Consider the following 57,267-nt stretch of genomic DNA (forward strand, 5'->3'; position numbering starts at 1 on the left):
TACCGGCCTGGCTCCACACCTACAATCACCACCGGCAACACACCGCCATCGGCAGGAAGGCCCCCATCAGCCGGTTGACCAACCTGCCTGGGCAGTACAGCTAGGCCAGCGAGTATGCGGTACGACCGGGGTCTTGCCGCAAGCCCCGGGGTGCGCTATACCTTGAGAGGGGCGGGGGCCGAATCCACACTCTTCTCACCGATCGGCGCGAGCTGCCGGTTCATCACCCGTGTCCGCCGCCGATACCGCGGGCGGCCGCCGGCGCGCCGTGGTGATGCTGTAGGTGAGGATCGATGACAACAGGATCACCAGCACCGGAGCGACCACCGGCGCCCACACCAATTCGACCGGAAGCAACGCGGCCGACCCGGCCGCCGCCGTCCACAGGACCGCCCCCACGACCGAGGGCAGGGTGGTCGGAACGACCCCGCGCGGCGCCGTGACGGTCGCGATGTTCAACAGATAAGCGGTGGCCACCAGCCCTGCCGCGGCCGCCGCGACCAGGCCGGTGTCGGAGAGCGCGAGGACCCCGATCACCAGCAGAACAGCGCCGACCGCCGCCCAGCGCCACCACCAGCCGACCACCACCAGCACGATCGCGGCCGGGGCCGCCCACGGCTGGATCAGGGCGACCAGCAGCACCAGCAGCGTGCCGGACAGATGCGCCAGGAATTTGATCATCGGCGTACCCGGATCATCCGGCGGCGCTGGGGCAGCAGGCGCATGGTCTGGTCGAGGCGGGTGTCAGCGGCCCACGGGACGATATCCACCCCCACCGTGCTCATATCGCGGTACATCGACATCCGTTCGAGCTGCCACATCTTCTCCATGGTGGGGTCCAGATCGCCGGCGAACGGACTGCCGCGCAACACATCCACCGCCACCACCACATGTCCGCGTTTACGCAGGTCGATCAGCGCGAGAGCGAACTGGGTGTCCAGCAGGGTGGTGAACGCGACGATGACCGCACCGAGCGGGACCGCGGCGTAGGGCGCCAGGGTGCCGGTGGTGGGGATGTACTCGTCGCCGACGTCGAGCACGGTGTCGACGATGCGATAGAACTGCCGGCGGCCGATATCGGGACGCAGCCAGCGCGGCGACTGCCCCAGGCAGACGACAGCGGTGCGGTCGCCGGCCTGCAGCGTGGACTGCACCACCTGCGCCGCCCCACGCACCGACAGTTCCAGCGCGTCGCTGGCGGGTCCGGGCGCCTGCTGTGAGGTGTCCACCAGGACGACGACGTCGGCGGAACGGTTGGTCAGGCGTTCGGTCACGTACAGGCGGCCGCGGCGGGCGCTCACCGGCCAGTTCACGATGCGCAACTGGTCGCCGGGAGCGTAGGCGCGGATATCGGCGTATTCCACGCCCGGACCGTGCCGGCGGGTGAGGTGCACGCCGAGCCGTTCGGGAAGTTCGGTGCGCGGCAGGCGCATCCGCTGCGGATCGGTGATCGGGTAGACGTAGATCTCCCCGGCCGGCAGGGTCGCGGTGGCCAGCGCCATCCCGGCCGGGCTCAACGCCTTCACCCGCACTTTTATCGGATACCGACCCCAGCGCGCCGCCGACACGGTCAACCGCAGCCCGGCCGGCGCCGTCCCCGAATCCGCGGACTCCTCCACCGTCACCGTCATCCCGTCGACCGCGACCGGTTTACAGCGCAGCAGCGCCTGCCCCTGATCGACGAAGGCGGCGATGGTTACCGTGACCTCCTCGTTCTCGAAACACCGCTGGGTACCGCCGCCATCCACCTGGATCCGGGTGCGCGACACCTGCCAGGGCGCGCTGGCCAGCACACCGAGCATGGGCGAGGCGAACACGACCAGCTGCCAGCTGCCCGCCACCACCGCGACCAGCAGCGCGACGGCCGAGGCGATGGCGAGCAGGTAGGTCAGCGGGGCGGGACGCCAGCGCAGGCGGGCCTCCACCGTGGCACTGGCGTCGCGATGTCTCATGGCGTGGCGGCGCGGGGAACCGGCAGGCGGCGCAGCAGTTCGCTGATCACATCCTCGCCGCGGATGCGCCGCACCCACATTTCCGGCCGCAGGGTGATCCGGTGCGCCATGGCCGGGATTGCCAGGGCCTTCACATCTTCGGGGACCACGAAGTCACGGCCGTTCAGCAGGGCCCGGGCGCGGGCCATCTGCACGAGATCCAGCTCCGAGCGCGGACTCGCGCCGACCTCGACCTGCGCGTGGGCCCGGGTAGCGCTCGCCAGCGCCACCACATAGCCCACCACGTCCGGGTGCACCGATACGAACTCCACCGCGTTTCGCATCTCCAGCAGGCCCTTCGCGTCGATCACCTGGTTCACCCGGGGCTCTGCCGCGCCGCGTTCGAGACGGCGGCGGATCATCTGGGTCTCGTCCTGCTCGGACAGGTAGCCCAGGCGCAACTGGATGGCGAACCGGTCCAGCTGCGCTTCGGGCAGCGGATAGGTGCCCTCGTATTCGATGGGGTTGTCGGTGGCGAGCACGATGAACGGCTGGGGCAGCGGGAAGGTCTCACCGTCGATGCTGACCTGTCCCTCGGCCATCGCCTCCAGCAGCGCCGCCTGGGTTTTCGGCGGGGTGCGGTTCACCTCGTCGGCGAGCAGCATATGCGTGAACACCGGACCGCGGCGGAACGTGAAACGACCGGTGGACATGTCGTAGATCGTGGAGCCGAGCAGGTCCGCGGGCAGCAGGTCGGGGGTGAACTGCACCCGGGTGAAGTCCAGGCCGAGGGCGGCCGCGAACGACCGCGCGATCAGTGTTTTGCCCAGTCCGGGCAGATCCTCGATGAGCACATGCCCGCCGGACAGGATCGCGATCATGATGAGCTGTAGCTCTTCGCGTTTGCCGACCACCACCCGGGAAACCTCCCGGAGCACGGCTTCGGTGCGTTGGACGGTCGCGTCCAAGGGCATCGTCATGTGTTTTCTCGCAATGGGTCGACCCGTTTCACATTCTCTGAAGGCGGCTCAGGATCTCGTCCAGAGCCGCGCGGCCCGGCGCGGGCGTGTTCTGGTCACGCAGCGCCGAATCGGCCGGGTCCACCCAGCGCCACAATTCGGCGCCGAACAGATGGATCCCGGCACTTTCCAGCGCCCGCCGGTTCTTGCTGACCCGCAGACCGGCGGACAGTTGGAACTCCTTGGCCAGCAGCGGTCGCAGATGCCGATCCCAGTCGGCGCGGCTACCTTCGGCACGGTCGACGAGCATTTCGGCACGGGCATGCCAGTGGCGCAGCATCTCGGCGGGCCCGTTCTCCATGTCGTCGGCGAGTTCCTTTTCTCTCTTCTCCGGGCACAGCAGCACCCAGACGAAGCAGCACAGCGCGATCGCGACCGGCACCCCGGCCGCGATCAGTACGAATTCCCGGGCCCGCAGGCACGCGGCCACCTCGATGCCCGCGACCGCGAGGATGGCGGCCACGACGATCCAGGGTCTGCTCATCTCGGCAGCACCCCGCTCGGCGCACCGGCATGCGGCGGTAGGGCGGGCGGATAGCCGCCGGGATCCGGGGCGGCCGATACGGCCGGGTCCGGGGTGCTCTGCAGGTCGGAGAGCGCTACGCGCAACAGCTGTTCGGCCCGCATCCGCTGCCAGGACAGCATGGAATGCGGGCTGAACCGTGCCTCTTCGAACAGCGCGACCAGTTCCCGGGCCGAGGCCTCGTGCAGGGCCCCGTGCTCGAATGCGCGCGCCAGCACTTCCATGGGTGTATCCGAGGCCAGCGGGGCCAGACCGCGCGCGTAGACCAGGCCGCGTTCCATTGCCAGATAGCAGGCGATGATCGCGGCGCGCGGGTCCTGTCCGGCCGCGTTCATGGCGGCCAACCCCATCTCGGCGGCTTTGACCAGGGTGTCGGTATCGGTGGTGGGCGGGTCCCCGGTAGCCGGCAACCCGTCGTCGGGTTCCTCGGCTCGTTCGCGCCGCTGGGTGTTGACGGTGACGACGGCCAGACCGGTCACGGCCACCGCCACCAGTGTGCCCGCGGCCGCCGTGGCCAGGAACAACCCGGTTCCGGTCAGGACCGGTTGATCCTCCTGCGTCCCGGGCGGCGTCGCGGGGTGCTGTGGGGCGGGAGAACCGGGCGGTGCGGCCGGAACCGGTTCGGCGACGCGCTGGAACCCGATGAAGTAGACGGCGAACACGATCGCCGCGAGGACACCGACGAGGGCCAGCAGGAACAGCACGGCCAGGCCGAGGCGGCCCAGCCGCCAGTGCGACTCGGTATCGGAGTCGAGGTCGGGCAGGGCCAGCGGGAGCCGATGCTGGGAGGCGATCACACCGGCCAGCAACACCACGACCGAGACGGTGAGCAGCACCGGCATCAACGCCACGGTGAGGGCCGAGGGCGCGTTGCCCGCCGAACCGCTACCGTCCGGCATGCCCGGGATATGCCCGCGCAGCGCGATGACAGCGCAAAACAACAGCGCGAACACCGCCACAATGCGCGCGATCAGCGCCCGCGACCCGGCCAACCCGATACCTCGAACCTGCTCACTGCCAAGAACAGCCACATGTTTACATGCCGGACGGCCGGTCCGGGAGCGAATCGGCAATATGAAATGACGAGTTTTTCACGTTTATCAGCCCCTTGCCGGCAAACGTACTGCCCATTGCGGGATCGACAGTTATATCTTGTTCCCCGCCGTGAATACTCACAACCTCGTCGCAGACAGGGTGACCGATTCCCGATGTCCGAATCCACCCGCTCAACTCGGACGTCGAACAGACGCCGCGCCGCGACCGGCACCCCGGACGCGGCACGGCAGGTGTCTATCACGGTTGACACCGCGGCCGGCGCCGGCCCGGTTACGCGACCCGGTCCGCGCTCAGCACCAGCCCCGAGGTCGGCACCCCGGTCCCCGCGGTGACCAGGACGTTCTCCACCGCGTCGACCTGATTGACCGACGTTCCCCGCAACTGGCGCACACCCTCGGCAATGCCGTTCATGCCGTGGATATATGCCTCCCCCAGCTGCCCGCCGTGGGTATTGATCGGGAGTTTTCCGCCGATTTCGATAGCCCCGTCGGCAATGAAATCCTTCGCTTCACCGCGCGGGCAGAAACCGAGTTCTTCCAGCTGCATGAGGACGAACGGGGTGAAGTGGTCGTACAGAATTGCGGCCTGCATATCGGCGGGCCGCAAACCGCTCTGCTCCCACAGCTGGTCGCCGACCAGGCCCATTTCCGGCAACCCGGTCAACGCGTCGCGGTAGTAGCTGGTCATCACGTACTGATCGGCGCCGCTGCCCTGCGCCGCCGCGGTGATCACGGCCGCCGGATTCGGCAGATCCCGTGCCCGCTCCACACTGGTCACCACGATCGCCACACCGCCGTCGGATTCCTGACAGCAGTCCAGCAGATGCAGCGGTTCGGCGATCCAGCGCGAATTCTGGTGATCGTCCAGGGTTATCGGCTTGTTGTAGAAGAACGCGTTCGGATTCACCGCCGCGTGCCTGCGGTCGGCCACCGCGACCCGGCCGAAATCGGCGGAGGTCGCGCCGTAGACGTGCATATACCGCCGGGCGACCATCGCCACCTGCGCGGCGGGCGTACCCAGACCGTGCGGATACGACCAGCCGGCGTCGATACCCGAGGAGGTGGGCGCGGCCGCCAGCGAGGTGGAGAACTGCCCGAACCGGGACACCGACCGCTCGTTGAACGCCCGGTACGCCACGACCACATCGGCGACCCCGGTCGCCACGGCCATTGCCGCCTGCTGCACGGTCGCGCAGGCCGCGCCGCCGCCGTACCCGATATGGCTGAAGAACTTCAACTGCGGAATGCCGACCGCGCGGGCGACCGCGACCTGCAGGTTGGTATCCATCGTGAAGGTGGTCAGGCCGTCGACATCGGCCGGGGTGAGCCCGGCGTCGGCCAGGGCCGCGGTGACGGCCTCGGCGGCCAGCCGCAGTTCGCTGCGACCGGATTCCTTGGAGAAATCGGTGGCGCCGATCCCCGCGATGGCGGCCCGGCCGGACAGGGGATGTTGCGAAGTGGTCATGCGTTCCTCGTTCCGCGGGCTGGACACCGACTGTGCGTCGCGGCTGCGCTCACGCCCCACCTCCGGCACCCGGTACGGTCGCGACCACCGTCGCGACGATGTGATCGCCCAGACTGTCCTTGCCGACGACCTCCAGCCGGACGTCCTCGCCGTCGAGTTCGACGACCTTGCCGGTGAGGGTCAGCGTGTCGTACGCGTACAGCGGCACCCCGAGCCGCAGCGCGATGGATTTGACGACCGTGCTCGGACCCGACCAGTCGGTCACGAACCGCTGCACCAGACCGGTATCGGTGAGGATATTGACGAAGATGTCCTTCGAACCGCGTTCGATCGCCTGGTCCCGATCGTGGTGCACGTCCTGGAAGTCCCGGGTGGCCAGTGCGGTACTGATGACGAACGTCGGATCGGCGTGGATCGACAGTTCGGGCAGCTCGGTCCCGACCCGGACCGCGGCCGGATCGAATGTGGCGGTCATGGGGTCACCTTCCAGAACGGCAGCACCGTATCGTCGTCGAGCTTCTCGAAACCGGCCACGACCTCCAGCCCGACCTCGACCTGCTCGGGTCCGACACCGCGCAGTTCACCCAGCATCCGCACCCCCTCGTCGAGTTCCACCAGCGCGACCACGAACGGCAGATCGCGGCCCGGCACCTTGGGCGCGTGGTGCACGACGTAGCTGAACACCGTGCCCTTCCCGGAGGACACCACATAGCCGACCGGTTCGGTCTTGTCCTGCCAGATCGCCGGGATCGGCGGATGACGCAGGGAGCCGTCGGGAAGCCGCTGGATACGCAGCTCGCCGGCCTTCGTGCCCTCCCAGAAGAACTCGGTGTCCTGGGAGACCAGCGGCCGCACCCGTTCGGCGGGTGCCGGTTCCGGGGCGGCGGCCGCACCCGGGGCGAACTTCAGGATGCGGAAGAGCATCTCGGTGACGAGTTCGTCGCCGACGTACCAGCTGGTGCGGTAGGTCAGGAAGAACCCCTCACCCAGCCCGGTACGTTTCGGGCCCTTGATGCTGTCCAGCGCGCTGGTGATGCTCACCTCTTCGCCGGGCCGCACATAGCGGTGGTAGATCTGCTCGCAGTTGGTGCCTACCACCGAGGTGTACCCGGCGGAGTCGAGCAGCGCGTTGGTGGCCTCCATCGGATCGTCGGACGGACGGCGACCACCCAGACCCAGCATGGTCCACACCTGGGCCATGGCGGGCGGGGCCACGATCCCGTCGAAACCGGCGGCCTTCGCGGCCGCCTCGTCGACATAGACGGGGTTGCTGTCGCCCAGCGCCTCCACCCAGTTGTTGATCATCGGCTGGTTCACCGGGTCGCGGCCGGGCCGCGGCGCGCTGGCCCCGGCCGCCTTGATCTGCTCCGCGGCGGCGATGATCGCTTCCGGAGTACTTGTGTCCGGCACGCTGCTCCTTAGGGTCGGGTGGTTCGAGAGGGTGCGACCGCCGGCCGGCGGCGGGGGCGGCGGGCCGGGGCCGGGCTCATCGAATCAGCGGGGTACGCGGGGCAGTTTCAGGCCCGCCGAGGCGACGAGTTCGCGCATCACCTCGTTGACGCCGCCGCCGAAGGTCACCACCAGGTTCTGCTTCGTCCGCCGGTCGAGCCAGGTCATCAGCTCGGCGGTCGCGGGTTCGGCCGGGTCGCCGAACCGGCCGATGATCTCCTCGGCCAGCCGGCCCGCCTCCTGCAGCGATTCGGTGGAGAAGATCTTGGTCGCCGAAGCGTCCGCGATGACCTGCGACGGATCGATGTTCGGATCGTCGGCCGTGGCCGCCACCTGCCAGTTCAGCAGTTCGTTGAGCCGGGTCATGGCGTGGATGCGCCCGAGTGCCGCGCGCGCGTCGGGATCGTCGAGTACGCCGCGCGGCCGCGCCCAATCGCGGACCCGGTCGTAGAGCTGTTCGATCTTGCCGGACGGGCCCAGGCTCACCCGCTCGTGATTGAGCTGGGTGGTGATCAGGCGCCAGCCCTTGTTCTCTTCCCCGACCAGCATATTCGCCGGAACTTTGACGCTGTCGAAGTAGGTGGCGTTGGTGTGGTGGGCGCCGTCGGCGGTGATGATCGGGGTCCAGGAGTAGCCCGGATCCTTCGTATCCGCGATCAGGATGGTGATCGCGCGGTGCCGGTCGGCCACCGGGCCGGTGCGGCAGGCCAGCCAGATGTAGTCGGCCTCGTGGGCGCCGGTGGTGAAGATCTTCTGACCGTTGACGATCCAGTCGCCCGAATCGTCGCGGGACGCGCTGGTGCGCAGTGCCGCGAGATCGGTACCGGCCTCCGGCTCGGAGTATCCGATGGCGAAATGGATATCCCCGGCGAGGATCCCGGGCAGGAACTTCTCTTTCTGTTCCTGTGTGCCGAACTGCTGCAGCGTCGGGCCGACGGTCAGCAGGGTGACCAGCGGCAGCGGGACATCGGCCCGGGAGGCCTCGTTGTAGAAAATCTGCTGTTCGACCGGGCCGAAACCCTGGCCGCCGTACTCCTTGGGCCAGCCGACACCCAGCCAGCCGTCGCGGCCCATCCGGCGCACCACCTCACGGTAGGCGTCGCCGTGCCGGTTGACCGCCATGGCGGCGGACTCCTCCGGCGTGACCAGATCGGCGAAGTAGGCGCGCAGGTCGTCGCGTAGTTTGCGCTGTTCGCTGGTCAGATCTATGAACACCCTGCCCCCAATCGTTCGAGCCGCAACGCGGCGCCGCCCAGCCAGCGGGCGAGGTCCTTGGACTGTGAGTAGTAGCGATGCATCGAGTGGGTGACATCCACTCCGATACCGCCGTGCAGGTGGTGACATTTCTGCATGGCACGCGGAAGTTCCGCGGCCACAGTGTAGGCGAGCACGTTCAGATCGTCGTCGATCCGCTGCTGCCGCTCCGGACTCGAATCATCCTGTCCGAGAGCCCAGTTGGCCGAGACCGCGGCCACATGCAGCGTCCGGGACACCACATAGAGGTCGGCGATCTGCTGGGCCACCGCCTGGAATTCGGCGAGTGGCCGGTTGAACTGCTGCCGGGTGCCCACATGGGCGGCGGTCAATTTCACCGCACCCGAGAGCAAACCGTCGGCCGCCGCGCCGATGGCGGCGAGCGCGAACCGGTGCAGCCGCGGGCCCGCGTCCGGCAGCAGCCGGTCGGCGGGCACCTCGACCGCGTCCAGTTTCACGGAGAATTCGGCAAGTTCACCGGATACGGCCGAGGGAGCCAGGGACAGACCCGCGGCATCCGAATCGACCACCGCGACCCCGGAATCCGTGGTCACCAGCAGCCAGCGCGCCTGATCGGCGCACGGCACGGCCACCTTGTACCCGGTGATCCGCACCTTGTCGCCGGTCACTTCGGCCTTGGTGGTGGGCTCGGTGGTCAGGGGCGCGCCGGGTTCACTGATCGCCGCGGTCAGCACCGCGCCCTCGGCGACCGCCGGGAACACCTCCGCGGCCACCGCCTCGGGCGCCGCCCCCAGCAGCGGCAGCACGCCGAAGCCCAGGGTGGGCAGCGCCGGGGCGGCCACGGCATCGGTGGCCAGCTCGGTCAGCAGCACCGATACGGCGTCGATGCCCATATCGTCGCCACCGAACTGCTCCGGTAGCGCTACCGACAGCAGGCCTGTAGCCGCTATCTTGGGCCAGAGTTCGGCGTCGCGCGCCGCCTCCCGCTCCAGTAGTCCGACGACGACCTCGGCCACCGCCTCTTGAGCCTCGTCTCGGGTGAAGTCCACGTTCTGCTCTCCAGTCGTCGCACGAACTAACCGGCCGCGTCGCGGGGTAGTCCCAGAATCCGCTCGGCTGCCACGGTCAACAGGATCTGCTCGGTTCCGCCCGCGATCGACAGACAGCGGGTGAGCAGGAATTCCGAGGTGTCCTCGGTGGCCCGCGCGCCGGCCGGGCCGGCCACCTCGACGGCGAACTCGGCGACCGCCTGCCGGTGCCGCACGCCCACGAGTTTGCGCACACTGCTCTGCGCGCCGGGGTCGGCGCCGGCCAGGATCCGGACCGCCGCGCGTTGTTCCAGCAGCAGCCCGGCGATGGCGTCGGCGACGAAACCGCCCAGCCGATCGTTCAGCAGCTCCGACCCGCGTCCGGTCGCCGGAAGTTTGGCGATCAGCTCCTCCAGCGCCGGCCCGATCCCGTTACCACTCATGGCGACCCGTTCGGCCGACAGCGTGGAACGGGCGATCTTCCAGCCGTTGCCCAGCGCGCCGACCACGCAGTCGTCCGGGACGAACACCCCGTCCAGGAAAACCTCGCTGAACCGGGCCTCGCCGGTGATCTGCACCAGCGGCCGGATATCGATCCCGGCACTGCGCATATCCACCAGGAAGTAGCTGATGCCCTTGTGCTTGGGCGCGCTCGGGTCGGTGCGCGCCAGGCAGATGGCCCAGTTCGCCTCCTTGGCCAGTGAGGTCCACACCTTCTGGCCGTTGAGCACCCAGCCGCCCTCGGTGCGTTCGGCGGTGGTGCGCAGGGCGGCCAGATCCGAACCGGCCCCCGGTTCGCTGAACAGCTGGCACCACACCACCTCACCGTGCAGGGTCGGCCAGGCGAACCGTTCGATCTGCTCGGGGGTGCCGTGCTGGAGCAGGGTCGGGATCGCCCAGCCGCCGATGGTGAGGTCGGGAACGGTCGGCCCGGCCCGGCGCAACTCCTCCGAGATCACCAATCCGGTCATCGGATCGGCGCCGCGACCGTAGGGCTGCGGCCAGTGCGGCATGATCAGCCCCGCGTCGGCCAGCGCACCGCGCTGCTGCCCGGCCGGCAGCGCCGCGATACGCGCGACCTCGGCGGCGAGTTCATCGGTGGCCACCTCGGTATCGGTCTCACCGCCGGCCAGCGCCGCGTCGGCGAAGACCCGGTCGGCGCCGGTGGTGCGGCGTTTACCGGCCCGGGTCAGCTCGGTGACGCGGGCCCGCCAATACGGCGCGCCGCCCAGCAGCTGGCGCAGCGCGGTCGCCCGGCGCAGGTACAGGTGGGCGTCGTGTTCCCAGGTGAAGCCGATCCCGCCGAGTACCTGGATGCAGTCCTTCGCGGTGTCCACCGCGGCGTCCAGGCTGATGGCGGCGGCGATAGCGGCCGCGATCGGCAGTTCGGCGCCGCCGGAGTCGACCGCGGCGGCCGCGTCGGCGGCCACCGACCGGATGAGTTCGGTGCGGCACAGCATCCACGCGCAGATGTGTTTCACCGCCTGGAACGACCCGATCTGCCGCCCGAACTGCTCGCGGACTTTCGCGTAGTCGACCGCGGTCGTCAGGCACCAGCCGGTCACGCCGGCGAGTTCGGCCACGACCAGCGCGACCAGCAGGTCTTCCACCGCGTAATCGGGGGTGAACACCGCGTCCGGGTCGATCCGGACCTCGGTGCAGCGGACCCGGGCCAGCGGAGTGGTCAGGTCGAGCGGTTCCAGGGCTTCGAGTTGCAGTCCGGGCGTATCCGGGCCGAGCAGGCACCAGCGCCGGCCGTCCGCGGTGTCCACGGGCAGCAGCACCGCGGTTCCGGGCGCGGCGCCGAGTACCGATTCCCAGCTACCGCTGAGCGTTCCGGCACCGTCGAGGACCGGCACCGCCGGTCCGCCGCCGGGCGCGGTCTCGTCCCCGGCGACCGTGTCCAGCGCGATCCCGCAGGGCTGCTCCTCCGGCAGCTGCCCGCCGGTCACCAGGCCGGCGATCGCCGTGGTCAGCAGCGGGCCGCCGACCATGTCGTGTGCTGCCTGTTCGATGAATACGGCCAGATCGGAGACCGATCCGCCCGCGCCGCCCGCCTCCTCGGCCACCGCCACCCGGAAGATCCCGAGATCGGTAAGCGTTGCCCAGTACGTACGCCAGAAGTCGGTCGCGTCGGCCCGCATTGTTGCAATCGGTTGTGCCGCTGCTGCCCACCCGCTCATCGACTGTTGAACGGCTTTATGCTCGTCAGTGGTGGCGATGGTCACAGTCCATACCGCCTTTCCGGCGTGACTCCCACACCTAGAACATGTTCTAATATCCACGGTGGGCGGAAGTCAAGAGAAGCTCCCACCGCATCGCCGCACGCGCTGACGTCCGCGACACGTCACGGAAAGGAAGTCCACTCCATGGCCAGCCCCTCCCGTTCCCAGCCCGGCGATCCGGGTGCGGCGACAGCCGCCCCCGTCACCACGCTGCGGGAGGACGAACTGAGCTCGGCCGCGCAGCGGGAACGCCGCAAGCGAATCCTGGACGCCACCCTCGCGCTCGCCTCCAAAGGCGGCTACGACGCGGTGCAGATGCGCGCGGTCGCCGAACGCGCCGATGTCGCGGTCGGCACCCTGTACCGGTATTTCCCATCCAAGGTGCACCTGCTGGTCTCGGCGCTGGCCCGGGAGTTCGAGCAGTTCGAGGGCAAACGCAAACCGCTGGCGGGTCAGTCACCGGAGGAGCGGATGCACGCGCTGCTCTCCCAGATCACCCGGATGATGCAACGCGACCCGCTGCTCACCGAGGCCATGACCCGCGCGTTCATGTTCGCCGACGCCTCGGCCGCCGCCGAGGTGGACCGGGTCGGCAAGGTGATGGACCGGGTGTTCGCCCGCGCCATGAACGACGGCGAACCCACCGATCGCCAGCTCGCCATCGCCCGGGTCATCAGCGATGTGTGGCTGTCGAATCTGGTCGCCTGGCTCACCCGCCGCGCCTCCGCGACCGATGTCTCCGAACGGCTCGAGCTGACCGTCGATCTCCTGCTCGGTCAGCGCTCCTGACGCCTGCGCCGCCGCGCCCGGTGACCGGGCCACCGGTGGCTCGCCGACACCGGTGCGGCACGGCGATATCCAGGCGTTCGCTGCGGTGTCGCGCAAGCCCGAAAAATCTCGCAATCCGCCTCCGGCGCCGGTGAGCTCGGCCCGCGGATTCCGCGCCGGCCGGCGCCGGGCGCACCTTCACCCGCACGTCGAGCCGAGGGCACCCGCCCACACTTCCCGCCGAATCGGATCAGCGGACGTGACACAGTATTGTCATGCGCGCCCCCTCTTAACGAAAACTCCGATCAATAGGTTGGATGTGTGAGCGCACAGGATCTGCCACTGGAACTCCGCCGAGCGCTGTCGACGGTCGCGCGCGTCCCTCGGCTGCTCGTCGCATCGGACTACGACGGGACACTCGCTCCCATCGTCTCCGATCCGGCCAAGGCGTACCCGCACGGGGAATCCGTGCGGGCATTACGCGCGCTGGCCGGGCTGTCCGGCACCACGGCCGCGGTCATATCCGGCAGAGCGCTGCGTGACCTCGCCGCACTCTCCCGGCTACCGGTCGAGGTGCAGCTGATCGGCAGCCACGGCTCCGAATTCGACGTGGGTTTCGTCCACGCCATCGACAGTGACGCCAGGCAGTTGCTACGGGAAGTGGTGACCGCCCTCAACAAGATCGCCGCGGACCATCCGGGCGTCACGGTGGAGACCAAACCCGCCAGCGTCGCGCTACACGTGCGCAACGCCACCCCCGAGATCGGCCGCCGCGCCCTCGGCCAGGCCCGCCAGGGCCCGGCCTGCTGGGTCGGCGTGCAGGTCACCGAGGGCAAAGCCGTGATCGAATTGGCCGTGGTGCCGACCGACAAGGGTTCGGCCCTCAGCACGGTCCGCCATCAGGAGAGCGCGTCGGCGGCGGTGTTCTTCGGCGACGACGTCACCGACGAGAAAGCGTTCCGCGCGCTGACCGGACCGGATATCGGCATCAAGGTCGGCGAGGGCGAATCGCTGGCCAAATACCGGGTCGACAGCACCGAGGCGGTCTCGCACGCGCTGGCCTTCCTGCTCGAAGAACGCCGCACCTGGCTGGCCGGCGCCAGCGCGCCCCGGATCGAACGGCTGACCATGATGGCCAGTCCGCGTTCGGTCGCGCTGGTCACCCCCGATGCCACCGTCACCTGGTTCTGCCATCCGGAACCGGACTCGGCCGCCGTCTTCGCCCACCTGCTGGGCGGTATGGACGCCGGGCACTTCTCCATCACCCCGCAACGGCCGGGCCTGCCCCTCTCCCAGCGATACGTCGACGGCACCATGACCGTCGAGACCCGCTGGGCGAAACTGCAGGTCACCGACTATCTTCCGCATGACGTGGACCCCGACCGCACCGATCTCACCCGGGTGATCACCGGTACGGCTCCCGCCGAGATCACCTTCGCCCCGCGCCCGGAATTCGGCCAGGTTCCGGTGTCCATCCAGGTGGAAACCGACGGCCTGCGGGTCTGGGGCACCAACGATCCGGTCGTGCTGCGCGCCCCCGGGGTGCAGTGGCAGATCCACAGCGACGGCGCACACGATTCGGCCACCGCGGTCGTGGACCCGTCCGACGGCCCGATCGTGCTGGAACTGCGTTGCGGCACACATGATCTGACGCCCGCCGCCACCGGTGAGGACGAACGGCGGCGGATCGCCGAACTTTACTGGAAAGAATGGGCGGCGACCCTCGACCTGCCCGCCCTCAAGCCCGACCTGATGAAACGGTCCGCGCTCACCCTGCGCGGGCTGGTGCACGCGCCGTCCGGATCGATCCTGGCCGCGGCCACCACCTCGCTGCCGGAGGATATCGGCGGCGTCCGCAACTGGGACTACCGTTACTGCTGGCTGCGCGATGCCGCGCTCACCGCCAGCGCCCTGGTCTCGCTGGGCTCGCTGGGTGAGGCCGAACAGTATCTGGAATGGGTGCACCGAGTGCTGGAAACCCTGCCCGGCCCCGAACGCCTGCATCCGCTGTACACCATCTACGGCGAAACCCTGCCACCGGAGGCCGTGATCGACCAGCTGCCCGGCTACGCCGGATCGCGGCCGGTGCGGGTCGGCAACGCGGCCAACATGCAGGTCCAGCTGGACGTCTTCGGCCCGATCGTGGACCTCATCACCAGCCTGGCCCACGCCCGGGAGAATCAGGGCACCACCGATCCGCGCAAGGTGCTGCCCGACGCCGACTGGGAACTCGTGCACGCCATGGTCTCGGCGGTACAGCGCCGCTGGACCGAACCCGACCACGGCATCTGGGAGATCCGCGGCAACCCCCGCCACCACGTCTACTCGAAGGTGATGGGCTGGCTCACGATCGACCGGGCGCTGACCCTGGCGGAGAAGTTCGACCGCCCCGTGGACGGCGACTGGGCGCCGCTGCGCGACACCATCGCGGCGGAGGTCAAGGCCAAGGGCTGGAACGACGAAGTGCAGTCCTACACCGCCGCCTACGACGGCACCGACCTCGACGCGGCGACCCTGCACATCGGACTCAGCGGCCTGATCGATCCCAGCGACCCGCGGTTCGCCGCGACGGTGGTGGCCACCGAAGCCGAACTGCGCAGCGGATCCACGGTGTACCGCTACCACCACGACGACGGCCTGCCCGGCGGCGAAGGTGGGTTCCATCTGTGCGCCGCCTGGCTGGTGGAGGCCTACCTGCTGATCGGCAAACGGTCCGACGCCGAAGCGCTGTTCGCGCAGCTGGTGGATGTGGCCGGGCCCACCGGGCTGCTCAGTGAGGAATACGACCCGGTCGCCGAACGGTCCCTGGGTAACCATCCCCAGGCCTACAGCCACCTGGGTCTGCTGCGGTGCGCGCAGTTGCTCGGGAAATAGGGGTAATCGCTCGGTGAGCAAAGACGGCGGGTCGCGGATGCGGCCCGCCGTTTTCATGGGTTCGGGTGGATGGAGCGGGTCGACAGGCGGGCTCGCCCGCGACCATGAGAGCAGGTGGGGTCGCTCGTCAGCGCAAGACCATGCCGGCCATCTTCCGAACGTGAGAACAGGCGAAGCCCCCTCGCCAACGCAAGACATGCGGGACCCCCTCGCGAAGGTGCTGTGTTTTTTGGCGCCGCCTGCGGCGTCGCGGGGTTGAGGCCCCCTTGGTCTCGCCGTTTCGGCCTCGAGACTCGAGCCTTCGGCTCATGCGCTTTCGAGGCCGAAACGGCGAGACGGGCCGCGTATGGAATGGTCGCGTGGCGAGGAGTGTTAGAACTGGGCGGTCGGTTCAGAACCTCTCACCAGGGCTGCTAAAGTAAAACGGAAACGATTTCCATTAACCCTGGTAGGTATTTGCCGTGTCACCTCACTATGCCCGTAGCGCTCTGATCATCGCCGTGGGGGTGGCGGCGGCCGCGGCGCTCACCGCCTGCGGCGGGGCCGGCTCCGATTCCGGCAAACCATCGGTGGTCGCCTCGACCAATGTCTGGGCCGATATCGCGAGCACCGTAGCGGGGCCCGATGCCGACGTCTCCGCGATCATCTCCGACCCCTCCGCCGACCCGCATTCGCATGAGACCTCGGCATCGGAATCCGCGCAGCTCAGCGACGCCGATCTGGTCGTCTACAACGGTGGCCACTACGACGAATTCGTCGCGAAGGCGATCGAGGGCCGCGGTAAGCGCACCGTCGAGGCGGTCGCTGCCCGGGACCAGGCCATCCGGGACGATTCGAACGAGCACGTCTGGTACGACATGGAAACCGTCGCCCTGGTCGCCGGACAGATCGGCGACCGCCTCGCCGAAATCGATCCCGCGCACGCCCAGAACTACACCGATCGGGCGGCGCAGTTCGCCGACCGGCTGGCACAGGTCGGCGCGGGCACCGACGCGATCGCGGCCGACCACCCCGGCATCCCGGTCCTGCAGACCGAACCGCTGGCGTACTACCTGCTGCAGGATGCCGGTACCGTCGACCGGACGCCCCGGGACTACCAGGAGGCGATCGAGCAGGAGACCGATCCGTCGCCCGCCGCGGTCGCCGCCACCCGCGATCTGATCGCCGGCAAGCAGGTCGCGGTCCTGATCTACAACGTGCAAACCGAGGACAAGGTGGGCCGGGATCTGCGCGATGCCGCCGTCGCCGCCGGCATTCCGGTGGTAGAGGTGACCGAAACCCTGCCGTCCGGAACGGATTTCGTAACGTGGCAGACGCAGAACGCCCAGGCGCTGGCCGACGCCATCGGCTGACGGCACCCGAGGAACGGATGGATCGATATGAGCAGCGATATCGCCTCGACAGCGCCCCGTGCCACGACGGGCGGTGACGGCAGTGTCGCGGCCGAGCGCTTCGACGACTCCGCTCGGCCCGCGCCGGAACCCGCCGTACGGCTCGAATCGGCCACTCTGGCGTTCGGCGACCGCGTCCTGTGGCGGGAACTGGATCTCAGCATCGCCCGGGGTGAGTTCATCGCGGTGCTCGGGCCGAACGGCTCCGGCAAGACATCGCTGCTCCGGGTGCTGCTCGGCCAACTGGCTTTGAGCTCGGGCAGTGCCCGGATCGCCGGCGCCGCGCCGCGCGCGGGTCACCCGGATATCGGTTACATACCGCAGCAGCGCACCATCGACGCGGGTGTGCAGTTACGCGGCGTCGATCTGGTCGGTCTCGGCGTGGACGGACACCGCTGGGGGCTGGGCCTGCGAGCGCGCGCCGAGCGCCGGCGCAAGGTCGCCGCCGCGATCGCCGATGTCGGTGCGGAGAGGTTCGCCAGGGCCCCGCTGGAGAGCATGTCCGGCGGCGAACAGCAACGGTTGCGGGTGGCGCAGGCACTGGTCGGCGACCCCGCGGTACTGCTCTGCGACGAACCACTGCTGAGCCTCGACCTGGCCAGCCAGCAGCTGGTCTCCGGGTTGATCGACGCCCGGCGCCGCCGCCACGGCACATCGGTACTCTTCGTCACCCACGAGATCAACCCCATCCTGCCGCTGGTGGACCGGGTCCTCTACCTGGTCGGCGGGAAATTCCGGATCGGCACCCCGGACGAGGTCATGACCTCCGCGGTGCTCTCGGAGCTGTACCAGACCGAGGTCGACGTGCTGCGTGTCCGGGGCAGGCTGGTCGTGGTCGGCACCGGTGACACCATGGACGCCCTCGGCACCGCCGGCGCCCACTGCCACGGGGAGCCGGGGACCCCGCACGCCGGTGACCCCTTGGCCGAACTCACCCAGCGAGCGGGACAGGCGAACGGGTAGATGGACAAGCTCTCCGAGGTATTGGGCGAAATCTTCGATATCCAGACCACCGCACACCTGCTCGGCTACGACTTCGTACAGCAGGCCGTTGTCGCGGCGGCCCTGCTCGGGCTGCTCGCCGGGGTGATCGGCCCGCTGATCATCAGCCGGCAGATGTCATTCGCGGTACACGGCACCAGCGAACTCTCGCTGACCGGTGCGGCCGCCGCGCTGCTGGTCGGCGCGGGCGTCGGGCTCGGGGCGATCGCCGGTTCTGTGGTGGCGGCCGTGCTTTTCGGCGTGCTCGGCACCCGGGCCAGAGAGCGCGATTCGGTGATCGCGGTGGTGCTGTCGTTCGGACTCGGCCTGTCGGTGCTGTTCCTGTGGCTCGGTCCCGAACGCGCGGGGTCGAAATTCTCGCTGCTGACCGGGCAGGTCGTGAGCGTCGGTTTCGGCGGGCTGACACTACTGGCCACCTGCACTGCCGCGGTGCTCGCCGTACTGGCCGTGGTGTACCGTCCGCTGCTGTTCGCCAGCACCGATCCGGAGGTCGCGGTGGCCCGGGGTGTGCCGGTGCGGGCGCTGTCCATCCTGTTCGCGGTGATGCTCGGGATCACGGCGGCCTTCGGTGTCCAGATCGTCGGCGCCCTGCTGGTGCTCGCACTGCTGATCACCCCGGCGGCCGCGGCCGCGCAGCTGACCGCCGACCCGGTGCGCGCCACCGTGCTTGCGGTGATCTTCGCCGAGATCGCCGCAGTGGGCGGCATCCTGTTGTCGCTGGCGCCGGGGGCGCCGGTCTCCACCTTCGTCACCACGATCTCGTTCGTGATCTACCTGGTCTGCCGGGTGATCGGGGCGCGGCAGCGTCAGGTCGCCCGGGTCCGCTGAGCACCTGAGGGCAGGTGCCTTCAGTCCGGGCGGCGAAGTTTCGTATGCTCGTCCTCAACGCCCCCGGACGAAGGTGACCACATGATCGACTTCACGATTCCCGCCGAGCTCGCCGCCGAACGTGACCGGGTCCGCGCATTCGTCGCAGACAAGATCGTGCCCTACGAGCGCGACCCGCGACTCACCTCCCACGGCCCCACCGACGAACTCCGCCAGGAACTCGTGGAACTCGCCCGCGCCGAGGACCTGCTGACCATCCAGGCTCCCACCGCGCTCGGTGGCCGGGGCCTCACCCACGTGGAGCAGGCGGTGCTCTACGAAGCCGCCGGCTGGTCGACGCTGGGTCCGGTCGCCATGAACTGTGCCGCTCCGGACGAAGGCAATATGTTCCTGCTCTCCAAGATCGCGAACCCCGAGCAGACCGAGCACTACCTCCGGCCGGTCATCGACGGGCATCAGCGCTCGGTATTCGCCATGACCGAACCCGACGGCGCCGGCTCCGACCCCGGCCAGCTCGCCACCACCGCCACCTTCGACGGCGAGAACTTCGTCATCGAAGGCCGCAAATGGCTGATCACCGGCGCCAACGGCGCCAAGACCTGGATCATCATGGCACTGCTCGGCGACAACCCCCACCTCCCCGCCGGACCCACCCTCTTCCTCACCGACGGCGACCGCCCGGGCATCGTCATCGAACGCACCATGAACACCATGGACCGCAACTATGTGGCCGGGCACTGTGTTGTCCGCTTCGACAACCTCACCCTCCCGAAGTCGGCGCTGCTCGGCGAAGCAGGCCAGGCACTGCGCTACGCCCAGCTGCGCCTGGCCCCCGCCCGCCTCACCCACTGCATGCGCTGGCTCGGCGCCGCCGAACGCGCCCAGAGCATCGCCATCGACCACGCCAAAACCCGCACCGCCTTCGGCAAAACCCTCGGCGAACACCAGGGCGTCTCGTTCATGATCGCCGACAACGAGATCGCGCTGCACCAGTGCCGGCTGACCATCTGGCACACCTGCTGGCTCATGGACCAGGGCAAGAAGGCCCGCCACGAGAGCTCGATGGCGAAATCGTTCGTCTCCGAGGAACTGTTCAAGGTCGCCGACCGCTGCGTCCAGATCCTGGGCGGCATCGGCGTCAGCGACGAGACGGTGGTCGAGATGATCTTCCGCGATATGCGCCCCTTCCGCCTCTACGACGGCCCCACCGAGGTCCACAAATACGCCATCAGCCGCAAAGTACTGCGGTAGTTCTCGCGCGCTTGCTGAGGGCCTGCGTGCTCTGGCGTGCTGCCGCGGACGGGATCGAGCTTGTGGGCTGGTCCGCAAAGGTGGGGAAGGCGGGCTCGCTCGTGAAGGTGCTGTTTATTTGCGGCGCCTGCGGCGCCCCGGGGTCGAGGCCCCCTTGGTCCCGCCGTTCAGGCCTCGGGACTCGAGCCTTCGGCTCATGCGACGTGCGGTGGACCGTCCATAGAGCGCGACCTTTGAGCACCTTCGGCCAAGGGGCGGGACGGGCCTCGACCCGTTTCAGTGCCTCGTAAGACTCGGCACCGAGTGGGGGCTGATGTTCGTGAAGGCGATCAGACGCAGGCGGGCGGGGTGGTCGAGTCGGCTTCCGATTCGAACGAGTCGGCATCCGAGCCGGCCATCGAATGCCGCCGCAACCCGCATGCGTCGAGTCTTACGAGACACCTCAAAGGGTTGAGGCCCGTCTCGCCGTTTCGGCCTCGAAAGCGCAGGAGCCGAAGGCTCGAGTCTCGAGGCCGAAACGGCGAGACCAAGGGGGCCTCAACCCGTTCGGAATTGCTCGTCGATGTCTCAGCGGGCATCGCCGTCCTCACGTTGAATCGGCCGGCGAAACAGAACGCCTTCAATCCTGCGATGACCGAGGCCCTGGGGGCCGCGCTGAAACGGTGTGACACCGAGGACGCCATCCGGGTCGTGGTGATCACCGGTACTCCGCCCGCTTTCTGCGCGGGCGCCGATCTGTCGGACCGGGTGGGCGAGGTGAGCGCGAGTATCGATCCGCCGCCGTTCCGGGTGCGCAAACCGGTGATCGCGGCGGTCAACGGGCACGCGGTGGGTGCGGGGCTGGCGCTGGCGCTGCAGTGCGATCTGCGTTATATGGCCGACGACGCGGTCTACGCGCTGAGCCAGGTCCGGCGCGGGGTCCTCGCCGACGGCTATGTGCACTGGACGCTGCCGCGGCTGGCCGGGCTGGCCAATGCCGCCGATATCCTGCTCACCGGCCGTACCTTCGACGGGGCGGAAGCCCGGGCCATGGGTTTGGCCAATGCCTGCCTGCCGGCGGCGGAGGTGGTGCCGACCGCGATGGCGGTGGCCCACGATATCGCGGGCGGCTCGGCCCCGTTGAGCGCCGCGCTGTCCAAACGGCTGCTGTGGGAGGGCGTCGGACTGGAACCGGACGTGGTCGCGCGGCTCGAAGCCGATCTGAACGAGCACATCGCCGAGGGCCGGGATGCCGGAGAGGCGATGGCGGCCTTCCGGGAGCGCCGCCAGCCCTCGTGGTCCGGCTCGATCAATGACGAATGGCCGAACTGGGCGCGAACGAAATGGTCCGGGCAGCAGAGCCTGGATTGACGCCGCTCAGCCCCCGCCGAGCAGCACCACCAGGAACAGCACCGCCATCACGACCATGAGGATGGTGCCGATGACGCCCAGGATGAATCCGACGACAACCTGCGTGTGGCCACCGTATGCGCCGCCGGACTCCTCGATCTGATCGAGTGCGCGTTTACCCATCGCCCAGGCCACCGGTCCGGTCAGCCCGCAACACAGCACGCTGAGCGCACCGAGGAACAGCACCGCTGTCGCATGCGGGTGCTCTACCGGCTTACCGATGGGCGCGTTGGGTATCACCACATGACGAATTCTACGGTGCGGTGCCGGATTTGCGGTCCGGGCGCGGCGGATTCACTTCCGAACCGCCCGCTGACCGCTCCCCGACACGCCCGATCACCGCGCCGAGCCGGCGGCCACCGACCCGTCGGCCGGCGCGGACGGGACGCCGTGCTCGGACGTTCAGGCGCGGCGCTGCCGGGCGGTTTCGGCCAGCACCACGCCCGCGGCGACGGAGGCGTTCAGCGATTCCACCGGGCCCGCCATCGGGATGCTCAGGACCGAATCACAGGTCTCACGGACCAGCCGCGACAGCCCCTTGCCCTCCGATCCGACGACGATCACCGTCGGGACGGTGGCATCGAAATCGTCGAGGGACAGATCGCCGCCGGCGTCCAGGCCCACGATCTGAACACCGGTGGCGGCCCAATCCTTCAGCGTGCGGGTGAGATTGGTGGCACGGGCGACCGGGAGCCGGGCCGCGGCGCCGGCGCTGGTGCGCCACGCGACAGCGGTCACACTGGCGCTGCGGCGCTGCGGGATCACCACACCGTGCCCGCCGAAGGCCGCGACCGAGCGGACGACGGCGCCGAGGTTGCGCGGATCGGAGATATTGTCCAGCGCCACCAGCAGTGCCGGTTCGGCGGATTCCCTGGCCCGGGCCAGCAGGTCGTCGGGGTGGGCGTACCGGTAGGGCGGCACCTGCAGCGCCACGCCCTGGTGCAGACCGTTGGAGCTCATCCGGTCCAGATCGGTGCGCGGCACCTCGAGAATGGAGATCCCGGTATCGGCGGCGAGGCGGACGCTCTCGGTGAGCCGCTCGTCGTTCTCGGTACCCACCGCCACGTACAGGGCGCTGGCCGGAACCCCGGCCCGCAGACACTCCACCACGGGATTGCGGCCCAGCACCAGTTCGGGGCCGTCGTCGCTGCGCCTACCGGCCGGACGCCCGCGACCGGGCGGATTGTTCTGCGCGGCTTTGGCTTTCGCCGCCGAGCGACGCGCCGCCGGATGTTTGGTGCGCTGTTCGGCCGGTGGCGTCGGCCCGCGGCCCTCCAGCCCGCGACGCCGCTTGCCGCCGGACCCGACCACGGCGCCCTTCTTGGTGCCGCCTTTACGAATCGCACCGCGACGTTGTGAATTGCCGGCCATCAGCCCGCCTTTCCAGGGGTAGGTGCGCCCAGCGACCATTCGGCACCGTTGGGTGTATCGGTTACTTCGATTCCGGCCGCCTGCAGCCGATCGCGGACCGCGTCGGCGGTCGCCCAGTCCTTGGCCGCCCGGGCCTGCTGCCGCCGTTCCAGTTCGGCGCCCACCAGCACGTCCAGGGCGGCGTCGGCGGCCGAATGATCGGCAGCGCTGTGCCAGTGCGGGTCGAGCGGGTCCACGCCCAGGACATCGAGCATGGCCCGGATCTGCCCGGCGTGTTCCCGCGCGGTGTCGAGCACGCCGGCGTCGAGGGCGCGGTTGCCTTCGTGCACGCCGTGGTGGATCTCGGCGAGCGCCTTCGGCACCCCGAGATCATCGTCGAGCGCGGCGGCGAATCCGTCGGTCCATTTACCCATCGGAATATCCCCGCCGCGTTCGGCCACTCGCTGCACGAACGCTTCGATCCGCTGATAGGACTGGGCGGCATCGTGCAACGCCTTGTCCGAATATTCCAGCATCGACCGGTAGTGCGCACTACCCAGGTAGAAGCGTAATTCCACCGCGCGCACCGATTTCAGCACATTCGGAATGGACAGCACATTGCCGAGCGATTTCGACATCTTCTCGCCGCCCATGGTGACCCAGCCGTTGTGCAGCCAGTACCGGGCAAAACCGTCCCCGGCCGCCTTGGACTGCGCGATTTCGTTCTCGTGGTGCGGGAAGACCAGGTCCATTCCGCCGCAATGGATATCGAATTCCGGCCCCAGATAGAACTCGGCCATGGCCGAGCACTCCAGATGCCAACCGGGCCGCCCGGGGCCCCAGGGCGAGGGCCAGGTCGGCTCGCCCGGTTTGGCGGCTTTCCACAGCGTGAAATCACGAGGATCGCGTTTACCGAGGCCGGCGCTCTCGCCCTGGTGCACATCTTCGAGCCGATGCCCGGACAGATGTCCGTAATCCGGGTAGCTCCGGACATCGAAATACACATTGCCCGCGGAGGCGTAGGCGTGCCCCCGGTCGATCAGACGCTGCATCAAGTCGACCATCTGGGTGATATGGCCGGTCGCGCGCGGTTCGGCGGACGGCGGCAGCACACCGAGTTGCCGATAGGCCTGGTCGAAGGCGCGCTCGTGCGTCGCCGCCCATTCCCACCAGGGTCGACCGGCCGCGGCCGCCTTGGCGAGGATCTTGTCCTCGATATCGGTGACATTGCGGATGAACGCCACGTCCGAACCGTTGGCCGCCAGCCACCGGCGCAGAATGTCGAAGGCGACCCCGCTGCGTACATGACCGATATGGGGTAGCCCCTGCACGGTCGCCCCACACAGGTACACCGAGGCGTGGCCGGGTACCAGCGGCGTGAAATCACGCAGGATCCGTCTCTCGGTGTCGAACAGGCGCAGCGTCACGGCAGTCGATCCTAGTTTCGTGTATGGATTGCACTCGGATTTGGTGCAGGGGGATATGGGCAGGGTAGCGGTGCGGCCGGGTGTACCGGCAGTCGGCTCGGCCGCGCGTGGGAACTTCGGTATTCCACTGCCGCGGGTTCACGGCCGGCAGTTGTCGCGCCGAGCGGCTCACCGGCTCGAACCGATCACCGGAGAGACCTGCTCGGCCCGGCGCCGGGCCACAGAACTGAGCGGGCGGCCTCGCGGGCCCTATGCCGGTCGCACCTCGCCACCGTCTCCGGGCTGTCCACTCGGCCGCCCGGGACAGTGCAGCAGCGCGGTGGCGACCGCGGCGATCCCCTCACCACGCCCGGTGAGACCCAGGCCGTCACTGGTCGTACCGGAAACCGATACGGGCGCGTCCAGCAGATCGCCCAGCACCTGCTGGGCCTCGGCGCGGCGCGGACCGATCCGCGGCCGGTTGCCGATCACCTGAACGGCGGCGTTGACGACCTCGTATCCGGCGTCGTCGAGCAGTCGCCGCACTTCTTTCAGCATGGCGGCCCCGGAAACCCCGGCCCATTCCGGCCGGCCGGTGCCGAAGACCGAGCCCACATCCCCCAGGCCCGCCGCGGACAACAGGGCGTCGCAGAGGGCGTGCGCGGCGACGTCACCGTCGGAGTGTCCCGCGCAACCGTCCTCGCCGTCGAACAGCAAACCGGCCATCCAGCAGGGACGACCCGGTTCGATCGGATGCACATCGGTACCGATCCCCACTCGCATGTTCAGCACGGCGTCACCGCCGGGCGCGCGGTGAGCAGGGATTCGGCCAGGCGCAGATCGAGCGGGGTGGTGATCTTGAAGGCCAGCGGGTCACCGGCGACGGTACGCACCTCGACGCCCAGCCGCTCCACCAGGCCGGCGTCATCGGTCGCCGAGCCCGCGTCGGCGTACGCGGCATGCAATGCCCCCGCGGCGAAGCCCTGCGGAGTCTGGATGGCCCGTAACGCCCCACGATCCGGTGTACCGGTGACCTTCCCGCCGGAATCGACGGTTTTCACGGTGTCCACCACCGGCAGTGCGGGCACGACCGCGGGATGACCGGCACGCAGCTCGTCCACCACCCGGGCGATCAGCGCGGGCGGAGTGAGCGCGCGGGCCGCGTCGTGCACCAGGAAGAACGCCGTATCACCGGCCGCGGCGAGGCCGGCGCGTACCGAATCGGTGCGCTCGGCGCCGCCGACCACGATCCGCACCGGAGCATCGGGGGGTAGGAGAGCTGCCGTCCGGTCGACGTGTTCGGCGGGCACCATCACAATGATCTCGTCGACGACCGCGGCAGCCACCAGCCCGTTCACAGCCAGTGTGAGCATGGGAGTGCCGCCGATCGGGACGAACGCTTTGGGTTCATCTGCACCCAAGCGCACGCCACGACCGGCGGCAGGAACCAGTGCGGTGACGGGACCGGCGCCACGGCCGGGACCGTCTATTTTGTGCACGATCAGGAAGCCGCGGCGAGGACCTCGTCGAGAAGCGTCTCGGCCTTGCCGTCATCGGTGCCCTCGGCGAGCGCAAGCTCCCCGACGAGGATCTGCCGAGCCTTGGCCAGCATCCGCTTCTCGCCCGCGGACAGGCCACGATCCTGTTCCCGGCGCCACAGGTCGCGAACAACCTCGGCCACCTTGTTCACATCGCCGGAGGCGAGCTTCTCGAGGTTGGCCTTGTAACGGCGGGACCAGTTTGTGGGCTCTTCCGTATGCGGCGCACGCAGCACCTGGAAGACCCGATCCAGACCTTCCTGGCCCACTACATCGCGCACGCCGACATATTCCGCGTTTTCCGCGGGAACCCGAACAGTGAGGTCACCCTGTGCGACCTTCAGGACCAGATACTCTTTCTGCTCACCCTTGATGGTGCGGGTCTCGATAGCTTCGATCAAAGCCGCCCCATGATGGGGATAAACGACGGTATCTCCGACCTTAAAAATCATGTGTCCCGTGCCCCTTTCGATGTTCACAGTTTAACACGCGACTCGATAACGGCGCGATCAACTGCGCAGGTCAGGGCCACAACGACCAGGTACTGGGGCTTGACAGGACGAGTTTGGTGTGCATCACGTTGTGCCCGAACGGGTGTCGGGCACGGGCCCTCCGAGGGCATATGTAAACCCACTCCACGCGGTCGCGCAAGTGGGTCGCGGAGGCCCGATCGTTACCGGTCAGCGCGACGCGCCGGGATATACGCGACACCCGGCCGAAGAGGCGTTCCACGACGCACACAGGGGGCGGTGCCGAGACTACGATCCGCGAGCCACCGGACACACCGTGACGTGCGACAAATCACACACCGCGCGGCACGTAATCCCCCCTGACACCGCCCGGTGCTCCCCAGGCCCGAACCCAACTACTACAGTGCCTAGTTGGAGTGCGCCCACTCGGACATGGAGGACAACCCGTGACTGCCCTGACTGCTGTGACTGCCGCTGGCCCGGTCCCGACCCGGCGGCGCCGCATGGTGGCGGCCGCCGCGCTCGCCGCCGGTGCGGCGCTCGTCCTGTCCGGCTGCGGCGCCGGCCAGATCTCCCAGACCGCCGTACAGGTCGCCGCCATCAACGGCAACACGGCCAACGCCGGCGATATCGCCCTGCGCAACGTGCACATCGTGTTCCCCGGTAGCGGCACCACCACCCACACCACCGGCGGTAAGGCCGCGCTCGCGCTGTCCATCGTGAACAACGGCGCGGTGGGCACCGACGAACTCACCGGCGTCACCACCGACCTCGGGACCGTCCAGATCACCCCGGCCAAAGGCGACAAACTCGAGATCGCCCCCTCCGAGACGGTCGTGGTCTCCACCCCGCAGGCCGGTGCGGAAACCCACACCAGCGGCGAAACGATCAAGACCGAAGGCGGCGAGACCACACCCGCCCGCATCGAGATCACCGGTCTCACCAAGGACATCATCCCGGGCCTCGCATACGACGTCACCTTCAGCTTCAAGAACAATGGGAATGTCGTGGTCCAGGTCCCGGTCGACGCCGGTGTAGAAGCGCCTCGGCACGAATCGGAACTTTCCAAGAGCACCACGGGCTCGGCCGGCGGCCACTGAGCTTTCCGGGCGCCGATGCCGACCTGCCGGAGTCCAGGCCCTCGGCTTCGGCGCCGAGCGAATCGAGCAGGCGCGCTCCACGGGGCGGGTTCGGTCGCCGAGGCATGGACGTTGGCCTGCTCGTGAAGGTGCTGTGTTTTTGGCGGCGCCTGCGGCGTCGCGGGGTTGAGGCCCCCTTGGTCTCGCCGTTTCGGCCTCGGGACTCGAGCTTCGCTCATGCGACGTGCGGTCGGCCTTCCACGGAAGGCCGACCGTTGAGCACCTTCGGCCAAGGGGCGAGACGGGCCGCAACCCTTTGAGGTGTCTCGTAAAACTCGACGCATGCGGGTCGCGTCGGCATTCGATGTCTTGATCGGATGCCGACTCGACCGCTCGGTTGCCTGGCGTCTGATCGCTTTCACGAATAGCGGCACCCTCTTGGTGCCGAGTCTTACGAGGCCCTGAAAGGGTCGAGGCCCGTCCCGCCGTTCAGGCCTCGAAAGCGCATGAGCCGAAGGCTCGAGTCTCGAGGCCTGAACGGCCCGTCTATCGGTGTTCGGAGTGCGCGCACGAAGTCGCCAAATGGGTCGGTAAGTGTCCCGGTTGCGGGTCCTGGGGGACCGTGGACGAGGCGATGCCGGTGGCGGCCGCGGCGGCGGGACCGGCGCGTAAGGCGATGCTCCCGAGTACCGCCGCGGCGCCGATCTCCCGGATCGATTCGCAGACGACCACGGCGCGGCCCACGGGGGTGTCCGAGCTGGACCGGGTGCTGGGCGGTGGGATCGTCGCGGGGTCGGTGGTGTTGCTGTCCGGTGAGCCGGGAGTGGGCAAATCGACGTTGCTGCTCGAGGTGGCGCATCGCTGGGCGCGGCAGCGCGACGAGCGGGCCCTCTACGTGACAGCGGAGGAATCGGCGGGACAGGTGCGCTTGCGCGCCGACCGGACGGGTGCGGTGCACGACCGGGTGTATCTGGCCGCCGAATCCGATCTCTCGGTGGTGCTCGGACATGTCGATCAGGTGAAACCCACACTGCTGGTGGTCGATTCGGTACAGACGATGCTGGCCGCCGATACCGACGGCGTGATCGGGGGCGTCACCCAGGTACGAGCGGTGACCGCGGCGCTGACATCGCTGGCGAAGGCGAGCGGTATCGCCGTACTGCTGGTGGGACATGTCACCAAGGACGGCGCGGTCGCCGGTCCACGCACACTGGAACATCTGGTCGATGTGGTGTTGCAATTCGAGGGCGACAAGAACACCACGTTGCGGATGGTGCGCGGGATCAAGAACCGGTTCGGCAGCGCGGACGAGGTGGGCTGTTTCGAACTCCACGACGACGGAATCACCTGTGTGACAGACCCTTCCGGCCTGTTCCTGCACCATCGCGCGGATTCGGTGCCGGGTACGGCGGTCACCGTCGCGATGGACGGGAAGCGGCCGCTGGTGGGCGAGGTCCAGGGGCTCACGGTGGAAACGCAGGCGCCGGCGCCCCGCCGGGCCGTCAGCGGCCTGGACTACAACCGGGTGGCCATGGTGCTTGCGGTGCTGCAGAGCCGGTGCGGTCTCTATGTCGGCAAGCAGGACATCTACGCGGCCACTGTGGGCGGTATGCGGCTCACCGAGCCCGCCGCGGACCTCGCCGTCGCGCTCGCCATCGCCAGCGCGGCCCGGGATACGGCGCTGCCGCCCGGCTGGGTGATCCTCGGCGAAGTGGGGCTGGCCGGGGAGGTCCGGCGGATCACCTCGGTGACCCGCCGGCTCGCCGAGGCCGAACGACTCGGGTTCACCACCGCGGTGGTCCCGCCGGGCACCGACGGTAAGGCCACACCGATGACCCTGCACGAGGCGTCCAGTCTGCGCGGCGCGCTGCGGTTGGCCGGCCTGACGAAGAAGTGACCGGCGCTCAGGCGATGTTGAAGGGTTCGGGCGCGCTGTGCACCGAACCCATCTGCGCCACCACGTTGTAGGCGCCCGCGGGTACCTGCACCCGCTCCCCCGCGCATTCCGGCTGCGAGGTCGCGCCGGTCCAGGTCACCGTGAACGCGGCCTGCTCACCGCGGTCGAGGGTGCGCACATCCGGATCGCCGTCGGGAAAACAATCCGTGCTCGCCCACAGTTGCCGCCCACCGTCGAGCGAATGCACGGATACGCGCTGCAGCCCGGATCCCATGTCCCGGGTGCACGGCGCACCGGAGATATTGGTGATCACGATGCCGAATACCGGTTCCTCACCCACCTGGTAGGTGGGCTGCCCCACCGACACCTTGATCGCCAGTGACTGGTCGGCACATTGGTCCGAGGCCGCCGGGGTGGGTTCGGTAGTGCGCGTACCGGATACCGTGCCGGACGCCCGCGTACCGGTGGCCGTGGTGGTGGACGCCGCGGCCGGCCCGGGGCCGGGCTCGGTGGTCTCGGAGGTCGATGCCGCCGCGGCGGCATCGGGCGCGTCACCGCCCCGGGAGACGGTGACGGCCAGCCAGATCACCACCGCGAGCGCGACCACGAGCGCGCCGATGGCGAACACACGACGCCGCCAGTAGATCTCCGGCGGTAACGGTCCTGTCGGTTCCAACACGTGTCAACGGTAAGCGCAGCGGGCGGCAGCGGTCGTCAACGGCACACCCGAAGGTGGCGCCGACAGCGGCCACGGGTCAGACGGTCTCCCCGATATTGCCGACCACGCGATGTAGCTTCGCCCGGCCGTCGACCAGTTTGTAGGTGACGCAGGCGATCGCGCATTTACCGGCCGCCACCCGCTCGGACACGATCATCGACCGCTCCATCAGCAGGCGGCTGGTCTCCACCACGTGGCGGGCTTCGAGCTCGTCCACCGATTCGAGCCCCTCGCGGCGCCCGATCAACATCGACGGCGTGACCTTCTCGACGATGCTGCGGATGAATCCACCGGGTACCTCGCCGCCGTCCAGCGCCTCGAGGGTCGCTTTGACCGCACCGCAACTGTCGTGCCCGAGCACCACGATCAGCGGTACATCGAGCACGCCGACGCCGTATTCGATCGATCCCAGCACCGCCGCGTCGATGACGTGGCCCGCGGTGCGCACCACGAACATATCGCCGAGCCCCTGATCGAAGATCAGTTCCGCGGCGACTCGGGAATCCCCGCAGCCGAACAGCACGGCGGTCGGATGCTGGCCGGCGACGAGCTTGGCTCGATCGGCGGCCCCCTGGCTAGGATGCAGCAGCGTGCCGTTCACGAAGCGCTCGTTGCCTTCGCGCAGCGACTTCCAGGCACTTACCGGGTTGGACTGAGGCATGGTGTCCATTCTGCACGATTCGATGGGCTCGCTTGCTTCCGTCCCGTTACAGCGCGGCGTCCATTCACGCCGAACCGGTAAAACTGCACGGTGAGGTGAACGGAGCGGGTCGGGTGAGCAGCGCAGGTATCGGAAAACCGGGTTCGGGCGGGCGCGGTGTCGTGTCGGTCGAACCCGGCGCGATCGACTCCGACACCCTGATCGACTGGTACGCCCGCACGGCCCGGGACCTGCCGTGGCGGCGGCCCGGGGTGAGCGCCTGGCAGATCCTGATGAGCGAGATCATGCTGCAGCAGACACCGGTGTCGCGGGTGGAACCGATCTGGCGGGAATGGGTGCGGCGCTGGCCGGTGCCCTCGGCCATGGCGGCGGCGAGCGCGGGCGAGGTACTGCGGGCATGGGGCAAACTCGGCTACCCGCGCCGTGCCCTGCGCCTGCACGAATGCGCGCAGGTCCTGGCCGCCGAGCACGGTGACCAGGTGCCCGACGATGTCGAGGTGCTGCTCGGACTGCCCGGGATCGGCGCCTACACCGCGCGGGCGGTCGCCTGTTTCGCCTACGGGCAGCGAGTTCCGGTGGTGGACACCAATGTCCGCCGGGTGGTGGCGCGGGCCGTACACGGACGGGAGGCCGGTAATCCGGCCGCGCGCGATCTACGGGAGACCGAGGCGCTGCTGCCCGGCCGCATCGACCGGGCCGCCGTGTTCTCGGCGGCCCTGATGGAACTCGGCGCGACGGTGTGCACCGCGCGGACCCCGGATTGCACCCGCTGCCCGCTGCCGCGTTGCGCGTGGGTCACGGCGGGCCGGCCGGTGGCCGAATCGACGCGCCGGACGCAGAAGTACGAGGGCACCGACCGGCAGGCACGCGGGCGGCTGCTCGACGTGTTGCGGGCCGCGCACGCACCGGTGGAACGCGTCCGGCTGGACCTCGCCTGGACCCGTGACCCCGGCCAGCGCGACCGCGCACTGGATTCGCTGCTGGTGGACGGGTTGATCGAACAGACCGACGACGGGCGGTTCGCCCTGGCCGGAGAGGGCTGAAGCCCGCCCGCCGGCCGGGGTGCTCAGATCTCGGCGGCGGTTTCGCGGACTCCGCGCAGGACGCGTGCGAGGAAACGCTCCACCTCGGCCCGGTAGCGCTCCGGCTGGTCATCGTGCACCAGGTGACCGGCTTCGGGGACCAGGACGTGTTCGGCGGCGGGATGTAGTTCGGCCATCCGGCGCATCTGCCCCGGCGGGGTGATCGTGTATTCGCCCTCGATCAGCAGCGTGGGCACGGTGAGCCTGCCCCACTCCCCCCAGAACGACCGGACCCCCCACTCCTCCGAGATGTCCCGGAAGGTGGCCACCTCGCCGTGCAACCGGTAACCGTCCGGGCCGCGCTGAAACGAATCGCGGAAGTAGCGACCGGCGACCGGGCCGAAATGCGCCACCAGGGCGGCCTCGTCCGCGAATGGCTGCGGCCAGGCCTCGACCATCGCGGCCCAGTGGGCGGCGGTACGGCCGGTGAAATCGGCCGCCATATCCTCCACCACCAGCCCACGCACCCGGCTCGGATGCGTGGCCGCGAACACCCATCCGTGCAGACCACCCATCGAATGCCCGATCACGATCATCGGCTCGCCGATTCGCGCGGTGGCGTCGGCCAGATCGGCGACGAGGGCGTCGGTGGTGAGTTCGGGCGGGGCGGGGCGCCCGTGCCCGGCGGCGTCGAAGGTGAACACCCGCCCGTGGTCGCGTAGCCACCGGACCTGGTCCTGCCAGGTGCGGGCGCTGCCCATCAATCCGTGCAGCAGCAGTATCGGGACCCCGGTCCCACCTTCGTCGTGCAACACCGGGCCGAGTTTATTCACATCCCTCCACCGGGTGCGGCGGCGCTCCCGGCGGCACGCGCGGTGGCCCCGCTGTGTCGTGCGGCACTGTCCCATCCGGACCCGCGATACCTAAGCTCAGGGGTATGGCTGTTGTGAAGATCAATGCGATCGAGGTCCCCGAGGGCGCGGGCCCCGAGCTGGAGAAGCGGTTCGCCCACCGCGCGCACGCGGTCGAGAACTCCCCCGGGTTCCTCGGCTTCCAATTGTTGCGGCCCACGGCCGGCGAGAACCGGTACTTCGTGGTCACCCAATGGGAGTCCGAGGAGTCCTTCGCGGCGTGGCGCGACGGCCCCGCCAAGGAGGCGCATGCCGGACAGCAGAACAAGCCGGTCGCCACCGGTGCCTCGCTGCTGGAGTTCGAGGTCGTACTCGATGTAGCGGGAAAGCCCGCTTCCTGACCATCCCGCACACCCTGGCCACGCCTCCGCCCCCGGCGGCGTGGCCAGTGCTCGTTCGCGGGCATATTGACGACCGGCAACAGCCGGTGTCACAGTTTCAAGTGAAAGCGAAGGTGATGCGGTAATCCGGTGAGAACCCGGAGCGGTCGCGCCACTGTGATGTCCACGCCGGAAAGGGTGGGCAGAGTCAGACACCCGCACCTACGCGCAACTCGCGAACCGGACGCGAGCATCCGGATGAGGAGGATCCACCATGGCCATAACCCATGTCCCGAGCAGGGCTGCCGATACAGCAGCGACCGTGCTCGTCACCGTCGGCGTCGTTCTGCTGGCACTGCTGACGCTCTACCTGGTCGGATTCGACCAGGGCGTCATCTCCCGCGGCGGAATGTTCCTGCACGAGTTGATGCACGACGGGCGCCACCTGCTGGGTGTCCCGTGCCATTGAGTGGATCTTTCGGTGCCCTGCTGCTCCGTGGTCTGCTCGCCGGTCTGATCGCCGGTCTCCTCGCGGGTGTCGTCGGTAACTTCGTCGGCGAACCCCGGGTCGAGGCCGCCATCGCCATCGAGGAGGCCGCGGCGCCCGCGCCGGAGCATGCCCATGATTCCGGCACCGGACATACGCACGGGGAGACAGCGCACGCGCACGGGGACGAGGCCGTGGTGAGCAGGCCTTGGCAGAAGTTCGGGCAGTTCCTGGCCGCCGCGCTGGCCGGGATGGCGTTCGGGGCGATCGTCGCGACCGCGGCGCATTACGCCCGGCGGTTCACCGCGCTCCCCGGTCATCGGCTGGTGCTCGGACTCGGCCTGGCCGGCTGGGTCGCGGTGGTGGCCGTACCGTTCTTCGAATATCCGGCCAACCCACCGGCGGTCGGTGACCCGGAAACGATCAACGAGCGCACACTGCTGTGGGTGGCCGCGGTGCTGCTCGGCCTGGTGGCCGTCGCGGCCGGTGTGTCCATCTGGAAAGCGCTGCGGACGCGGCCCGAATCCCTCCGGCTCGTCGCGGCGGCGGTGGGTTTCGTAATCGTCGTCACCCTCGGCTACACGGTATTGCCCGAGATCGACGAAGTGGGAGCCGACTTCCCCGCCTCCCTGCTGTGGGAGTTTCGGGCCGCGTCGCTGGCGGTGTCGACCACGCTGTGGGTAGGTATCGGCCTGGCCTTCGCCGCGCTCACCGAGTGGAGCACCCGCGGCAGTACCCGGGTACCGGAGGCCGCTGCTACCGCGGGTTGATCCGGGAAGCGCCCTGCATCGGGCAGGTTCGGTGTATGAACGACACCGCGCTCGCCCACCCGGGCAGCCCACTCGCTCGGCGGCCTGCGGCCGTCACGACCGCCTTCGTCGCGCTCGTGGCGGCCGTGGGCTGCGGTATCGCGGAAACCGCGGTCCGCGGCGCGCGCCTGCCGGACGACGTTACGGATATCGGCGCGCTCACCGCCGGTTGGCTGCCGCGCACCGCAATCTATCTGGTGGTTCTCGGTATCGCGTGGCGAATGCTGCGGGGCGAGCGCTGGGCCAGGAACCTGCTCACCGTGGGCATCGGCGTGGTCGGCACGGCATCACTGGTGGTGGAGCCCGTTCGGATGCTGGCGGCCGAGGGTGCCGGTGTATTCACCGATATGGGCACCGGGACCGTATTTCTGGCACTCACTCGTGCCGGCCATATCTGCGCGGTATTCGTCGCGATTCCCGCCATGTACACACCGAGTGCCCGGGCGTGGTTCCGGCCCGGGCACGGCGCCGATCGGGCCCGGTAGGGGGCTCTCGGCGATCCCGGGCCCCGGCGCGGGGCCCGGGACAGGCATGTCAGGATTCCAGGGCAGCGTCCAGGGTGATCTCGTCCACTCCGCCCAGAGCCTTGCTGACCGGGCATCCGGCCTTGGCCGCGGCGGCCGCCGCCGCGAAACCCGCCTCGTCGAGTCCGGACACCCGGCCGCGCACCGTCAGGGCGATCCGGCTGATCCGGAAACCGCCCGCCGGGTCGGGACCCAGGGTCACCGCGGCCGAGACGTCGAGGCTCTGCGGGGTACCGCCGGCCTGGGCGATCTCATTCGACAGCGCCATCGCGTAGCAGGACGAATGAGCCCCGGCGATCAGCTCCTCCGGGCTGGTCGTGCCGTCGGCGTCATCGGCCGACCGCTTCGGGAACGACACCTCGTACTTGCCGACCCCCGAGCTGACCAGCTCGACCTGGCCGGAGCCGTCCTGCAGACCACCGGTCCATGCGGTGCGCGCGGTACGTGTGGGCATCACGATCCTTTCGAAGACGATTCGTTGCGAGTCGGACTCGAACCTACTCGTACCCTCACCTCGTCGCAGTTCGTTCGTCCAGCCGGGCCAGCACCGCGGGCCAGGCCTCCCGATGCCGGTCGCGGGCCGCTTCGTCGGCAAAACCGCTGTGCCGCAACCTCAATCGAATACCGCGGGGTTGTTTGACGAACTCCACCCGCACCACCGTTTCCGCGCCCTCGGTGCCGCCGGCGCCGGTCACCCAGGTCAATTCGATGAGCCGGCCCGGTTCCAGACGGAGAAAGCGGCCGTAATGCGGCCGTAAGTTCCCCTCCTCCCGGGTCTCGAAATAGAACGGCTCGTTCACCTCGGGCCGCATCCGCACCGAGGACGGTTCCGCGAGCCAGATATCGAAGCCCTGGGTCCACGCCAAGTAGAGGAGTTCGGGTGAAGCCGTCATCACCCGCTCCACGGTGAGTTCGTACGGCCGTGTGGACAGGTCCGGTACACGCACTTGCTGGTCGACCATCACTGGACCATACCCGCGCCGGGGCGGCTACTGCCGTAGATGCGGTGATCACGCGCCGCTGCCGACCGACCCACCCGGAACCGGCGCATTCGTCATCGGAATACCATTGCGGCACCGGAAATCCGGATGTGCGCCGACGACCGAGCACAACAGGCGAATAGGGTGGTGCAGGTGGAGCGTTCGCGATGACGAGCTGGCAGATGGTCGGGCTACTGGGCTGGGTTGCGCTGGCCGCCGCACTGTTCGAAGTGCTGCGGCACCGGCGCCTGCTCGCACAGACCCGGCAGGCGCTGGACACCGCCGAACGCACGGCAGCGCGGCAGCAACGGGAACTCGAGGTCGGCACGGAGCGTTTGCTGATCGCCAGGGAACTGCACGATGTGGTGGGGCACAATCTCTCGCTCATCAATGTGCAGGCCGGGATGGCCCTCCAGCAGGTGGAGAACAAGTCCGCGAAAGCGGCGGGGACGGTCGCCGAGATCAAAACCACCAGCCGCAACGCGCTCGAGGATGTGCAGGCACTGCGCCACGCGATCCAGGCGGTGGGGCCCGCCTCCGGCACACCGGCACCGCCGTCTCGCGACCACGACCCGGCCGAGGACGACGGCGCGCGCGAGCATGCGAAGCGTTCCCGCCGAGCCGGTTTCGGCCGCCGCGACCGGCCCGGCAGCGACCGGCCGCAACGGAACGGAGCAGGCGCGGGCCGCCCACCGGCCGCCCCGCAAACGCCGTCCCCGCCCCCTCGCGAACCCGATCCCACCATGTCCGACCTGGACGAACTCCTGCGCAAACCCCGGCTGGCGGGGTTGACGGTGCACATGCGGGTCCTGGGAACTCCCGATTCCCTGCCCGCGGCGATCGACGACGCGGCAATTCAGATCGTCCAGGAATCCCTGGCCAATGTCGTACGCCACGCCCCGGGTTCCGAGGCCACCGTAACGGTGCGGTACACCGCCGATTCCGTGGATCTGACCGTCGACAACACCCGTCCCAGCGGTAAACCCGAACACACCGGCCCCACCCGTGGGATGGGGATCATCGCCATGCGGGAGCGCACCCACGCGCTCGGTGGCGCGTTGACCGCCGGCCCCAAACCCAGCGGCGGCTACCGGGTAGCGGCGCGGCTACCGAGCCGCCCCCTGCGGATCGCGATAGACCCGGATGCGCGGCCGCGGGCCCGTAAAGAACCCGGCGACAACGGCTCTCGCGAACCGGCGGCCCCGGTAGCGGTGACCGCCGAGCCACGCGGATCCACCGGGGCCCCGGCCGATCCGGGGACCGCCGCACCCGAGTGAACCCTCGGTTCAGCCCGGGTTCGCGTCGCGGCGCTCCTGCTCGGTGAACCCGGCCGCGCGCGCCGAGCCCGATGCTCCCGCCGGGGCCTGTAGACGCCGTGAATACGCTCCTGCCGCCCGGAAGACCCCGGCGACACCGGCCGGGGCCGCCCCGTAGGTGATGGACTGCTGCGGGGCGAAGCCGAGACCGCTCCCGATCTCGACCGCGTCCATATTGGCGCCGAGGAACAGGAAATCCCAGCTGTAGACGTTCTGCTGCTGTTCGATCAGGGACCGTACGGCGGCATGCGTCCATTCGCGGCTCGAATTCTCGTGCCCGTCGGTGAGGACGACCACGATCACGGTGCCGGGCCGCTCGTCCTCCGGCCGGGCCGCCAGTTCGGTACCGAGATCGGTGACCAGTTTGCCGATGGCGTCGTAGAGCGCCGTACCGCCGCGCGGCCGCAGCACCGGCGGCGGTACCTGATCGATCGGAACGTTCGAATACACGCATTCGTACTCGGTATCGAATTGCGCCAGGGTGACCCGCACGGCTTTCTCGGCCTGCCGCTGTTCGTCGAAATAGGCGGCCAGCCCGCCCTCGGTATCGGATTTGATGGTCTGCATGGAGCCGGAACGGTCGAGCAGGACCGCGATCGTGGTCAGGTCCGGATTCGTCATGGTGATACCCCCGATTCGTATCGAATGAACTGCCCCCACCGTACGCGCGCGCACCGACCGGCATGTCTCGCGACGGGCAGGCGGCCTCTCACCCACACGACAAGGGCCTGCCCACCGGTGTGGCACCGGTGGGCAGGCCCTTTACCGCGCTGTGGCTACTCGCCCGAAGCGGCTTCGGTCGAACCCTCGCCCGCGCCGGTGAGCACGACCTCGGGCTTCTTGTCGCCGTCTTCCTTGGTGAGCTTGGCCTTCGGGGAGAAGGTGAAGCGGGCGTCCTCGCCGGAGCCTTCGCCGTCCCAGCCCTCGACATCGACCTGGACGGTCTGGCCGGGGCCGATCTCGCCGAAGAGGATCTTCTCCGACAGCTGGTCCTCGATCTCACGCTGGATGGTGCGGCGCAGCGGCCGGGCACCGAGCACGGGGTCGAAGCCACGCTTGGCCAGCAGGTTCTTGGCGTTCTCGGTGAGCGTGATCGCCATATCCTTGTTCTTCAGCTGCCGCTCGACGCGGGCGATCATCAGATCCACCATCTCCACGATCTGGTCGGTGGTGAGCTGATGGAAGACGATCACATCGTCGATACGGTTGAGGAACTCCGGCCGGAAGTGCTTCTTCAGCTCGTCGTTGACCTTGAGCTTCATCCGCTCGTAGTTCGAGCCCTCGGCGTTGCTCTGGGTGAAGCCCAGCCCCACGGCCTTCGAGATATCGGAGGTACCGAGGTTCGAGGTGAAGATCAGCACCGTGTTCTTGAAGTCCACGGTCCGGCCCTGGCCGTCGGTGAGACGCCCGTCCTCCAAGACCTGCAACAGGGTGTTGTAGATCTCCTGGTGGGCCTTCTCGATCTCGTCGAACAGCACGACCGAGAACGGCTTGCGGCGCACCTTCTCGGTGAGCTGGCCGCCCTCTTCGTAGCCGACGTACCCGGGAGGGGCACCGAACAGCCGCGAAGCGGTGAACCGGTCGTGGAACTCGCCCATATCGATCTGGATGAGCGCGTCGTCGTCGCCGAACAGGAAGTTCGCCAGCGCCTTGGACAGCTCGGTCTTACCGACACCGGACGGACCGGCGAAGATGAACGAGCCGGACGGACGCTTCGGATCCTTCAGGCCCGCGCGGGTACGGCGGATCGCCTTGGAGACGGCCTTGACCGCGTCCTCCTGGCCGATGATCCGCTTGTGCAGCTCGTCCTCCATGCGGAGCAGACGGGTGGTCTCCTCCTCGGTGAGCTTGAAGACGGGGATACCGGTCCAGTTGGCCAGCACCTCGGCGATCTGCTCGTCGTCGACCTCGGCCACGACATCCAGGTCACCGGAGCGCCACTGCTTCTCGCGCTCGGCCCGCTTGGCGACGAGCTGCTTCTCCTTGTCGCGCAGCCGCGCGGCCTTCTCGAAGTCCTGCGCGTCGATCGCCGATTCCTTCTCCCGGCGCGCGTCGGCGATCTTGTCGTCGAATTCGCGCAGGTCCGGCGGCGCGGTCATCCGGCGGATGCGCATCCGGGCACCGGCCTCGTCGATCAGGTCGATCGCCTTGTCCGGGAGGAACCGGTCATTGATGTAGCGGTCGGCCAGGGTGGCCGCGGCCACCAGGGCACCGTCGGTGATGGACACCCGGTGGTGCGCCTCGTAGCGGTCGCGCAGACCCTTGAGGATATTGATCGTGTGCTCGACGGTCGGCTCGCCCACCTGCACCGGCTGGAACCGGCGCTCCAGGGCGGCGTCCTTCTCGATGTACTTGCGGTACTCGTCGAGGGTGGTGGCGCCGATGGTCTGCAGCTCTCCGCGGGCCAGCTTGGGCTTCAGGATGGAGGCCGCGTCGATAGCCCCCTCGGCGGCACCCGCGCCGACCAATGTGTGCAGCTCGTCGATGAACAGGATGATGTCGCCGCGGGTGTTGATCTCCTTGAGCACCTTCTTCAGGCGCTCTTCGAAATCACCGCGGTAGCGGCTGCCCGCGACCAGGGAACCCAGGTCGAGAGTGTAGAGCTGCTTGTCCTTCAGCGTCTCCGGGACCTCGCCGTTGACGATGGCCTGGGCCAGGCCCTCGACCACGGCTGTCTTACCGACACCGGGCTCGCCGATCAGGACCGGGTTGTTCTTGGTACGGCGGCTGAGCACCTGCATGACCCGCTCGATCTCCTTCGAGCGGCCGATGACGGGGTCGAGTTTGCCTTCCAGGGCCGCCTGGGTGAGGTTGCGGCCGAACTGGTCGAGCACCAGCGAAGTGGACGGGGTACCCGTCTCGCCCCGGGCGCCGGATTCCACGGGCTCCTTGCCCTGGTATCCGGACAGCAGCTGGATGACCTGCTGGCGGACCCGGTTGAGGTCGGCGCCGAGCTTGACCAGCACCTGGGCCGCGACGCCCTCGCCCTCGCGGATCAGGCCGAGCAGAATGTGCTCGGTGCCGATGTAGTTGTGACCGAGCTGCAGCGCTTCGCGCAGGCTCAGTTCCAGCACCTTCTTGGCGCGGGGGGTGAACGGAATATGACCGGACGGGGCCTGCTGGCCCTGGCCGATGATCTCTTCGACCTGGCTGCGCACGCCCTCCAGCGAGATACCGAGCGACTCCAGGGACTTGGCCGCGACACCCTCACCCTCGTGGATCAGACCCAGCAGGATGTGCTCGGTGCCGATGTAGTTGTGGTTGAGCATCCGGGCCTCTTCTTGGGCCAGGACGACGACACGCCTCGCGCGGTCGGTGAACCTCTCGAACATCGCTCCCTCACTCTCCTGCTCCGGACTTTATGGCCGGCTGACGCCGTGGTGTGTCGTGGACAACCGTCGGCTTCAGCCTGCCATGAAGGCCAGGGGTTGCGGCCCCCGCCTCCCACTCTAGTTGGCAGGGGATTACGCCGCCGCCGCTCCACCCTAAAGATGTGGGCCCGACGGCAGACCTATTCACTCATAACGCCCTTACCCACCGATTGGTTTCCCACTCCGGTTTTGCCCAGAGCGAACAGGACGACTCCCAGAGCTGGGGATATCCGGTAATCAAGGTGCAGGCGGCCGGGGGACGGCCGTCACAGATCGCGATCGGTGATCAGACCGCTGCGCATGGCCAGCGCAGCGAGCCGGACCCGCTTCTGGTTCTGCGGCAGGTCTTCGACGCCGAACTTGGCGAACAGCGCGCGCAGATGGGTCTTGACGGCGTCCACACTGAGGAACAGCTCGTCGGCGATCTGCTGGTTCGTCGCCGGGGCGGCGAAACCGGCATCCCCTTTGAACGGGCGGCACAGCGCGATGAGCACTCCCCGCTGTGCCTCGGTCAGCGAGCGCACGGTGGGCATACTCGCGCCGGAGGCGCGGGTGGCGTCGTCGGCGACGCCGTTGAAGTCGTGGAACGACACCAGCGAGGTGCCCACCCGGATACGGTCGCCGGGCATCAGCCGGCGGCGGCCGTTGATGCGTTCGCCGTTGACGAACGTGCCGTTACGGGAAAGGCCGTCGTCCACGATGGTCCAGTGCGCGGCGAGGTATTCGACGGCGGCGTGCAGCCGCGACACCTCGGCGTCCCAGCGCAGCGCCAGATCGGCACCCGCGGAGCGGCCGATGGTGATCCGCTGCCGATCGGGGCTCAACATCACCTCGCGCCTACGGCCTTCGTCATCGGTGAATCGAAGGAACGAACCGACGGATCCGGACACTGCGCCGATACCTCACCTCTCCATATCGGCAGCAACTGCCGAACACTGCGGACCTCTTGCACTGCGGCGCACCGGGCCCGGCCGATCACATCTATGGTGCCGGGCAGTCGGCCGCTCGGGCAAGATGGAACGCCGCCGGGCGCAGCGGCCCCGGCGTTCGACGCCGGGGCCAGCGGTAATTCCAAATAGCTATCGAGAAGACCAGCCGTCGGCGTGTTCTGCGAATAATCAGCACGCCCGACGGTTGAAAGAAGAACTATCCCTTCGCGGCCTTGTTGTACGCGTCGGTGATATCGGCGGAGATACGGCCACGCGCGGAAACCTTGTGACCATTCCGGCGCGCCCACTCGCGAATAGCCGCGCTTTGTTCGCGATCCATCGTGGCGCGTGCCTTGGTGTTCCCGGAGGCCGCGACAGCGGCCTTCACCCGACGCCGGCCGCTCACCCGGCGGGCACTGGTCACCCACTGCTCCAACTCGTCCCGAAGCTTCGCTGCATTCGTCGACGACAGGTCGATCTCGTACGACACCCCATCGATTGCGAACTCGATGGTCTCGTCCGCGATGGACTCACCGTCGACATCGTCGATCAGGCTAACGGTGACCTTCTTTGCCATGAGATGAACGTCCTCTCGAAATCGTGCGGCCCGCAAAATCAGGCCGATTACCCGAGGCAAGAATACCTCGAATTCGGAAAATTCCAAGACGAGCGGCCTGCTATGCAAACCGTTCGCTCAACGGCCGACCGGCCGCACTATTGGGAACAGTATCGTTTCCCGGATTCCCAATCCGGTGAGCGCCATCAACAACCTATCGATTCCCATACCGGTTCCGGTCGTCGGCGGCATCCCGTGTTCCATCGCGGCCAGGAAGTCTTCGTCGAGCACCATTGCCTCGTCGTCACCGGCCGCGGCCAGGCGCGCCTGATCGACGAACCGCTCGCGCTGGATCACCGGATCCACCAACTCCGAATAGCCGGTGGCCAACTCGAAGCCCCGGACATACAGATCCCACTTCTCGGTGACACCGGCCCGCGACCGGTGCTGCCTGGTCAGCGGGGACGTCTCGACCGGGAAATCGCGGACGAAAGTCGGCACGTACAGCTTGTCGCCGTAGCTGTGCTCCCACAGTTCCTCCACCAGTTTGCCGTGGCCGTAGCCCTTCCCTTCGGGAATTTCCAGACCGACCCGATCGGCGAGCTCGAGCAATTCCGGAACAGTTGTTTCCGGAGTGACCTCCACCCCTGTCGACTCGGACAACGACGGATACATCTCGACCGTTGTCCACTCACCGCTCAAGTCGTATTCCGAACCGTCGGCAAGTGTGACGACCTGCGTTCCCAGCGCTTCCTGGGCGACTTCCTGGATCAATTCCCGGATCATACGTGCGGAGTCGTCGTAGGTTCCGTACGCCTGATAAGTTTCGAGCATCGCGAACTCGGGCGAATGGGTGGAATCGGCACCTTCGTTACGGAAGTTGCGATTGATCTCGAAGACGCGCTCGAGCCCGCCGACCACGCAGCGCTTCAGAAACAATTCCGGAGCAATGCGCAGGTAGAGATCCATATCGAGCGCATTGGAGTGGGTGCGGAAGGGCCGGGCGGCCGCGCCGCCGTGCAGCGTCTGCAGCATCGGCGTCTCGACCTCGAGAAAATCACGGCGTTCCAGCGCGTTGCGCAGCGCGCGCACGACCGCCACCCGGGTACGGGCCGTCCGGCGGGCCTCCGGGCGCACGATCAGATCGACATAGCGCTGCCGGACCCGCGCTTCCTCGCCCATCTCCTTATGCGCTACCGGGAGCGGACGCAGTGCCTTCGCGGCCATGGACCAGGAATCGGCCATGACACTCAATTCACCCGTACGCGACGAGATGACCTCACCGTGCACGAAAACCATATCGCCGAGATCCACATCGGCCTTCCACGCCGCCAGCGCGTCCGCACCGACACCGTTCAGGCTCACCATGGCCTGCAAAGTGGTGCCGTCGCCCTCCTGCAGCTGAGCGAAGCACAATTTGCCGGTATTTCGCATGAAGATGACCCGGCCGGCCACACCGACGATCCGGCCGGTCGCGGTATCGGCCGCGAGATCCGGATAGGCGGCCCGGATTTCGGCCAGGCCATGGGTGCGCGGCACCGAAACGGGATAGGCCTCCCCGCCCGACTCGAGCAGCCGCTCCCGCTTCTCCCGGCGGATCCGCATCTGCTCGGGGACGTCGTCGACCTCCACAGAGCGGCTGGATCGCCCCGCGGGAACAACGCCCGCGGAGCCGCCGGATGACGAGATGTTCGGGTTGCTCACAGCGAACCACCCTAGCGTGCACCGCAAATCGATTCGTCATCCGCCCGCCCCAACCGCGCGATATGGAATCACTTGTGGAAGGCGCGGCAGGGCGGCCCGGGAGAAATAGACCATTTGGTTGCTTAGAATTTTCCCGGGGCGCCGACGCACAGCGGAAATGTATTGTCGTCCGGCCGCATTCGGCCGAGGACAACAATTCAGAGAACGGCGAGCGAACGAACTTCCCTGGTGAAGTGCGCGGCACCGGTGGCCACCGATCGCATACCGGCGGCTTCCAGCGCCTTGTATCCGCCGACCAGATCGGTCGCGCGATGCAACCCCAATTGGCGCAACGACGCCGCGGCGAGGCTGGAGGTGTAGCCCTCCGAGCAGACCACCACCCACTCGACATCGTGATCGGTGGCCAGGGCCAGGCGCGCCGAGCTGCTGGGATCGAGCCGCCACTCGAGCACATTCCGTTCGATGACCAGGGCTCCGGGCAGTGCCCCTTCCCTGGCCCGCTGCGCCGCGGGCCGGATATCCACCAGAATCGCCCCGCGGGCGAGCGCGGCGGGCAGTTCTACGGGATGGATCCGCCGCAACTGCGCGCGGGCCTGGTCCAGCATCTGATCAATGGTCAGTCGCGACATCAGAGGTCACCTTCGGGCTGGTCGGTGAGAACGGTGTGGGTACGCCGCAGGCTGCCGTGTCCGGTCACTTCGTAATAGGACATGGCGGTGAGCGGCGGCGAGTAGGCGTGCACGCTCAAGGTGGGGTCCAGCGGTCCGGTACCGGACAGGCCCGATACCGCGATCCGGTCGGGGGCGCGCACGACATCGTGCACCCAGCCGATGGGGAACGCGGCCTGATCGCCGGCGGCCAGCACCCGGTGACGCAATTCGGTACCGTTCCAACGGTATTCGGCCAGCGCCCCGCTGAGCACGGTGAGCGCGCCGAGCGAGCCGGCGTGATCGTGCAGTTTCGTGGATTTGTCCGGGGTCCAGCTGATCAGCCAGACATCGACCTCGTCGTCGGCGACCAGGCGGGTGGCCCAGCGGTCGACCGCCGGCCACAGACCGTCCGCGGGAAGCAGATGGTCGTACCGTCCGGCGAGCACGTCCTCACCGGTCTCGTCGGTCAGGCGGAGCAGATCCGCCGGGCGCAGCCGCGTCGGCAGGGCCGGGGCGATCGGACGATCAGGAATCGGATTCGCGGCCGCGGCGGGATTATCGCGGGCCGGCCGACGCACTACGGACGAGAGAACAGGCGAATGCATAAGCGCATCTCCAGGAAGTAAAGAAACGGTCGAGGACTGCAGAATGCCTCGAACGGTCGAGGCGAATCAGCCTCGACAACACTCCTGGGTACGCATGCGGTTCAGCACACGGTGAGCTTAGCAAGCCGGCGTCGGCTCGGCCACATTCGAATCAGCGGAATACGTCACAGGCTCGGACGGCGGTATCAGCCACGAGCGCGGCGCTGATTGCGTTCGAAGACCAGCCGCAGACCGGTGATCGTCAGATGGGGCTCGTGGTGCTCGATGGTCTCTGATTCATCGATGATCAGCGGAGCCGCCGCACCGGTGGCCACCACCGCGACCCCCGCATCGGCGAAACCGTCGATATCGTCCCGGATACGATCGACCAGCCCGTCCACCAGGCCGGCGAAACCGAAGATCGCCCCGGACTGGATGCATTCGACGCTGTTCTTACCCACCACCGACCGGGGCCTGCTCAACTCCACCCGGCGCAACGCGGTCCGCTCGGTCAGCGCCTCGGTCGCGGTCTCCACCCCCGGTGCGATCACACCGCCGAGAAACTCCCCCTTCGCCGATACGAGATCGACGCAGATCGACACACCGAAATCCACCACGATCGCGGCGCCACCGAACTGATGATGGGCGGCGAGACTGTTCACTATCCGGTCCGCGCCGACCTCTTTCGGATTGTCCACCAGCAGCGGAATACCGGTCCGGACGCCCGGTTCCACCAGCACATGCGGTACGTGCTGCCAGTACCGATCCAGCATGAAGCGCAGCTCGCGCAATACCGGCGGCACCGTCGACAGACCTGCCACCCCGGTCACCGCATCGAGATCGGGGCCCACCAGCCCGCGCAGACTCATCGCGAACTCGTCGGCGGTATGCAACGGATTCGTATGGATCCGCCAATGCCGGACCAATTCGGCCTGCGATCCGGAACCCGCGGTCAGCCCGACCACCGTGCTGGTCGTACGGACATCGATGGTCAGGAGCATGCGGTCACCGCGCCGTCAGACGAAGGTCAGGTTGCGCGGGCTGATCAGATCCGAGCCCGCCGGCGCGTGCGCCGGATCCGAGCCCAGCTCGACCGGACGATTACGGTCATCGACGAACACGACCTTCGGGTCGTACTCGCGCAGCTCGGCCTCGTCCATCATGCCGTAGGCAATGAGAATGACCAGGTCACCAGGGTTGACCAGATGAGCCGCGGCACCATTGATACCGATCACCCCGGACCCGCGCTCGCCCGCGATCACATAGGTTTCGAGACGGGCTCCGTTATCGATGTCGACAATGCAGACCTGCTCACCCTCGAGCAGATCGGCCGCATCGAGAAGATCCTGATCAATGGTCACCGACCCGACATAGTGCAGATCGGCATGGGTCACGGTGGCCCGGTGGATCTTCGATTTCATCATGGTGCGCAACATCATCGTCGCCTTTCTGTATTGATGGCCGACCGTCCGGAGTAGACGAAAGGTGTGAACGGGCGTGCGCCTCGATCGGATCGGGCGGACAGCGGGTTCACTGGGCTCTCGTCCCGTTCGGGCCGCTCGGCACGGGCCGCCGAGAGTCGGGGGTCACCAGGTCGGCGTCGGGGTGGCCGTCGAGCGGGGCTCCCAATCGGACGGGAGCGTTGTCGATCAGCCGGGTGGTGCCGACGCGGGCCGCGATGAGCAGCCGGGCGTTGCCGGATTCCGGGGCGGGACCCAGGTCGGCGGCGCGCAGTTCGAGATAGTCCAGTTCGATCTCGGGGGCGGCGGCCAGGACCGCGTGCGCGGCCTCCAGGACGGCGTCCGCGCCGGCCGCCCCGGACCGCGCGCCGGCCAGTAGCGCGGCGGACAGCGTGGTCGCGAGCTCGCGCCGGCCGGGATCGAGGTAGCGGTTACGCGAGGAGAGCGCCAGGCCGTCGGATTCGCGCACGGTCGGCACCGCGACGATCTTCACGTCGAAGTTCAGATCGCGGACCATCTGGCGGATCAGCGTGAGCTGCTGGTAGTCCTTCTCACCGAAGAATGCCTCGTGCGGGTGCACGATCTGCAGCAGTTTGGCCACCACGGTGAGCATCCCGGCGAAATGGGTCGGCCGGGAGGCGCCCTCGAGGTCGGCGCCGACCGGTCCGGGCTGCACGGTCGTCCGCGGGCCCTCGGGATACATATCCGCCGCGCTCGGCGCGAAGACCAGGTCCACTCCCTCGCCGCGCAGCAACTCCACGTCGGCATCGAGGGTGCGGGGGTAGCTGTCCAGGTCCTCGCCGGCGCCGAACTGCAGCGGGTTGACGAAGACGGACACCACCACGATCTGGTTGGTCCGTTTGGCACGGCGCACCAGTTCGAGATGGCCTTCGTGCAGGGCACCCATGGTGGGAACCAGGCCGACGGTGCGGCCGGTACCGCGCAGCGCGCGAACGACTTTGCCGAGCACGGCCGGATCGTGCTGCACAGTGAGCTCGCCGGCACGGTACGCACCGCGCAGGGACGGGTTCGTCATAGAGCCTCCTTCGAAGCCGATACCTGGAATCCACGGAGACCGCAGCAAAGGCGAAGATGCCGCCTCATCCAACCTCCCCCGAAAGCAGTACCTGGGATCGGCGGAGGCCGCAGCGAAGGCGGAGGTATCGCCTCATTGGTGGTCCTCCAGCAGCTCGCGTAGTTCGGCGGGGGCCTGTGCCCGTTCGGCGGTACGCCGCGACAGGGCGCGGTACCCGGCGGCGATCTCGGGATCCGCCGCCGTGAGGGCCTCCAGGTGCGCCGCGACGGCCGCTGTGTCGCCGCGGGCCACCGGACCGGTGAGCGCGGCCTGGCCGCGGCGCAGCGCGTTGTCCAGGGCGGCGGAGGCCAGCGGGGCGAGCAGACGTTCCGGCAGGCCACCGGGCTGGTCGTCGACCGTCTGCTGGCCCAGCAGACCGGGTCCGGCCAGCGCCTGACGCAGCGCCTCCACCGCGTCCAGTACCAGCGTGACGAGATGGTTGCTGCCGTGCGCGAGCGCGGCGTGATAGAGCGTGCGGTGTTCCTCGGCCACCCGGACCGGTTCGCCGCCCATCTCGATCACCAGGGACTGGGCGATGGCATAGCCGATCTCGTCGGCGGCGGTGATCCCGAAACAGGCGTTGGCCAGGCGGGACAGATCTTCGTCGTGACCGGTGAAGGTCATCGCGGGATGCACGGCCAGCGGGAGCGCACCGGCTTCCCGCAGCGGGGCGAGTACACCGATGCCGTTGGCTCCGGAGGTGTGGGCCACGATCGTGCCGGGACGTACCGTGCCCGAACTCGCGAGGCCGCGGACCAGACCGGCCAGCTCGGCGTCCGGGACGGCCAGGATCAGCAGCTCGCTGCGGGCCGCGACCTCCTCGACCGGGAGGATCTGCGATTCGGGCAGCCGGGACTGCGCGCGGCGCACCGAAGCGTCGGAGATCGCGGCGACGCCGAACACCACATGTCCGGCGCGCTCGAGCGCGGCGCCGAGGGCTGATCCCACACGTCCCGCCGAGACGATGCCTACCGTCAGTCGTGCGGGCGCTGGATCACCACTCGCGGCCGGGTTGCCAGGAGTCACGCGTGGCGAGGTCAACAGTGTCCTCTCGAAGTCGTTCCAGTCCCGCGCTGCGGGTACCGGACGTTACGAGTCGAGGATAGGGCCGGCTCCGGCCGATGCGCCATGGGCGCCCCGGGTGATATATGCCGCACTTCAGGAGCTGCGCTGCTCCTCTTCCTGACGCAGGTTGGCCATGATCTCGGCGACCGACAGCCGTCGGTTCCCGGCGGCGTCGGACTGGGTGCGGCGGCGCCGGGAGTTCGCCGAACGGGGGAACAGCTTGCCCGCCGCGGACGCGGCCGGTTCTCGGGTATCTCCATCGATGGACATGCCGTCGACCACGGGCTCGGCCGGTTCGGCGGCTACGGCCGTTGCGGGCACGGCGGCGACCGGCGGGCGGGAGTCCGGGGCCTCGCTGTCCGGTGCGGGCGGACCGTAGAAGGGTTCGTCGCGCAGCAGCGGGCGGTAGCGGTCGTCGTCGCCGTCCGGTTCGTCGTACACCTCGGTGAAGGCGTCCGACCAGCTCGGCCCCGAGATTTCGGAGGTGGGCGGCCCGTAGGGCGGATCGTCGTCGAGGCGGACGATCGCCGTTTCCGCGGTGACCGGCGCGTCGTCGGGGCTCGCGAACCGCGGCCGGCCCGGGTGGTCGGTTTCGTAGACCGGGGTCACCGCCTTGCGTTCACCGGTGTCGCTCGCCGGTTCGGCGGTCCCGGCTTCGGTATCGACCCAGCCGTCTGCGGCATACGACCAGCCCGCGGCGGCGTTCGCCCAGGCGTCCACGGCCCGTCGCTCGCCTTCTTCGGGTCCCTGCCAGCCGGGTGCGAGCCCCGGCCGGTCCTCGGCGCCGGACAGCTCCTGGAGACGGAAGGCGGACGCGCGCAGCGCGGGCCGCTCCTCCGGCAGATCTCCGTCGAAGAGCCGCTCCAACTGCCGCCGCAGCACCGTCAGTTCGGCACGCAGCGCCGCCATTTCCGTCGCGTCGGCACCCAGTTCGGCACGCACCCGCGATTCGACGCCGAGTTCGTGCTCACGGCGGGCACTGATCTCACGCTCGAGTTCCAGTTCGTAGATGCGGCGCAGATCACGCATTTTCGCCTGGTACCGGCCGGCCGCCCAGGCGCCCAGCACCGCCGCCCACAGCGCCACCACCAATCCGACCCGGATGAATTGCAGACTGTCGCTCAGCACGAGAAATACGCTGGCCACCAGACCCAGTAGGACGAGTGCGCCGAGGAAGAGCTTGCCCACATCTTCCCGGCCGCGCGCGGAAGTACTACTGCGGGACGGTGAAACCATGACCGCAAGGGTAGCCGCGATATTCATCATCGCCCAGGTCGGAAAGGGCGGGATCGATCACGGCGATCCGACCTACGACGGCGCCGGATCGTCGGTCGGATCGTCGGGGGCCCGGCAGCAGTATTCGAGCCACAGGGCGGCCACGGCAAGGGCGATACCGGCCCCGCATCCGATCAGCGCGCCCGGATAGTCCGCGTCGGCCGCCCGCAGATCCCCCCGCTGCGGGAAGATCCACAGCAGGAACCCGAGCCACACTCCGGCCACCAGCGACCCCACCTGAGCCGAGGCCTTCGCCAGCGCGAGAGCCCGGGCGACGGTGATCGGGTGCAACTGGCGGGAATCGGCGCCGATCTGACTGTTGCTCACCCGGATCCGGATATAGAAGCCGAGGGCGGCCTCCAGAATCGCGACCGGATACAGCGAGGCGCCGGCGATGGTGGAGATCGGCGGGAAACTCGCGTAGGCCAGCCGCGTCGCCACCCATGCGATCACCGCCGCGATCAGGACATTGGCCAGCAATTCCCGGATGCGCGTGGGTTTGAGCTTCATCCCCCCGCCGTCGTCGCCGTCCCCACCACGGCCGCCACCGGCATCCATACGACCGCCCCCAAGAGTCACGGAACGCTCCTCGAAAAAGACACATACGGTCCGCGGAGGCCGCAGCGAAGGCGGAGGTACCGCAGTATCGCAGTATCGCAGTATCGCGTCATGGCAACGTCCTGGCGGCGGGTAGGAGCGTGAATTCCGTGCGCCGCACACCGTCGCGTTCTGCGGGGTCCAGCTCCGCCAGTAGTTCGCGCGCGCCGCGTTCGGTCCCGTCGACGGCCAAGGACGCGTCGGGCTCCACATCCAGCCAGGGAATCAGGACGAACGCGCGGTGGTGCGCCTGCGGGTGCGGCAGGGTGAGTTCGGGATCGGTACTGCGCAGGACATTCAGTCCGGTGCCGGCCCGCTCGGCGCAGGTGACGATGTCCACGTCGAGGGTCCGGGCACCCCAGCGCACCGCCCGCTCGCGCCCGGCGGCCTGCTCCAACCGCTGTCCGTGCCGGAGCCAGGCACGGCAGTCGTAGTCCGGGTCCTCGGCCACCAGCACGGCATTGAGGAAATCGTCCTGCTCCACCCCGCCCCACGGCGCGGTGGTGTAGACGGGTGATACGGCGCGCACCCGCGCACCGAGCCCGGCGACGACACTGCGCAGCAGTCCGAGCCGATCTCCCTTGTTCGAACCGATCGAGAGCACGGCACGCGTCACGGCGACCCCTGCTCCCGGCGGCCCGCGGTGACGACCCGCACATCGGCGAATTCGTGCGGGATGGGCGCGGCCGGTTTGTGCAGCACCACCTCGACATCGGCGACCCCGGGCACTTCGCGTACCCGGTCGGCGATCTCGGTGGCGACGGTTTCGATGAGATGCCGCGGCGGACCCGCCACGATCCGCACGGCCAGCTCCGCGAGCGCGCCGTAGTCGACGGTACGCGTGAGATCGTCGGTGGCCGCCGCGGCGCCGAAATCCGACCAGACGGTCAGGTCCACCACGAATTCCTGCCCGTCGAGGCGTTCGTGCTCGAAAACTCCGTGCCGGCCGAAAACCCGCAACCCCCGCAGCTCGATCCGGTCCGGGCCGGGTACCGGTGCGCTCACCGCGGCGTTCCCGGCCGTTGCGCGCGACGCCAGGCGTCGGTCACGGCGAGGGCGTCCTGCGAACCACGCACATCGTGGACCCGGACACCCCAGGCACCGTGCCAGGCCGCGAGCGCGGAAACGGTAGCGGTGGCGGTTTCCCGGCCGGCGGGCGGGCGCGGGCCGGCACCGTCGGCCAGCAGCGACCCCAGGAACCGTTTCCGCGAAGCGCCGATCAGCACCGGAAACCCGTCGGCGACAAAGCGGTCCAGGGCTCCCAGCAGCGCCCAGTTGTGTTCTGCGGTCTTCGCGAATCCGAGACCGGGGTCCAGGATGATCCGGGCGGGATCGACACCCGCGTCGATCGCGTGCCGCACCTGCATTCCCAGCTCGGAACGGACCTCGGCCACCACATCGTCGTAGTGGTCGGCCGGCCCGGTGTGCCGGTAGTCCGACGCGGCCCGCCAGTGCATGAGGATCCACGGGATATCGGCAGCGGCGACGACCGCGGCCATCGCCGGGTCGGCGCGGCCGCCCGAGACATCGTTGATCACCGTGACCCCGGCCGCGACGGCTGCTTCGGCAACCCGGGCCCGCATGGTGTCGACGCTGGTCGGTATCCCGGCCGCGACCAGCCCGCGCAGCACCGGCACCACCCGGTCGACTTCGGTCTCCACCTCGACGCGCACGGCGCCGGGCCGGGTCGACTCACCACCGACATCGATGATGTCGGCGCCCAGCTCGTAGAGCCGGATACCGTGCTCGATCGCCCGCTGCGGATCGAGATAGCGGCCACCGTCGGAAAAGGAATCGCTGGTCACGTTGACCACACCCATCACGACACAGGAGCGGCCCGGGCGTGGCTCCACGCCGGGACGCGGCCGCACGCCGGTGAGGGTGGGTACTGCCACGGCCGTGCGCTGGTCGCTCACTTGCGCAGGATCAGGTCGAGGGCCTCGGCGCGCGAGGCCGAGCTGGTCTGCAGGATTCCGCGGACGGCCGAGGTGGTGGTGCTGGCGCCGGGTTTCCGGATACCGCGCATGGCCATGCACAGATGCTCGGCCTCGACCACCACGATCGCGCCGCGCGGATCCAGTTTCCGCATGACCGCGTCGGCGATCTGACTGGTGAGCCGCTCCTGCACCTGCGGACGTTTGGCATAGAGGTCGACCAGCCGGGCCAGTTTGGACAGCCCGGTCACCCGGCCGTGCGGGCCCGGGATATATCCGACATGGGCGACGCCGTGAAACGACACGAGGTGATGTTCGCAGGTCGAGTACATCGGGATATCGCGCACCAGGACGAGTTCCTGATGCTCCTCGTCGAAGGTGGTGTTGAGGACCGCGTCCGGTTCCACGTACAGCCCCGCGAACATCTCCCGATAAGCGCGGGCCACCCGGGCGGGGGTATCGAGCAGCCCCGGCCGGTCCGGGTTCTCGCCGACCGCGAGGAGCAGTTCGCGCACCGCCGCCTCGGCGCGCGGCTGATCGAAGCGTCTACCGGTGTGCAGCGCGACCAGCTCCGCGGCGGGCTCGCCGCTCTCACCCAGCTCGGCGGGGATATCGGCCGTGTAGCCGTTGGTCTGCTGATCGGTCGACATTCGAGGACACCTCCACATCTCGGGCCCGGCAGTACACACCGGGCGCCGAACCCCTCCGAGCGTAATCGGCGCCGGTTTACTGCCGACCGTTCGGGCTGTCCCAGGAGGAGTGCGGGCCACCATGTCCGGAATCCTCACCGGAGCCGTAACCGGATTCGTCGGGCCCGCGGTCGTGCGCGGGCGCCTGGTCGGGATGCGAGTACCGGGGCTGTTCCTGCCCGCCGCTGTAGCCGCGGTCGGCAGGCGGGGCCTGCGGATCCTCGCGCGGCGGCCATCCGGGCGCCGACCAGCCGGCGGGGGCGCCGTAGTCCGGCCGGGAGCCGTGTGTGGCGCCGCGGGGATAGCTGGGAGCGGGCTGCGCCGGCGCCGGGTAGCCGCTGGGCGGCCGGCCGTAGCCGGGCTGCTGGACCGCGCCACCGGGGAAGCCCGCGGGCTGCGGCACGCTCCCGGCGGGCGCGGGGTCGAGCGGGCCGACGCCGGCGGGGACGGCGGGTTGCGGAGGCCACGGTTCGCCGCGTTCGGCGGCAAGCTCACCCGGAGTCTTGACCGGCGGTTTGTCCGACGGCACGCGATCGCCGAAATCGTTGAACGCGGTGATCCGGGGCCGCTTCTGCACCACGCTGAGGATGGTTTCCAGATCCTTGCGGTGCAGGGTTTCGCGTTCGAGCAGCGCGGTCGCCAGATCGTCGAGCACATCGCGATACTCGCTCAGGATCGCCCACGCTTCGGTGTGCGCGGCCTCGATGAGATTGCGGACCTCGACGTCGATGGCGCCGGCAACCTCGTGTGAGTAGTCCGAGGAGGTGCCCATGGAGCGGCCCAGGAAGGGATCGCCCTGTTCCTGGCCGTACCGCACAGCGCCGAGCCGGGCGCTCATACCGTATTCGGTGACCATCGCGCGGGAGATCTTGGTCGCCTGGTCGATATCGGAGGATGCCCCGGTGGTCGGCTCGTGGAAGACCAGTTCCTCCGCCGCACGTCCGCCCATGGCCATGACCAGCCGGGCGATCATCTCCGAGCGGGTCATCAGGCCCTTGTCGTCCTCGGGCACGGTCATCGCGTGCCCACCGGTGCGGCCGCGGGCCAGGATCGTCACCTTGTAGACCGGTTCGATATCGGGCATCGCCCAGGCGGCCAGCGCATGGCCGCCCTCGTGGTAGGCGGTGATCTTCTTCTCGTGTTCGCTGATGATCCGGCTCTTGCGGCGCGGGCCGCCGATCACCCGGTCGACCGACTCCTCGAGTGCGTCACCGGTGATGGTGGAACCGTTCTCCCGCGCGGTGAGCAGGGCGGCCTCGTTGATGACATTGGCCAGATCGGCGCCCGACATACCGACGGTGCGCTTGGCCAGACCGTCGAGATCGGCTTCCGGGGAGATCGGTTTGCCCTGCGAGTGGACCCGCAGGATGGCGCGACGGCCGGCCAGGTCCGGGTTGCTGACCGGGATCTGCCGGTCGAACCGGCCGGGCCGCAGCAGGGCGGGGTCGAGGATATCGGGGCGGTTGGTCGCGGCGATCAGGATGATGCCGGTGCGATCGCCGAAGCCGTCCATCTCGACCAGCAACTGGTTGAGGGTCTGTTCGCGTTCGTCGTGACCGCCGCCGAGTCCGGCGCCGCGCTGACGGCCGACCGCGTCGATCTCGTCGACGAAGATGATGCAGGGGCTGTTCTGCTTGGCCTGCTCGAAGAGGTCGCGGACGCGGGAGGCACCGACACCGACGAACATCTCCACGAAATCGGAGCCGGAGATGGTGAAGAACGGTACGCCCGCCTCGCCGGCCACGGCACGCGCGAGCAGCGTCTTACCGGTGCCGGGGGGGCCGTAGAGCAGGACGCCCTTCGGGATCTTGGCGCCCAGCGCCTGGTAGCGCACCGGATTCTGCAGGAAGTCCTTGATCTCGTAGAGCTCTTCGACCGCTTCGTCGGCACCGGCCACATCGGCGAATGTGGTCTTGGGCATATCCTTGGACAGCTGTTTGGCCTTGGATTTCCCGAAGCCCATCATGCCGCCGCGGCCGCCGCCCTGCATGCGCGACATCACGAAGATGAACAGGCCGAGCAGGATCACCATGGGCAGCACGAACAGCAGGATCTGGGTGACCCAGCTCTCCTGTTTGACCACCGTGTTGTACTGGGCGCCCGAATCCTGAACGGCCTTGAAGATCTGGGCCGAGGTATCGCTGCCGCCGGGATACTTTGCGATGATCTTGTCGGCGCCCTGGGTGGCGTCGTTCCCGTTCTTCAGTTCGATCCGCAATTGCTGTTCGCGGTCATCGATCTGAACGTGGGCGACGTTCTCCTTGTCGGCGAGCTGGCTGATCGCCACCGACGTGTCGACGTTCTGCCAGCCGCGGGTGTCGTTGCCGAAGTAACTGAACAGATAGATCACGAGCAGAATGCCCGCGATTATCGCCAGGGTGCGAAACACTGTCTTGCGGTTCATAGAGCGTCGGCCGGGCGGCCAGTCCTTTCAGGCGTCTCCGCGTTTTGCCTAGCGATGCGTCGTTCTCGGGCGGCGCAACCCGCATCCGTTGCCGCCCGGTGGGCGGATTCGGGTGCGGACATGCCACGTTACCGCGTACGGTCTAGTCGAAACATCGCGCTTCCTGACTCGTCGCAAGCCAGTAGTTCGGCAGGTGATGCAGTTCAAGAGGTAAACGGCCGGAAAACCACGGTGGTTCCCGGGGTCGTGTTCTGTGATATCTCGTAGTGATCACAATCATGGCACGCATGTTGGACCGATGATGATCGCGTACGACCCGAGCAGGGGGTATGGACATAGTCGAGTTACGGACACCCACAGCGATCGTGCGGCACGGCGAAGGGCGATTGGTCGTCCTGCGTCCCGGTGCCGACGGCGAATCCGAGAGCGACGGCGAGCGAGTCCTCGACGTCGCGGTGACCGACCTACTGGAGGTGCGACTCAGCCGGCGAGCCGACGACGCGGTGGTCATCGAGATATATCTGCGCTATCCGACCCCCGTGCTGGTCGGCGTTCCGGCCGACCGGACCCCGCTGCCCGTGCTGATCGCCGAACACGATGTACCGGCGGCCGCGGGCATCGTCTCTCGCATCAACGACCAGATCCTGGCCGCGCAGCGGATCGACATCGCCGCTCCCGAGCTGATCGCGCCGCCCACCGAAGAGACCGAGCACGGGCCGGTACGCGCCGATGTGGAGCGGGCGGTACGCCGGATGTCGGCGACCGGGCGGGGCGAGGCCGCGGTGGCCGATCTGGCCGGTTACGTCACCCCCGACGAATACGTGCTGGAAACCGCGAGTGTCGTCGCGCACCCGCCGGTGGGCGAGGACGACCCCTGCCTGCTCACCGTGACCACGACGCGGCTGCTGCTGGTCTCGCTCGGCACCGGCGAGGCGTATGCCCACGAACTGCCGATCCCCGTCATCATGCGGGCCCGCGCCACCGAGGAGGCGGTCTCGGTGGTGCAGGACATCCGGGTGCGGGACCGCCGTCCCCTGGTGGAAGTACACGACGGCAATACGACGATGTACTTCACCGCGATGGATCGCGCCGATTCCGAACGGCTGGCCACCGCGATCAACTTCGCCGTGCGGCTGGTGGCCGTGGACGGTGCGGCCGGTCCCGCAGATCCCAGCGTCGCGCATCTGTACTCGGAATGGGAGCTGCTGGTGGAGCGGCATTCCCTGGGCATGGTCGACGACACCCAGTTCCAGCGGTACGGCCGCGGGATTCTGCGCTCACTTCCGGGCATCTGAGTCACGGCCGGCCGGGCGGGGACCTCCGGAGCGTGGGGCCGGGTATGCGGAGCGGCGCGCGGCCGAGCGGCCGCCACCGGCCGAGTCGGCGCGGCCGCACCCGACGAGCCGGACCGAACCGGTACCGGTTCCGGCTATTGCGACCCCACGAGGCGTCGACGGGTCCGTTCCGGAGCCCATTCGGGTAGCTCGGCGACGAGATCGCCCAGTGAGGTGGCGGCCAGACTCGCCCGCCACGCCTCGTGCGCCTCGGCCATCTTCACGGCGAGCAGGCACGGCTCGCGGCATTCCTCCACGGGCAGTCCGCCGCGACCCTGCTGACGTATTTCGCGGCATTCGTAGGGCGAGGCGCCGCCGTCCACCGCCTCGACGATCTGCAGCAGCGTGATCTCCCGGGCGGGCCGGGCCAGCCGGAATCCGCCCCGGGGGCCCGTGGTGGCGCTCAGCAGGCCGGCGCGGACCAGGGCCTGGAGCTGTTTGGCGAGGTAGGGCGCCGGCAGATCGAAGTACTGGGCCAGCTGCGCCGCCGACGCGGTCGTTCCCGGTTCGAGCTGCGCCAGTGATGTAGCGCAGTGCAACAGCCATTCGGTACTCACCGGCAACTTCATGCCTGCGATTCTATCCAAGATATTGCGGATCTATTTAGTCCGAGATAATGTTCCGGTAGTAGGAGACCACCGCTGGAGGAGACAGCCCCATGACCAAGCGAATCGCCGTCGCCGGCGCCACCGGGAATATCGGAACTCTCACCGTCGATGCGCTGCGCGCCGCCGGCCAC

At 68.5% G+C, this 57,267-nt stretch carries 57 protein-coding genes and 2 pseudogenes (1 of these 59 only partly in view); 18 read left to right on the forward strand and 41 right to left on the reverse strand.

Features of this window, described 5'->3' with window-relative positions; translation table 11 throughout:
- Positions 1–104, forward strand: a pseudogene (locus IG75_RS39330) (IS481 family transposase); the annotation flags it as partial.
- Positions 105–195: 91 nt separating this feature from the next.
- Here the strand turns inward: IG75_RS39330 and IG75_RS0126735 are convergent.
- The 11 genes from IG75_RS0126735 to IG75_RS0126785 all read right to left on the reverse strand — a co-directional run bounded on the left by IG75_RS0126735 (position 196) and on the right by IG75_RS0126785 (position 11,913).
- The gene (locus tag IG75_RS0126735; RefSeq protein WP_063834196.1) at positions 196–681 is read right to left on the reverse strand and encodes a hypothetical protein; all 486 of its coding nucleotides are present in this window, start codon (positions 679–681) and stop codon (positions 196–198) included.
- Positions 678–1,952: a DUF58 domain-containing protein gene (locus tag IG75_RS0126740; RefSeq protein ID WP_030524102.1), complete on the reverse strand. Its 1,275-nt coding sequence runs from the start codon at positions 1,950–1,952 to the stop codon at positions 678–680. The genes IG75_RS0126735 and IG75_RS0126740 overlap by 4 nt, the downstream gene beginning before the upstream one ends.
- The gene (locus tag IG75_RS0126745) at positions 1,949–2,911 is read right to left on the reverse strand and encodes an AAA family ATPase (protein WP_030524103.1); all 963 of its coding nucleotides are present in this window, start codon (positions 2,909–2,911) and stop codon (positions 1,949–1,951) included. Before IG75_RS0126745 ends, IG75_RS0126740 begins: the two co-directional genes overlap by 4 nt.
- Positions 2,912–2,939: 28 nt before the next feature.
- The gene (locus tag IG75_RS0126750) at positions 2,940–3,434 is read right to left on the reverse strand and encodes a hypothetical protein (protein WP_030524104.1); all 495 of its coding nucleotides are present in this window, start codon (positions 3,432–3,434) and stop codon (positions 2,940–2,942) included.
- Entirely contained in the window at positions 3,431–4,465 is a 1,035-nt protein-coding gene (locus tag IG75_RS0126755) for a DUF4129 domain-containing protein (RefSeq protein ID WP_063834197.1), read from the reverse strand. Before IG75_RS0126755 ends, IG75_RS0126750 begins: the two co-directional genes overlap by 4 nt.
- 334 nt (positions 4,466–4,799) lie before the next feature.
- Entirely contained in the window at positions 4,800–5,993 is a 1,194-nt protein-coding gene (locus tag IG75_RS0126760; RefSeq protein ID WP_030524106.1) for a lipid-transfer protein, read from the reverse strand.
- A 49-nt stretch (positions 5,994–6,042) separates the two neighbouring features.
- Positions 6,043–6,468 carry a MaoC family dehydratase gene (locus IG75_RS0126765; RefSeq protein ID WP_030524107.1) on the reverse strand — a complete coding sequence of 142 codons (426 nt, stop codon included), beginning with the start codon at positions 6,466–6,468 and terminating at the stop codon, positions 6,043–6,045.
- Entirely contained in the window at positions 6,465–7,403 is a 939-nt protein-coding gene (locus tag IG75_RS0126770; protein ID WP_051714952.1) for a bifunctional MaoC family dehydratase N-terminal/OB-fold nucleic acid binding domain-containing protein, read from the reverse strand. Before IG75_RS0126770 ends, IG75_RS0126765 begins: the two co-directional genes overlap by 4 nt.
- Before the next feature lie 84 nt (positions 7,404–7,487).
- Complete coding sequence (locus tag IG75_RS0126775) at positions 7,488–8,657, reverse strand: acyl-CoA dehydrogenase family protein (RefSeq protein WP_030524109.1); 1,170 nt, start codon at positions 8,655–8,657, stop codon at positions 7,488–7,490.
- Positions 8,648–9,706 carry an acyl-CoA dehydrogenase family protein gene (locus IG75_RS0126780; protein WP_030524110.1) on the reverse strand — a complete coding sequence of 353 codons (1,059 nt, stop codon included), beginning with the start codon at positions 9,704–9,706 and terminating at the stop codon, positions 8,648–8,650. The genes IG75_RS0126775 and IG75_RS0126780 overlap by 10 nt, the downstream gene beginning before the upstream one ends.
- Before the next feature lie 26 nt (positions 9,707–9,732).
- A complete protein-coding gene (locus tag IG75_RS0126785) occupies positions 9,733–11,913 on the reverse strand; it encodes an acyl-CoA dehydrogenase family protein (RefSeq protein WP_030524111.1) in 2,181 nt (726 codons plus the stop codon).
- 141 nt (positions 11,914–12,054) lie between these two features.
- Between IG75_RS0126785 and kstR the strand changes: the two genes are divergently transcribed.
- The 7 genes from kstR to IG75_RS0126825 all read left to right on the forward strand — a co-directional run bounded on the left by kstR (position 12,055) and on the right by IG75_RS0126825 (position 21,374).
- On the forward strand, positions 12,055–12,699 hold the full coding sequence (gene kstR / locus IG75_RS0126790) for a cholesterol catabolism transcriptional regulator KstR (RefSeq protein ID WP_030524112.1): 645 nt from the start codon (positions 12,055–12,057) through the stop codon (positions 12,697–12,699).
- A gap of 300 nt (positions 12,700–12,999) precedes the next feature.
- The gene (otsB, locus tag IG75_RS0126795) at positions 13,000–15,552 is read left to right on the forward strand and encodes a trehalose-phosphatase (RefSeq protein ID WP_030524113.1); all 2,553 of its coding nucleotides are present in this window, start codon (positions 13,000–13,002) and stop codon (positions 15,550–15,552) included.
- Between the two features lie 461 nt (positions 15,553–16,013).
- Positions 16,014–16,904, forward strand: a complete 891-nt coding sequence (locus IG75_RS0126800; RefSeq protein ID WP_030524114.1) for a metal ABC transporter solute-binding protein, Zn/Mn family — start codon at positions 16,014–16,016, stop codon at positions 16,902–16,904.
- Positions 16,905–16,931: 27 nt separating this feature from the next.
- Complete coding sequence (locus IG75_RS0126805; protein ID WP_081877160.1) at positions 16,932–17,906, forward strand: metal ABC transporter ATP-binding protein; 975 nt, start codon at positions 16,932–16,934, stop codon at positions 17,904–17,906.
- Positions 17,907–18,773 (forward strand): metal ABC transporter permease, encoded by an 867-nt coding sequence (locus IG75_RS0126810; RefSeq protein ID WP_030524116.1) that lies wholly within the window; start codon positions 17,907–17,909, stop codon positions 18,771–18,773.
- A gap of 81 nt (positions 18,774–18,854) precedes the next feature.
- Positions 18,855–20,024 carry an acyl-CoA dehydrogenase family protein gene (locus tag IG75_RS0126815; RefSeq protein ID WP_030524117.1) on the forward strand — a complete coding sequence of 390 codons (1,170 nt, stop codon included), beginning with the start codon at positions 18,855–18,857 and terminating at the stop codon, positions 20,022–20,024.
- 552 nt (positions 20,025–20,576) lie between these two features.
- Positions 20,577–21,374, forward strand: coding sequence for an enoyl-CoA hydratase/isomerase family protein (locus IG75_RS0126825; RefSeq protein ID WP_030526027.1), 798 nt, complete (start codon positions 20,577–20,579; stop codon positions 21,372–21,374).
- Positions 21,375–21,380: 6 nt separating this feature from the next.
- Here IG75_RS0126825 and IG75_RS0126830 read toward each other — a convergent pair whose 3' ends face one another.
- The 6 genes from IG75_RS0126830 to carD form a co-directional block, all read right to left on the reverse strand.
- Positions 21,381–21,656 carry a DUF4190 domain-containing protein gene (locus tag IG75_RS0126830; RefSeq protein ID WP_030524119.1) on the reverse strand — a complete coding sequence of 92 codons (276 nt, stop codon included), beginning with the start codon at positions 21,654–21,656 and terminating at the stop codon, positions 21,381–21,383.
- Between the two features lie 159 nt (positions 21,657–21,815).
- Positions 21,816–22,784 carry a 23S rRNA (guanosine(2251)-2'-O)-methyltransferase RlmB gene (gene rlmB / locus IG75_RS0126835; protein WP_030524120.1) on the reverse strand — a complete coding sequence of 323 codons (969 nt, stop codon included), beginning with the start codon at positions 22,782–22,784 and terminating at the stop codon, positions 21,816–21,818.
- Positions 22,784–24,190: a cysteine--tRNA ligase gene (cysS, locus tag IG75_RS0126840; protein WP_030524121.1), complete on the reverse strand. Its 1,407-nt coding sequence runs from the start codon at positions 24,188–24,190 to the stop codon at positions 22,784–22,786. Before cysS ends, rlmB begins: the two co-directional genes overlap by 1 nt.
- Before the next feature lie 249 nt (positions 24,191–24,439).
- Positions 24,440–24,952 (reverse strand): 2-C-methyl-D-erythritol 2,4-cyclodiphosphate synthase, encoded by a 513-nt coding sequence (ispF, locus tag IG75_RS0126845; protein WP_051715022.1) that lies wholly within the window; start codon positions 24,950–24,952, stop codon positions 24,440–24,442.
- 2 nt (positions 24,953–24,954) lie between these two features.
- On the reverse strand, positions 24,955–25,659 hold the full coding sequence (gene ispD, locus IG75_RS0126850) for a 2-C-methyl-D-erythritol 4-phosphate cytidylyltransferase (RefSeq protein ID WP_156059208.1): 705 nt from the start codon (positions 25,657–25,659) through the stop codon (positions 24,955–24,957).
- A gap of 11 nt (positions 25,660–25,670) precedes the next feature.
- Entirely contained in the window at positions 25,671–26,159 is a 489-nt protein-coding gene (gene carD / locus IG75_RS0126855; protein ID WP_011206964.1) for an RNA polymerase-binding transcription factor CarD, read from the reverse strand.
- A gap of 482 nt (positions 26,160–26,641) precedes the next feature.
- Between carD and IG75_RS0126860 the strand changes: the two genes are divergently transcribed.
- The gene (locus IG75_RS0126860; RefSeq protein ID WP_307689629.1) at positions 26,642–27,277 is read left to right on the forward strand and encodes a copper chaperone PCu(A)C domain-containing protein; all 636 of its coding nucleotides are present in this window, start codon (positions 26,642–26,644) and stop codon (positions 27,275–27,277) included.
- 517 nt (positions 27,278–27,794) lie between these two features.
- Positions 27,795–29,153 (forward strand): annotated as a pseudogene (radA, locus tag IG75_RS0126865) (DNA repair protein RadA); the annotation flags it as partial.
- Positions 29,154–29,160: 7 nt separating this feature from the next.
- On the opposite strand, the gene IG75_RS0126870 reads toward radA, so the two are convergent.
- The gene (locus tag IG75_RS0126870) at positions 29,161–29,832 is read right to left on the reverse strand and encodes a hypothetical protein (protein WP_030524126.1); all 672 of its coding nucleotides are present in this window, start codon (positions 29,830–29,832) and stop codon (positions 29,161–29,163) included.
- A gap of 76 nt (positions 29,833–29,908) precedes the next feature.
- A complete protein-coding gene (locus IG75_RS0126875) occupies positions 29,909–30,532 on the reverse strand; it encodes a carbonic anhydrase (RefSeq protein ID WP_030524127.1) in 624 nt (207 codons plus the stop codon).
- A 161-nt stretch (positions 30,533–30,693) separates the two neighbouring features.
- Between IG75_RS0126875 and IG75_RS0126880 the strand changes: the two genes are divergently transcribed.
- Positions 30,694–31,575, forward strand: a complete 882-nt coding sequence (locus IG75_RS0126880; RefSeq protein WP_030524128.1) for an HhH-GPD family protein — start codon at positions 30,694–30,696, stop codon at positions 31,573–31,575.
- A 23-nt stretch (positions 31,576–31,598) separates the two neighbouring features.
- On the opposite strand, the gene IG75_RS0126885 is transcribed toward IG75_RS0126880, so the two are convergent.
- Entirely contained in the window at positions 31,599–32,369 is a 771-nt protein-coding gene (locus IG75_RS0126885; protein WP_036515398.1) for an alpha/beta fold hydrolase, read from the reverse strand.
- Positions 32,370–32,491: 122 nt separating this feature from the next.
- Between IG75_RS0126885 and mhuD the strand changes: the two genes are divergently transcribed.
- From mhuD to IG75_RS37550, 4 genes are all read left to right on the forward strand, one after another.
- On the forward strand, positions 32,492–32,806 hold the full coding sequence (gene mhuD / locus IG75_RS0126890; RefSeq protein ID WP_030524130.1) for a mycobilin-forming heme oxygenase MhuD: 315 nt from the start codon (positions 32,492–32,494) through the stop codon (positions 32,804–32,806).
- A gap of 253 nt (positions 32,807–33,059) precedes the next feature.
- Entirely contained in the window at positions 33,060–33,254 is a 195-nt protein-coding gene (locus IG75_RS0126895; protein ID WP_030524131.1) for a CbtB domain-containing protein, read from the forward strand.
- Entirely contained in the window at positions 33,245–34,042 is a 798-nt protein-coding gene (locus tag IG75_RS0126900) for a CbtA family protein (protein WP_030524132.1), read from the forward strand. The genes IG75_RS0126895 and IG75_RS0126900 overlap by 10 nt, the downstream gene beginning before the upstream one ends.
- Positions 34,043–34,077: 35 nt before the next feature.
- Positions 34,078–34,566 (forward strand): hypothetical protein, encoded by a 489-nt coding sequence (locus IG75_RS37550; protein WP_051714953.1) that lies wholly within the window; start codon positions 34,078–34,080, stop codon positions 34,564–34,566.
- Between the two features lie 49 nt (positions 34,567–34,615).
- Here IG75_RS37550 and IG75_RS0126915 read toward each other — a convergent pair whose 3' ends face one another.
- Both IG75_RS0126915 and IG75_RS0126920 read right to left on the reverse strand, forming a co-directional pair.
- On the reverse strand, positions 34,616–35,059 hold the full coding sequence (locus tag IG75_RS0126915; RefSeq protein WP_030524134.1) for an OsmC family peroxiredoxin: 444 nt from the start codon (positions 35,057–35,059) through the stop codon (positions 34,616–34,618).
- A gap of 55 nt (positions 35,060–35,114) precedes the next feature.
- Positions 35,115–35,567 (reverse strand): SRPBCC family protein, encoded by a 453-nt coding sequence (locus IG75_RS0126920; RefSeq protein ID WP_030524135.1) that lies wholly within the window; start codon positions 35,565–35,567, stop codon positions 35,115–35,117.
- 185 nt (positions 35,568–35,752) lie between these two features.
- Between IG75_RS0126920 and IG75_RS0126925 the strand changes: the two genes are divergently transcribed.
- Complete coding sequence (locus IG75_RS0126925; RefSeq protein ID WP_051714954.1) at positions 35,753–36,862, forward strand: sensor histidine kinase; 1,110 nt, start codon at positions 35,753–35,755, stop codon at positions 36,860–36,862.
- Positions 36,863–36,871: 9 nt separating this feature from the next.
- Here IG75_RS0126925 and IG75_RS0126930 read toward each other — a convergent pair whose 3' ends face one another.
- From IG75_RS0126930 to ftsH, 18 genes are all read right to left on the reverse strand, one after another.
- Positions 36,872–37,522 carry a vWA domain-containing protein gene (locus IG75_RS0126930; RefSeq protein ID WP_030524137.1) on the reverse strand — a complete coding sequence of 217 codons (651 nt, stop codon included), beginning with the start codon at positions 37,520–37,522 and terminating at the stop codon, positions 36,872–36,874.
- A gap of 155 nt (positions 37,523–37,677) precedes the next feature.
- Entirely contained in the window at positions 37,678–40,233 is a 2,556-nt protein-coding gene (locus IG75_RS0126935; protein ID WP_030524138.1) for an ATP-dependent Clp protease ATP-binding subunit, read from the reverse strand.
- A 305-nt stretch (positions 40,234–40,538) separates the two neighbouring features.
- Positions 40,539–41,099 carry an FHA domain-containing protein gene (locus tag IG75_RS0126940; RefSeq protein WP_081877210.1) on the reverse strand — a complete coding sequence of 187 codons (561 nt, stop codon included), beginning with the start codon at positions 41,097–41,099 and terminating at the stop codon, positions 40,539–40,541.
- 319 nt (positions 41,100–41,418) lie between these two features.
- Positions 41,419–41,778 carry a histone-like nucleoid-structuring protein Lsr2 gene (locus IG75_RS0126945; RefSeq protein WP_030524140.1) on the reverse strand — a complete coding sequence of 120 codons (360 nt, stop codon included), beginning with the start codon at positions 41,776–41,778 and terminating at the stop codon, positions 41,419–41,421.
- Positions 41,779–41,895: 117 nt separating this feature from the next.
- Complete coding sequence (lysS, locus tag IG75_RS0126950; RefSeq protein WP_051715026.1) at positions 41,896–43,362, reverse strand: lysine--tRNA ligase; 1,467 nt, start codon at positions 43,360–43,362, stop codon at positions 41,896–41,898.
- A gap of 296 nt (positions 43,363–43,658) precedes the next feature.
- Positions 43,659–44,081: a rhodanese-like domain-containing protein gene (locus tag IG75_RS0126955; RefSeq protein WP_030524142.1), complete on the reverse strand. Its 423-nt coding sequence runs from the start codon at positions 44,079–44,081 to the stop codon at positions 43,659–43,661.
- An 8-nt stretch (positions 44,082–44,089) separates the two neighbouring features.
- Entirely contained in the window at positions 44,090–44,716 is a 627-nt protein-coding gene (locus tag IG75_RS0126960) for a cupin domain-containing protein (RefSeq protein ID WP_081877163.1), read from the reverse strand.
- Positions 44,717–44,901: 185 nt separating this feature from the next.
- Positions 44,902–45,696 carry a type III pantothenate kinase gene (locus tag IG75_RS0126965; protein WP_030524144.1) on the reverse strand — a complete coding sequence of 265 codons (795 nt, stop codon included), beginning with the start codon at positions 45,694–45,696 and terminating at the stop codon, positions 44,902–44,904.
- Between the two features lie 15 nt (positions 45,697–45,711).
- Positions 45,712–46,131: an aspartate 1-decarboxylase gene (panD, locus tag IG75_RS0126970; RefSeq protein ID WP_030524145.1), complete on the reverse strand. Its 420-nt coding sequence runs from the start codon at positions 46,129–46,131 to the stop codon at positions 45,712–45,714.
- Positions 46,132–46,225: 94 nt separating this feature from the next.
- Positions 46,226–47,191 (reverse strand): pantoate--beta-alanine ligase, encoded by a 966-nt coding sequence (gene panC / locus IG75_RS0126975; RefSeq protein ID WP_030524146.1) that lies wholly within the window; start codon positions 47,189–47,191, stop codon positions 46,226–46,228.
- A 132-nt stretch (positions 47,192–47,323) separates the two neighbouring features.
- Positions 47,324–48,271 (reverse strand): Rossmann-like and DUF2520 domain-containing protein, encoded by a 948-nt coding sequence (locus IG75_RS0126980; RefSeq protein WP_373863764.1) that lies wholly within the window; start codon positions 48,269–48,271, stop codon positions 47,324–47,326.
- 117 nt (positions 48,272–48,388) lie between these two features.
- Positions 48,389–49,531, reverse strand: coding sequence for a DUF6779 domain-containing protein (locus tag IG75_RS37555; protein ID WP_156059186.1), 1,143 nt, complete (start codon positions 49,529–49,531; stop codon positions 48,389–48,391).
- A 72-nt stretch (positions 49,532–49,603) separates the two neighbouring features.
- Complete coding sequence (locus IG75_RS0126990) at positions 49,604–50,080, reverse strand: DUF3180 domain-containing protein (RefSeq protein WP_030524149.1); 477 nt, start codon at positions 50,078–50,080, stop codon at positions 49,604–49,606.
- A 157-nt stretch (positions 50,081–50,237) separates the two neighbouring features.
- Positions 50,238–50,783 (reverse strand): 2-amino-4-hydroxy-6-hydroxymethyldihydropteridine diphosphokinase, encoded by a 546-nt coding sequence (folK, locus tag IG75_RS0126995; protein WP_030524150.1) that lies wholly within the window; start codon positions 50,781–50,783, stop codon positions 50,238–50,240.
- The gene (folB, locus tag IG75_RS0127000) at positions 50,780–51,172 is read right to left on the reverse strand and encodes a dihydroneopterin aldolase (RefSeq protein ID WP_030524151.1); all 393 of its coding nucleotides are present in this window, start codon (positions 51,170–51,172) and stop codon (positions 50,780–50,782) included. The genes folK and folB overlap by 4 nt, the downstream gene beginning before the upstream one ends.
- Positions 51,169–51,987, reverse strand: a complete 819-nt coding sequence (gene folP, locus IG75_RS0127005; RefSeq protein ID WP_051715028.1) for a dihydropteroate synthase — start codon at positions 51,985–51,987, stop codon at positions 51,169–51,171. The genes folB and folP overlap by 4 nt, the downstream gene beginning before the upstream one ends.
- A gap of 92 nt (positions 51,988–52,079) precedes the next feature.
- A complete protein-coding gene (gene folE, locus IG75_RS0127010; RefSeq protein WP_030524153.1) occupies positions 52,080–52,751 on the reverse strand; it encodes a GTP cyclohydrolase I FolE in 672 nt (223 codons plus the stop codon).
- A gap of 76 nt (positions 52,752–52,827) precedes the next feature.
- On the reverse strand, positions 52,828–55,194 hold the full coding sequence (gene ftsH / locus IG75_RS0127015) for an ATP-dependent zinc metalloprotease FtsH (protein ID WP_030524154.1): 2,367 nt from the start codon (positions 55,192–55,194) through the stop codon (positions 52,828–52,830).
- A gap of 329 nt (positions 55,195–55,523) precedes the next feature.
- Between ftsH and IG75_RS0127020 the strand changes: the two genes are divergently transcribed.
- On the forward strand, positions 55,524–56,489 hold the full coding sequence (locus IG75_RS0127020) for a hypothetical protein (RefSeq protein WP_030524155.1): 966 nt from the start codon (positions 55,524–55,526) through the stop codon (positions 56,487–56,489).
- A gap of 134 nt (positions 56,490–56,623) precedes the next feature.
- Here the strand turns inward: IG75_RS0127020 and IG75_RS0127025 are convergent, their stop codons facing one another.
- Positions 56,624–57,097 (reverse strand): RrF2 family transcriptional regulator, encoded by a 474-nt coding sequence (locus IG75_RS0127025; RefSeq protein WP_030524156.1) that lies wholly within the window; start codon positions 57,095–57,097, stop codon positions 56,624–56,626.
- Between the two features lie 89 nt (positions 57,098–57,186).
- Here IG75_RS0127025 and IG75_RS0127030 point away from each other — a divergent pair, with 89 nt between their 5' ends.
- Positions 57,187–57,267: the 5' end (the start) of an SDR family oxidoreductase gene (locus tag IG75_RS0127030; RefSeq protein WP_030524157.1), read on the forward strand. Its footprint extends 669 nt past the window's final position; 81 of the gene's 750 nt are visible here — the first part of the coding sequence; its start codon is at positions 57,187–57,189; the stop codon falls past the right edge of the window.

The organism is Nocardia rhamnosiphila NBRC 108938 (assembly GCF_000720425.1).
GTDB classification, from domain to species: domain Bacteria; phylum Actinomycetota; class Actinomycetes; order Mycobacteriales; family Mycobacteriaceae; genus Nocardia; species Nocardia rhamnosiphila.

Coding starts and splice junctions, on each gene's coding strand:
- IG75_RS0126750 (WP_030524104.1), bottom strand. CDS start 3,434: ATGAGCAGACCCTGGATCGTCGTGGCCGCCATCCTCGCGGTCGCGGGC.
- IG75_RS0126965 (WP_030524144.1), bottom strand. CDS start 45,696: ATGCTCCTGACCATCGATGTCCGTACGACCAGCACGGTGGTCGGGCTG.
- mhuD (WP_030524130.1), top strand. CDS start 32,492: ATGGCTGTTGTGAAGATCAATGCGATCGAGGTCCCCGAGGGCGCGGGC.
- panC (WP_030524146.1), bottom strand. CDS start 47,191: ATGACGAACCCGTCCCTGCGCGGTGCGTACCGTGCCGGCGAGCTCACT.
- folE (WP_030524153.1), bottom strand. CDS start 52,751: ATGTCGACCGATCAGCAGACCAACGGCTACACGGCCGATATCCCCGCC.
- IG75_RS0126760 (WP_030524106.1), bottom strand. CDS start 5,993: ATGACCACTTCGCAACATCCCCTGTCCGGCCGGGCCGCCATCGCGGGG.
- IG75_RS0127020 (WP_030524155.1), top strand. CDS start 55,524: ATGGACATAGTCGAGTTACGGACACCCACAGCGATCGTGCGGCACGGC.
- IG75_RS0126945 (WP_030524140.1), bottom strand. CDS start 41,778: ATGGCAAAGAAGGTCACCGTTAGCCTGATCGACGATGTCGACGGTGAG.
- ftsH (WP_030524154.1), bottom strand. CDS start 55,194: ATGAACCGCAAGACAGTGTTTCGCACCCTGGCGATAATCGCGGGCATT.
- IG75_RS0126875 (WP_030524127.1), bottom strand. CDS start 30,532: ATGCCTCAGTCCAACCCGGTAAGTGCCTGGAAGTCGCTGCGCGAAGGC.
- IG75_RS0126925 (WP_051714954.1), top strand. CDS start 35,753: ATGACGAGCTGGCAGATGGTCGGGCTACTGGGCTGGGTTGCGCTGGCC.
- IG75_RS0126930 (WP_030524137.1), bottom strand. CDS start 37,522: ATGACGAATCCGGACCTGACCACGATCGCGGTCCTGCTCGACCGTTCC.
- carD (WP_011206964.1), bottom strand. CDS start 26,159: ATGATTTTTAAGGTCGGAGATACCGTCGTTTATCCCCATCATGGGGCG.
- IG75_RS0126920 (WP_030524135.1), bottom strand. CDS start 35,567: ATGGTCGACCAGCAAGTGCGTGTACCGGACCTGTCCACACGGCCGTAC.
- IG75_RS0126960 (WP_081877163.1), bottom strand. CDS start 44,716: ATGCATTCGCCTGTTCTCTCGTCCGTAGTGCGTCGGCCGGCCCGCGAT.
- IG75_RS0126935 (WP_030524138.1), bottom strand. CDS start 40,233: ATGTTCGAGAGGTTCACCGACCGCGCGAGGCGTGTCGTCGTCCTGGCC.
- IG75_RS37550 (WP_051714953.1), top strand. CDS start 34,078: ATGAACGACACCGCGCTCGCCCACCCGGGCAGCCCACTCGCTCGGCGG.
- panD (WP_030524145.1), bottom strand. CDS start 46,131: ATGTTGCGCACCATGATGAAATCGAAGATCCACCGGGCCACCGTGACC.
- kstR (WP_030524112.1), top strand. CDS start 12,055: ATGGCCAGCCCCTCCCGTTCCCAGCCCGGCGATCCGGGTGCGGCGACA.
- ispF (WP_051715022.1), bottom strand. CDS start 24,952: ATGCGAGTGGGGATCGGTACCGATGTGCATCCGATCGAACCGGGTCGT.
- IG75_RS0126765 (WP_030524107.1), bottom strand. CDS start 6,468: ATGACCGCCACATTCGATCCGGCCGCGGTCCGGGTCGGGACCGAGCTG.
- IG75_RS0126745 (WP_030524103.1), bottom strand. CDS start 2,911: ATGACGATGCCCTTGGACGCGACCGTCCAACGCACCGAAGCCGTGCTC.
- IG75_RS0126895 (WP_030524131.1), top strand. CDS start 33,060: ATGGCCATAACCCATGTCCCGAGCAGGGCTGCCGATACAGCAGCGACC.
- lysS (WP_051715026.1), bottom strand. CDS start 43,362: ATGCGGATCCGCCGGGAGAAGCGGGAGCGGCTGCTCGAGTCGGGCGGG.
- IG75_RS0126805 (WP_081877160.1), top strand. CDS start 16,932: ATGAGCAGCGATATCGCCTCGACAGCGCCCCGTGCCACGACGGGCGGT.
- rlmB (WP_030524120.1), bottom strand. CDS start 22,784: ATGGCCGGCAATTCACAACGTCGCGGTGCGATTCGTAAAGGCGGCACC.
- IG75_RS0126735 (WP_063834196.1), bottom strand. CDS start 681: ATGATCAAATTCCTGGCGCATCTGTCCGGCACGCTGCTGGTGCTGCTG.
- IG75_RS0126740 (WP_030524102.1), bottom strand. CDS start 1,952: ATGAGACATCGCGACGCCAGTGCCACGGTGGAGGCCCGCCTGCGCTGG.
- IG75_RS0127025 (WP_030524156.1), bottom strand. CDS start 57,097: ATGAAGTTGCCGGTGAGTACCGAATGGCTGTTGCACTGCGCTACATCA.
- IG75_RS0126815 (WP_030524117.1), top strand. CDS start 18,855: ATGATCGACTTCACGATTCCCGCCGAGCTCGCCGCCGAACGTGACCGG.
- folP (WP_051715028.1), bottom strand. CDS start 51,987: ATGGGTGTGGTCAACGTGACCAGCGATTCCTTTTCCGACGGTGGCCGC.
- IG75_RS0126940 (WP_081877210.1), bottom strand. CDS start 41,099: ATGTTGAGCCCCGATCGGCAGCGGATCACCATCGGCCGCTCCGCGGGT.
- IG75_RS37555 (WP_156059186.1), bottom strand. CDS start 49,531: ATGGTTTCACCGTCCCGCAGTAGTACTTCCGCGCGCGGCCGGGAAGAT.
- IG75_RS0126915 (WP_030524134.1), bottom strand. CDS start 35,059: ATGCCCACACGTACCGCGCGCACCGCATGGACCGGTGGTCTGCAGGAC.
- IG75_RS0126810 (WP_030524116.1), top strand. CDS start 17,907: ATGGACAAGCTCTCCGAGGTATTGGGCGAAATCTTCGATATCCAGACC.
- IG75_RS0126990 (WP_030524149.1), bottom strand. CDS start 50,080: ATGAAGCTCAAACCCACGCGCATCCGGGAATTGCTGGCCAATGTCCTG.